The sequence below is a fragment of the Streptomyces sp. NPDC088157 genome (assembly GCF_044741545.1).
Taxonomy (GTDB): domain Bacteria; phylum Actinomycetota; class Actinomycetes; order Streptomycetales; family Streptomycetaceae; genus Streptomyces.
Window position 1 is genome coordinate 230,686 of sequence record NZ_JBIUSU010000006.1, and the last position, 56,272, is coordinate 286,957.

At 71.8% G+C, this 56,272-nt stretch carries 49 protein-coding genes and 1 pseudogene (2 of these 50 running past the window's edge); 23 read left to right on the top strand and 27 right to left on the bottom strand.

The genetic code is table 11. The features are described from left to right. From ACIPFH_RS25010 to ACIPFH_RS25065, 12 genes are all read left to right on the top strand, one after another. A protein-coding gene (locus ACIPFH_RS25010) for a GNAT family N-acetyltransferase (RefSeq protein ID WP_401829567.1) crosses the window boundary here: on the top strand, positions 1-358 show its 3' portion. Its footprint begins 215 nt before the window's first position; only the last 358 of its 573 coding nucleotides appear in the window; the start codon falls outside the window, past its left edge; its stop codon occupies positions 356-358. Positions 359-508: 150 nt separating this feature from the next. Next, complete coding sequence (locus ACIPFH_RS25015) at positions 509-592, top strand: putative leader peptide (RefSeq protein WP_309486338.1); 84 nt, start codon at positions 509-511, stop codon at positions 590-592. Positions 593-769: 177 nt separating this feature from the next. Further along, on the top strand, positions 770-2,467 hold the full coding sequence (locus ACIPFH_RS25020) for a nitrite/sulfite reductase (RefSeq protein WP_356249565.1): 1,698 nt from the start codon (positions 770-772) through the stop codon (positions 2,465-2,467). Next, positions 2,464-2,652, top strand: coding sequence for a hypothetical protein (locus tag ACIPFH_RS25025; protein ID WP_351759114.1), 189 nt, complete (start codon positions 2,464-2,466; stop codon positions 2,650-2,652). Before ACIPFH_RS25020 ends, ACIPFH_RS25025 begins: the two co-directional genes overlap by 4 nt. Then, on the top strand, positions 2,649-3,359 hold the full coding sequence (locus ACIPFH_RS25030; RefSeq protein WP_401829570.1) for a phosphoadenylyl-sulfate reductase: 711 nt from the start codon (positions 2,649-2,651) through the stop codon (positions 3,357-3,359). Before ACIPFH_RS25025 ends, ACIPFH_RS25030 begins: the two co-directional genes overlap by 4 nt. 68 nt (positions 3,360-3,427) lie before the next feature. After that, positions 3,428-3,964 (top strand): adenylyl-sulfate kinase, encoded by a 537-nt coding sequence (gene cysC / locus ACIPFH_RS25035; protein WP_401829573.1) that lies wholly within the window; start codon positions 3,428-3,430, stop codon positions 3,962-3,964. Next, a complete protein-coding gene (cysD, locus tag ACIPFH_RS25040) occupies positions 3,961-4,899 on the top strand; it encodes a sulfate adenylyltransferase subunit CysD (protein WP_401829575.1) in 939 nt (312 codons plus the stop codon). The genes cysC and cysD overlap by 4 nt, the downstream gene beginning before the upstream one ends. A gap of 2 nt (positions 4,900-4,901) precedes the next feature. After that, positions 4,902-6,236 carry a GTP-binding protein gene (locus tag ACIPFH_RS25045; RefSeq protein ID WP_356249556.1) on the top strand — a complete coding sequence of 445 codons (1,335 nt, stop codon included), beginning with the start codon at positions 4,902-4,904 and terminating at the stop codon, positions 6,234-6,236. Between the two features lie 233 nt (positions 6,237-6,469). Further along, positions 6,470-7,582, top strand: coding sequence for an aliphatic sulfonate ABC transporter substrate-binding protein (locus tag ACIPFH_RS25050; protein ID WP_356249554.1), 1,113 nt, complete (start codon positions 6,470-6,472; stop codon positions 7,580-7,582). 10 nt (positions 7,583-7,592) lie between these two features. Next, the gene (locus tag ACIPFH_RS25055) at positions 7,593-8,405 is read left to right on the top strand and encodes an ABC transporter ATP-binding protein (RefSeq protein WP_401829579.1); all 813 of its coding nucleotides are present in this window, start codon (positions 7,593-7,595) and stop codon (positions 8,403-8,405) included. Next, positions 8,392-9,291, top strand: coding sequence for an ABC transporter permease (locus tag ACIPFH_RS25060; protein ID WP_356249550.1), 900 nt, complete (start codon positions 8,392-8,394; stop codon positions 9,289-9,291). Before ACIPFH_RS25055 ends, ACIPFH_RS25060 begins: the two co-directional genes overlap by 14 nt. A gap of 6 nt (positions 9,292-9,297) precedes the next feature. After that, the gene (locus ACIPFH_RS25065; protein WP_401829580.1) at positions 9,298-10,062 is read left to right on the top strand and encodes a sirohydrochlorin chelatase; all 765 of its coding nucleotides are present in this window, start codon (positions 9,298-9,300) and stop codon (positions 10,060-10,062) included. 211 nt (positions 10,063-10,273) lie between these two features. On the opposite strand, the gene ACIPFH_RS25070 is transcribed toward ACIPFH_RS25065, so the two are convergent. From ACIPFH_RS25070 to ACIPFH_RS25080, 3 genes are all read right to left on the bottom strand, one after another. Continuing rightward, positions 10,274-10,873 (bottom strand): TIGR03086 family metal-binding protein, encoded by a 600-nt coding sequence (locus ACIPFH_RS25070; RefSeq protein ID WP_401829583.1) that lies wholly within the window; start codon positions 10,871-10,873, stop codon positions 10,274-10,276. 10 nt (positions 10,874-10,883) lie between these two features. After that, positions 10,884-11,921, bottom strand: coding sequence for a ketopantoate reductase family protein (locus tag ACIPFH_RS25075; RefSeq protein ID WP_401829585.1), 1,038 nt, complete (start codon positions 11,919-11,921; stop codon positions 10,884-10,886). Positions 11,922-11,983: 62 nt separating this feature from the next. Then, the gene (locus ACIPFH_RS25080) at positions 11,984-12,529 is read right to left on the bottom strand and encodes a DUF1697 domain-containing protein (RefSeq protein ID WP_401829586.1); all 546 of its coding nucleotides are present in this window, start codon (positions 12,527-12,529) and stop codon (positions 11,984-11,986) included. 373 nt (positions 12,530-12,902) lie between these two features. Between ACIPFH_RS25080 and ACIPFH_RS25085 the strand changes: the two genes are divergently transcribed. After that, positions 12,903-15,170: an MMPL family transporter gene (locus ACIPFH_RS25085; RefSeq protein ID WP_401829588.1), complete on the top strand. Its 2,268-nt coding sequence runs from the start codon at positions 12,903-12,905 to the stop codon at positions 15,168-15,170. Between the two features lie 85 nt (positions 15,171-15,255). On the opposite strand, the pseudogene mgt reads toward ACIPFH_RS25085, so the two are convergent. The 4 genes and pseudogenes from mgt to ACIPFH_RS25105 all read right to left on the bottom strand — a co-directional run bounded on the left by mgt (position 15,256) and on the right by ACIPFH_RS25105 (position 19,283). Further along, positions 15,256-16,519, bottom strand: a pseudogene (gene mgt, locus ACIPFH_RS25090) (macrolide-inactivating glycosyltransferase). A gap of 6 nt (positions 16,520-16,525) precedes the next feature. Continuing rightward, the gene (locus ACIPFH_RS25095) at positions 16,526-17,101 is read right to left on the bottom strand and encodes a hypothetical protein (protein ID WP_401829589.1); all 576 of its coding nucleotides are present in this window, start codon (positions 17,099-17,101) and stop codon (positions 16,526-16,528) included. Further along, on the bottom strand, positions 17,098-18,543 hold the full coding sequence (locus ACIPFH_RS25100) for a sensor histidine kinase (protein ID WP_401829592.1): 1,446 nt from the start codon (positions 18,541-18,543) through the stop codon (positions 17,098-17,100). Before ACIPFH_RS25100 ends, ACIPFH_RS25095 begins: the two co-directional genes overlap by 4 nt. 47 nt (positions 18,544-18,590) lie before the next feature. Further along, on the bottom strand, positions 18,591-19,283 hold the full coding sequence (locus tag ACIPFH_RS25105; protein ID WP_401829594.1) for a response regulator transcription factor: 693 nt from the start codon (positions 19,281-19,283) through the stop codon (positions 18,591-18,593). Positions 19,284-19,423: 140 nt separating this feature from the next. Here ACIPFH_RS25105 and ACIPFH_RS25110 point away from each other — a divergent pair, with 140 nt between their 5' ends. Further along, entirely contained in the window at positions 19,424-20,344 is a 921-nt protein-coding gene (locus ACIPFH_RS25110; RefSeq protein ID WP_401829596.1) for a DUF3152 domain-containing protein, read from the top strand. Between the two features lie 10 nt (positions 20,345-20,354). Here ACIPFH_RS25110 and ACIPFH_RS25115 read toward each other — a convergent pair whose 3' ends face one another. From ACIPFH_RS25115 to ACIPFH_RS25125, 3 genes are read right to left on the bottom strand one after another with little or no spacing between them, the layout of a single operon-like run. Beyond that, positions 20,355-21,626: an ABC transporter substrate-binding protein gene (locus ACIPFH_RS25115; protein ID WP_401829597.1), complete on the bottom strand. Its 1,272-nt coding sequence runs from the start codon at positions 21,624-21,626 to the stop codon at positions 20,355-20,357. Next, positions 21,626-22,459 carry a carbohydrate ABC transporter permease gene (locus ACIPFH_RS25120; RefSeq protein ID WP_401829599.1) on the bottom strand — a complete coding sequence of 278 codons (834 nt, stop codon included), beginning with the start codon at positions 22,457-22,459 and terminating at the stop codon, positions 21,626-21,628. The genes ACIPFH_RS25115 and ACIPFH_RS25120 overlap by 1 nt, the downstream gene beginning before the upstream one ends. Continuing rightward, entirely contained in the window at positions 22,456-23,391 is a 936-nt protein-coding gene (locus tag ACIPFH_RS25125; RefSeq protein WP_401829601.1) for a carbohydrate ABC transporter permease, read from the bottom strand. Before ACIPFH_RS25125 ends, ACIPFH_RS25120 begins: the two co-directional genes overlap by 4 nt. 176 nt (positions 23,392-23,567) lie before the next feature. Here ACIPFH_RS25125 and ACIPFH_RS25130 point away from each other — a divergent pair, with 176 nt between their 5' ends. Further along, positions 23,568-24,431 carry a phosphotransferase enzyme family protein gene (locus tag ACIPFH_RS25130; protein ID WP_401829603.1) on the top strand — a complete coding sequence of 288 codons (864 nt, stop codon included), beginning with the start codon at positions 23,568-23,570 and terminating at the stop codon, positions 24,429-24,431. Positions 24,432-24,757: 326 nt separating this feature from the next. On the opposite strand, the gene ACIPFH_RS25135 is transcribed toward ACIPFH_RS25130, so the two are convergent. From ACIPFH_RS25135 to ACIPFH_RS25150, 4 genes are all read right to left on the bottom strand, one after another. Then, positions 24,758-25,480, bottom strand: a complete 723-nt coding sequence (locus tag ACIPFH_RS25135; protein ID WP_401829605.1) for a 3'-5' exonuclease — start codon at positions 25,478-25,480, stop codon at positions 24,758-24,760. A gap of 218 nt (positions 25,481-25,698) precedes the next feature. Further along, positions 25,699-26,937, bottom strand: coding sequence for an SAV2148 family HEPN domain-containing protein (locus ACIPFH_RS25140; protein WP_401829607.1), 1,239 nt, complete (start codon positions 26,935-26,937; stop codon positions 25,699-25,701). 102 nt (positions 26,938-27,039) lie between these two features. Further along, complete coding sequence (locus ACIPFH_RS25145; RefSeq protein WP_401829609.1) at positions 27,040-28,386, bottom strand: copper amine oxidase; 1,347 nt, start codon at positions 28,384-28,386, stop codon at positions 27,040-27,042. A gap of 75 nt (positions 28,387-28,461) precedes the next feature. After that, positions 28,462-29,283, bottom strand: a complete 822-nt coding sequence (locus tag ACIPFH_RS25150) for a Tat pathway signal sequence domain protein (RefSeq protein WP_401829611.1) — start codon at positions 29,281-29,283, stop codon at positions 28,462-28,464. A gap of 196 nt (positions 29,284-29,479) precedes the next feature. Between ACIPFH_RS25150 and glgX the strand changes: the two genes are divergently transcribed. The 3 genes from glgX to ACIPFH_RS25165 all read left to right on the top strand — a co-directional run bounded on the left by glgX (position 29,480) and on the right by ACIPFH_RS25165 (position 35,504). Then, complete coding sequence (gene glgX / locus ACIPFH_RS25155; protein ID WP_401829613.1) at positions 29,480-31,588, top strand: glycogen debranching protein GlgX; 2,109 nt, start codon at positions 29,480-29,482, stop codon at positions 31,586-31,588. An 81-nt stretch (positions 31,589-31,669) separates the two neighbouring features. Continuing rightward, positions 31,670-34,021, top strand: coding sequence for a malto-oligosyltrehalose synthase (treY, locus tag ACIPFH_RS25160; protein WP_401829614.1), 2,352 nt, complete (start codon positions 31,670-31,672; stop codon positions 34,019-34,021). A 232-nt stretch (positions 34,022-34,253) separates the two neighbouring features. Next, entirely contained in the window at positions 34,254-35,504 is a 1,251-nt protein-coding gene (locus tag ACIPFH_RS25165) for a M14 family zinc carboxypeptidase (protein WP_401829617.1), read from the top strand. 67 nt (positions 35,505-35,571) lie between these two features. On the opposite strand, the gene ACIPFH_RS25170 is transcribed toward ACIPFH_RS25165, so the two are convergent. From ACIPFH_RS25170 to ACIPFH_RS25180, 3 genes are all read right to left on the bottom strand, one after another. Continuing rightward, positions 35,572-36,027 (bottom strand): SSI family serine proteinase inhibitor, encoded by a 456-nt coding sequence (locus ACIPFH_RS25170; RefSeq protein WP_401829620.1) that lies wholly within the window; start codon positions 36,025-36,027, stop codon positions 35,572-35,574. Continuing rightward, complete coding sequence (locus ACIPFH_RS25175) at positions 36,024-37,352, bottom strand: M14 family zinc carboxypeptidase (protein ID WP_401829623.1); 1,329 nt, start codon at positions 37,350-37,352, stop codon at positions 36,024-36,026. Before ACIPFH_RS25175 ends, ACIPFH_RS25170 begins: the two co-directional genes overlap by 4 nt. A gap of 334 nt (positions 37,353-37,686) precedes the next feature. Next, positions 37,687-38,238, bottom strand: coding sequence for an FHA domain-containing protein (locus tag ACIPFH_RS25180; protein WP_401829625.1), 552 nt, complete (start codon positions 38,236-38,238; stop codon positions 37,687-37,689). Between the two features lie 165 nt (positions 38,239-38,403). Between ACIPFH_RS25180 and treZ the strand changes: the two genes are divergently transcribed. Continuing rightward, complete coding sequence (treZ, locus tag ACIPFH_RS25185; protein ID WP_401829628.1) at positions 38,404-40,149, top strand: malto-oligosyltrehalose trehalohydrolase; 1,746 nt, start codon at positions 38,404-38,406, stop codon at positions 40,147-40,149. Between the two features lie 73 nt (positions 40,150-40,222). On the opposite strand, the gene ACIPFH_RS25190 is transcribed toward treZ, so the two are convergent. The 5 genes from ACIPFH_RS25190 to ACIPFH_RS25210 all read right to left on the bottom strand — a co-directional run bounded on the left by ACIPFH_RS25190 (position 40,223) and on the right by ACIPFH_RS25210 (position 44,875). Continuing rightward, entirely contained in the window at positions 40,223-41,191 is a 969-nt protein-coding gene (locus ACIPFH_RS25190; RefSeq protein WP_401829630.1) for an aminoglycoside phosphotransferase family protein, read from the bottom strand. 49 nt (positions 41,192-41,240) lie between these two features. Continuing rightward, positions 41,241-42,362, bottom strand: coding sequence for an aminopeptidase P family protein (locus ACIPFH_RS25195; protein ID WP_401829633.1), 1,122 nt, complete (start codon positions 42,360-42,362; stop codon positions 41,241-41,243). Positions 42,363-42,541: 179 nt separating this feature from the next. Further along, positions 42,542-43,171 (bottom strand): LysE family translocator, encoded by a 630-nt coding sequence (locus ACIPFH_RS25200; RefSeq protein WP_401829635.1) that lies wholly within the window; start codon positions 43,169-43,171, stop codon positions 42,542-42,544. 109 nt (positions 43,172-43,280) lie between these two features. Further along, a complete protein-coding gene (locus ACIPFH_RS25205) occupies positions 43,281-43,901 on the bottom strand; it encodes a PDZ domain-containing protein (RefSeq protein WP_401829638.1) in 621 nt (206 codons plus the stop codon). 107 nt (positions 43,902-44,008) lie between these two features. Further along, positions 44,009-44,875 (bottom strand): LysR family transcriptional regulator, encoded by an 867-nt coding sequence (locus tag ACIPFH_RS25210; protein ID WP_401829640.1) that lies wholly within the window; start codon positions 44,873-44,875, stop codon positions 44,009-44,011. 94 nt (positions 44,876-44,969) lie between these two features. Between ACIPFH_RS25210 and ACIPFH_RS25215 the strand changes: the two genes are divergently transcribed. After that, positions 44,970-45,701, top strand: coding sequence for a hypothetical protein (locus ACIPFH_RS25215; protein WP_401829642.1), 732 nt, complete (start codon positions 44,970-44,972; stop codon positions 45,699-45,701). On the opposite strand, the gene cyc2 is transcribed toward ACIPFH_RS25215, so the two are convergent. From cyc2 to ACIPFH_RS25235, 4 genes are all read right to left on the bottom strand, one after another. Further along, positions 45,696-47,876 (bottom strand): germacradienol/geosmin synthase Cyc2, encoded by a 2,181-nt coding sequence (gene cyc2, locus ACIPFH_RS25220; protein WP_401829645.1) that lies wholly within the window; start codon positions 47,874-47,876, stop codon positions 45,696-45,698. The genes ACIPFH_RS25215 and cyc2 overlap by 6 nt on opposite strands. A gap of 346 nt (positions 47,877-48,222) precedes the next feature. Beyond that, positions 48,223-49,467 carry a damage-control phosphatase ARMT1 family protein gene (locus tag ACIPFH_RS25225; protein WP_401829647.1) on the bottom strand — a complete coding sequence of 415 codons (1,245 nt, stop codon included), beginning with the start codon at positions 49,465-49,467 and terminating at the stop codon, positions 48,223-48,225. A gap of 75 nt (positions 49,468-49,542) precedes the next feature. Then, positions 49,543-50,193, bottom strand: coding sequence for a ScbR family autoregulator-binding transcription factor (locus ACIPFH_RS25230; protein ID WP_356262029.1), 651 nt, complete (start codon positions 50,191-50,193; stop codon positions 49,543-49,545). A gap of 539 nt (positions 50,194-50,732) precedes the next feature. Further along, on the bottom strand, positions 50,733-52,541 hold the full coding sequence (locus tag ACIPFH_RS25235; protein ID WP_401829650.1) for a S8 family peptidase: 1,809 nt from the start codon (positions 52,539-52,541) through the stop codon (positions 50,733-50,735). 365 nt (positions 52,542-52,906) lie between these two features. On the opposite strand from ACIPFH_RS25235, the gene ACIPFH_RS25240 reads away from it, so the two are divergent. After that, positions 52,907-53,842 carry a lytic polysaccharide monooxygenase gene (locus ACIPFH_RS25240; RefSeq protein ID WP_401829652.1) on the top strand — a complete coding sequence of 312 codons (936 nt, stop codon included), beginning with the start codon at positions 52,907-52,909 and terminating at the stop codon, positions 53,840-53,842. A 76-nt stretch (positions 53,843-53,918) separates the two neighbouring features. On the opposite strand, the gene ACIPFH_RS25245 is transcribed toward ACIPFH_RS25240, so the two are convergent. Then, complete coding sequence (locus ACIPFH_RS25245; RefSeq protein WP_401829653.1) at positions 53,919-54,554, bottom strand: Tat pathway signal sequence domain protein; 636 nt, start codon at positions 54,552-54,554, stop codon at positions 53,919-53,921. Between the two features lie 678 nt (positions 54,555-55,232). On the opposite strand from ACIPFH_RS25245, the gene ACIPFH_RS25250 reads away from it, so the two are divergent. Next, on the top strand, positions 55,233-55,898 hold the full coding sequence (locus ACIPFH_RS25250; RefSeq protein ID WP_401830220.1) for a DUF6230 family protein: 666 nt from the start codon (positions 55,233-55,235) through the stop codon (positions 55,896-55,898). Further along, a protein-coding gene (locus ACIPFH_RS25255; RefSeq protein ID WP_401829655.1) for a DUF6114 domain-containing protein crosses the window boundary here: on the top strand, positions 55,898-56,272 show its 5' portion. It continues 90 nt past the right edge of the window; 375 of the gene's 465 nt are visible here — the first part of the coding sequence; it begins with the start codon at positions 55,898-55,900; its stop codon lies off the right edge, out of view. Before ACIPFH_RS25250 ends, ACIPFH_RS25255 begins: the two co-directional genes overlap by 1 nt.

The window sequence follows — 56,272 nt, forward strand, 5'->3', positions numbered from 1 at the left end:
TCCGGGGGTCGAGACCTGGGTCGCCCACGACCGGGGCACCCCGGCCGGGTACGTGGAGCTGGAGCCGCAGGACGACGGGGTCGTGGAGATCGTCTACTTCGGTCTCGTCCCGGCCTTCCGGGGACGGCGCGTCGGCGGCCACCTGCTGTCGTACGGCGCCGCACGCGCGTGGGACCTCGCGGACCGCTGGCCGGGGCTGCCGCAGACCAAGCGAGTGTGGCTGCACACCTGCAGCCTGGACGGCGAGCACGCCATGGACAACTATCAGCGGCGCGGGTTCAAGCTGTTCGACACCAAGGTGGAGGAGCAGCCCGAGGTGTCCGCGCCGGGCCCCTGGCCGGGCGCCTTCCCGGTCTGACCACACGCCCATACCGGCTGTGACCTGCGTCGACAAGAGTCCTCGCGGCTCATGTGATCGACGCCACCCTCGTCTCACATTTCGGGACCAGGGTGTCCGCATCGCGGACGAAGCTGGACTGTGTCCAGATCGCCGTGACACGCTTTCGTCATGTCCGGAACTGGAATTGCCTTGGTGAGTCGGCGGCACGTCGACCTCGGCCGCATGTCCAGCGCCATCTGTCCGGCGAGCTGACGAGCCGCAGCACCGCCGACGTCTCCGCACAGCCTGCTGCCCGCGCGATGACGCGCATGTACTCCCATGCGCCCGCACGCGCAGGTCAGAGCCTCCCGCCCGTCACCCGACCACCACCCCTCGCGGACGGCGCTACGCGCCGACACCTTCCTCCGCTGTCCGAAGGACTGATCAACCATGGCCGCCACCCCGCAGAACCCTGCCGCCGCGACTCCCCGCCGCAAGGTGAGCCGTCACCGCGGTGAGGGCCAGTGGGCCGCGGGGCACTTCACCCCGCTCAACGGCAACGAGCAGTTCAAGAAGGACGACGACGGTCTCAATGTGCGGACACGCATTGAGACGATCTACTCCAAACGCGGCTTCGACTCGATCGACCCCAACGACCTGCGCGGCCGGATGCGCTGGTGGGGCCTCTACACGCAGCGCAAGCCCGGGATCGACGGCGGCAAGACCGCGATCCTGGAGCCGGAGGAGCTCGACGACAAGTACTTCATGCTGCGCGTCCGCATCGACGGCGGCGCACTCACCACCGAGCAGCTGAGGGTGATCGGCGAGATCTCGCAGGAGTTCGCCCGCGGCACCGCCGACCTCACCGACCGGCAGAACGTCCAGTACCACTGGATCCGCATCGAGGACGTGCCCGAGATCTGGAACCGCCTCGAGGCGGTCGGCCTGTCCACCACCGAGGCCTGCGGCGACACTCCCCGGACCATCCTCGGCTCGCCCGTGGCCGGCATCGCCGAGGACGAGATCGTCGACGGCAGCCCGGCCGTCGAGGAGATCAACCGCCGCTTCATCGGCAACAAGGAATTCTCCAACCTGCCGCGCAAGTTCAAGACGGCGATCTCCGGCTCCCCGCTCCTGGACGTCGCCCACGAGATCAACGACGTCGCGTTCGTCGGTGTCGAGCACCCCGAGCACGGCCCCGGCTTCGACCTGTGGGTCGGCGGCGGGCTCTCCACCAACCCGAAGATCGGCGTCCGGCTCGGCGCCTGGGTCCCGCTGGACGAGGTCCCGGAGGTCTGGGCGGGTGTGATCGGCATCTTCCGCGACTACGGCTACCGGCGCCTGCGCACCAGGGCGCGCCTGAAGTTCCTGGTCGCCGACTGGGGGCCGGAGAAGTTCCGCCAGGTCCTGCAGGACGAGTACCTCGAGCGCACGCTCTCCGACGGCCCGGCGCCCGCCGCCCCCGTCGAGCGCTGGCGCGACCACGTCGGTGTGCACCGCCAGCGGGACGGCCGTTTCTACGTCGGCTTCGCCCCGCGCGTCGGCCGCGTGGACGGCGCCACCCTGACGAAGATCGCGGAGCTCGCCGAGGCGCACGGCTCGGGCCGGGTGCGGACCACCGTCGAGCAGAAGATGATCGTCCTCGACGTCGAGGAAGCACAGGTCGCGTCGCTGGTCGAGGCGCTGGAGGCGCTGGACCTGACCGCCAGGCCCTCCGCGTTCCGGCGCGGCACCATGGCCTGCACCGGCATCGAGTACTGCAAGCTCGCCATCGTCGAGACCAAGCAGCGCGGCTCCGCCCTGATCGACGAACTGGAGCGCCGCCTCCCCGAGTTCGACGAGCCGCTCACCATCAACATCAACGGCTGCCCGAACGCCTGCGCCCGTATCCAGGTCGCGGACATCGGTCTCAAGGGCCAGCTGGTCCTCAACGACCGGGGCGAGCAGGTCGAGGGCTTCCAGGTGCACCTGGGCGGCGCGCTCGGACTGGAGGCCGCCTTCGGCCGCAAGGTCCGTGGCCTGAAGGTCACTTCGGAGGAGCTGCCGGACTACGTCGAGCGCGTCCTGAAGCGGTTCCAGGACGAGCGCGAGGACGGCGAGCGGTTCGCCACCTGGGCCACGCGTGCCAGTGAGGAGGCCCTCTCATGAGCGAGCGGGCCGCCCCCTTCTACTGCCCCTACTGCGGCGACGAGGACCTGCGTCCGAGCGAAGCCGCCGAAGGCGTTCACGGCGCCTGGGAATGCGCGGCGTGCAACCGCGCATTCCAGCTGAAGTTCCTCGGGCTGCTCGCCCGGGGCGTTCAGCGAACCGACCCGGGAGGGGACCGGATATGACGACGATCCAGGAAGGCCGTACGACCGACGAGTTGAAGGCGTTGGCCGAACAGGCCGGCCGCGACCTGGAGGAAGCCTCCGCGCTGGAGATCCTCCAGTGGGCGGTGGACACCTTCGGCGAGCAGTTCTGCGTGACGTCCTCCATGGAGGACGCCGTGGTCGCCCACCTGGCGTCCCGCGTCCTGAAGGGCGTGGACGTGGTGTTCCTCGACACCGGCTACCACTTCCCCGAGACCATCGGCACCCGGGACGCGGTCGAGGCCGTGATGGACGTCAACGTCATCACGCTCACCCCGCGCCAGACGGTCGCCGAGCAGGACGCCGAGTACGGGCCGAAGCTGCACGACCGCGACCCGGACCTGTGCTGCAAGTTGCGCAAGGTGCGGCCGTTGGAAGAGGGGCTCAAGGGCTATCGCGCCTGGGCCACCGGCCTGCGGCGCGACGAGTCCCCGACCCGCGCGAACACACCGGTCGTCGGCTGGGACGAGAAGCGGCAGAAGGTCAAGATCTCGCCCATCGCCCGCTGGACCCAGGACGACGTCGACACGTACGTCACCGAGCACGGCGTCCTGTCCAACCCCCTGCTGATGGACGGTTACGCCTCCGTCGGCTGCGCCCCGTGCACCCGCCGTGTCCTCGAGGGCGAGGACGCACGCGCCGGCCGCTGGGCAGGGCGCGCGAAGACCGAGTGCGGGCTGCACGGCTGACCACGATGACCGCGACCTCGCCCGACACCCCCACGCCCACCCCCACTTCTACGAACCGGGAGAACCACGTGACGACCGGAGCCACCGTCTGGCTCACGGGTCTGCCGAGCGCCGGCAAGACCACCATCGCGTACGAGCTGGCCGGCCGGCTGCGCGAGGAGGGCCACCGCGTCGAGGTGCTCGACGGCGACGAGATCCGTGAGTTCATCTCCGCGGGCCTCGGTTTCGGCCGCGAGGACCGGCACACCAACGTGCAGCGCATCGGTTTCCTGGCCGAGCTGCTCGCCCGCAACGGCGTCAAGGCCCTCGTCCCGGTGATCGCGCCCTACGCCGACAGCCGTGAGGCGGTGCGCAAGCGCCATCAGGAGAGCGGAACCGCTTACCTGGAGGTACACGTGGCCACCCCGGTCGAGGTGTGCTCGGTCCGTGACGTGAAGGGTCTGTACGCCAAGCAGGCGGCGGGCGAGCTGACCGGCCTCACCGGGATCGACGACCCGTACGAGGTCCCCGAGACGCCCGATCTGCGGATCGAGTCCCAGGACCAGACCGTGCAGGAGTCCGCCGCCTCGGTGTACGCCCTGCTCACCGAGAGGGGACTGGCATGACGACGACCGTCGCCAAGGCCGAGGAGGGCACGGCCGGCCCGTACGCCCTCAGCCACCTGGACTCCCTGGAGTCCGAGGCGGTGCACATCTTCCGCGAGGTGGCGGGCGAGTTCGAGAACCCGGTGATCCTGTTCTCCGGCGGCAAGGACTCCATCGTCATGCTGCACCTGGCCCTGAAGGCGTTCGCGCCGGCCCCGGTCCCGTTCTCGCTCCTGCACGTCGACACCGGACACAACTTCCCCGAGGTCCTCGAGTACCGCGACCGGGTCGTCGACGCGCACGGGCTGCGCCTCCACGTGGCCTCCGTCCAGGACTACATCGACCGCGGTGTGCTGCGCGAACGCCCCGACGGGACGCGCAACCCGCTGCAGACGCTTCCGCTGACGGAGAGGATCCAGTCCGGGAAGTTCGACGCCGTCTTCGGCGGCGGACGCCGCGACGAGGAGAAGGCCCGCGCCAAGGAAAGGGTGTTCTCGCTGCGTGACGAGTTCTCCCAGTGGGACCCCCGACGCCAGCGCCCGGAGCTGTGGAACCTCTACAACGGCCGCCACGCCCCCGGTGAGCACGTCCGCGTGTTCCCGCTGTCCAACTGGACCGAACTCGACGTCTGGCAGTACATCGCCCGCGAGGGCATCGAGCTGCCCCAGATCTACTTCGCGCACGACCGGGAGGTCTTCCGGCGCGGTGGGATGTGGCTGACCGCCGGTGAGTGGGGCGGGCCCAAGGACGGCGAGACGGTCGAGAAGCGCCTCGTGCGCTACCGGACCGTCGGTGACATGTCCTGCACGGGCGCCGTCGACTCCGACGCGGTGTCGCTCGACGACGTCATCGCCGAGATCGCCGCCTCCCGGCTCACCGAGCGCGGCGCCACCCGCGCCGACGACCGGATGTCCGAGGCCGCGATGGAAGACCGCAAGCGCGAGGGGTACTTCTAAGCATGAGCACGATCACCTCCGAGGAACTCTCGGCCACGACCCTGCTGCGGTTCGCCACCGCCGGTTCCGTCGACGACGGCAAGTCCACGCTCGTGGGCCGGCTCCTGCACGACTCCAAGTCGATCCTCAGCGATCAGCTGGAGGCCGTCGAGCGTGCCTCGGCCAGCCGCGGCCAGGAAGCCCCCGACCTGGCGCTCCTCACCGACGGCCTGCGCGCCGAGCGCGAGCAGGGCATCACCATCGACGTCGCCTACCGCTACTTCGCCACGCCCCGGCGCCGGTTCATCCTCGCCGACACCCCCGGCCATGTGCAGTACACCCGCAACATGGTGACGGGTGCCTCCACGGCCGAGCTGACGGTGATCCTGGTCGACGCCCGCAACGGAGTCGTGGAACAGACCCGCAGGCACGCGGCGATCGCGGCCCTGCTGCGGGTCCCGCACGTCGTCCTCGCCGTCAACAAGATGGACCTCGTCGAGTACCGGGAATCCGTCTTCGCGGCGATCGCCGAGGAGTTCACGGCGTACGCGAGCGAGCTGGGTGTTCCCGAGGTCACCGCGATCCCGATCTCGGCGCTCGCCGGGGACAACGTGGTGGATCCGTCGGCGAACATGGACTGGTACGGCGGGCCGACCTTCCTGGAGCACCTGGAGACGGTTCCGGTCAGTCACGACCTGGCGCACTGCCACGCGCGGCTGCCCGTGCAGTACGTGATCCGTCCGCAGACCGCCGAGCACCCGGACTACCGGGGATACGCGGGCCAGATCGCGGCCGGCACGTTCCACGTGGGCGAGGCGGTGACGGTCCTGCCCTCCGGCCGCACGTCGACGATCTCCGGCATCGACCTGCTGGGCGCGCCGGTGGACGCGGCGTGGACGACCCAGTCGGTGACCGTGCTGCTCACGGACGACATCGACATCTCGCGCGGCGATCTGATCGTGCCGACCAAGGACGCGCCGGCCACGACGCAGGACGTGGAGGCGACCGTCTGCCACGTGGCCGACCAGCCGCTGACCGTCGGACACCGGGTGCTGATCAAACACGGCACCCGCACGGTCAAGGCGATCGTCAAGGACATCCCGTCCCGTCTCACGCTCGACGACCTGTCCCTGCACCCGCACCCGGGGCAGCTCGTCGCCAACGACATCGGCCGCGTGAAGATCCGCACCGCGCAACCGCTGCCGGTGGATTCCTACGCCGACTCCCGCCGCACCGGCTCGTTCATCCTGATCGACCCGGCCGACGGCACGACGCTCACCGCGGGCATGGTCGGCGAGTCGTTCGCGTCGCCGGAGCCGGTCAAGGACGAGTCCGACGACGACGGTTGGGACTTCTGAACATGACCACCAACGACTTCTACTCGACGTTCGCGAAGGAGGGCGGCCGTGTCGGCAGCGGCGCCCTCGGCAGCGGGCAGGGCGGAGTGGCGCGATGTGCGCTCTGACGTACGCGCACTGCCTGCGCGCCCCGTCCCCCCACCCGACGTCGCGGAAACGACGAAGACCCTTTGCCGATTTCCCGGCCACGACCTGAAACCGTGACCGCCGGGCCAACGAGAGGAACCCCTCCCGTGCCTGCCAGCCGCTCAACCCTCCTTCGCCGCGGCATCGCCGTGGTCGCCGCACTGCCGCTGCTGACGCTCGCCGCCTGCGGTTACGGGTCCGAGTCCAAGGACGACAACGCCAACGAGAAGGTCGCCGCCGGATCGCAGAAGATCGACGGGCTCGACACCGTCAAGATCGGCTACTTCGGCAACCTGACGCACGCGACCGCACTGGTCGGCCGTCAGCAGGGCATCTTCCAGAAGGCGCTGGGCGCCACCAAGGCCTCGTACGCGACCTTCAACGCGGGCCCGTCCGAGATCGAGGCGCTGAACGCCGGTTCCATCGACATCGGCTGGATCGGCCCCTCCCCGGCCATCAACGGCTACACCAAGTCCGACGGCAAGAGCCTGCGCATCATCGGCGGTTCGGCGTCCGGCGGCGTGAAGCTCGTCGTCAACCCGGACAAGGTCAAGTCCGTCAAGGACGTCAAGGGCAAGAAGATCGCGACGCCCCAGCTCGGCAACACGCAGGACGTGGCGTTCCTGAACTGGATCGCCGAGCAGGGCTGGAAGGTCGACGCCCAGAGCGGCAAGGGCGACGTCACCGTTGTCCGCAGCGACAACAAGGTGACCCCGGACGCCTTCAAGGCCGGTTCGATCGACGGCGCCTGGGTGCCGGAGCCGACCGCGTCCAAGCTGGTCGCCGAGGGCGGCAAGGTGCTGCTCGACGAGGCGTCGCTGTGGCCCGACAAGAAGTTCGTGATCACGAACATCATCGTGTCGCAGAAGTTCCTCACGGAGCACCCGAAGGTCGTCGAGGCCGTGCTGAAGGGCTCGGTCGACTCCAACAAGTGGATCAACGCCAACCCGGCGGAGGCGAAGGCCGCGGCGAACAAGCAGCTGGAGGCCGACTCCGGCAAGGCGCTGCCGACGAACGTCCTGGACCCGGCGTGGACGTCGATCCAGTTCATCAACGACCCACTGGCCTCCACCCTCAACGCCGAGGCGGAGCACGCGGTCAAGGCCGGCCTGCTGGAGAAGCCCGACCTCAAGGGCATCTACGACCTGAGCATCCTCAACAAGGTCCTCAAGGCCGAGGGCGAGTCCACGGTCGACGACGCCGGTCTCGGCGCCAGCTGATCGCAGTCCGATGAGTTCCCAGGAGGTGACGACCATGGCCACGACCTTCGCCAAGGCCGCCGAGTCCGCGGAGTCCGTGGAGTACGCGGCCCGGCTTGAGCACGTCTCGAAGTCCTTCGCGGGACCCGGTGGGCAGCAGCTCGTCCTGGACGACATCACTCTCGATGTCGCTCCCGGCGAGTTCGTCACCCTCCTGGGGGCTTCGGGCTGCGGCAAGTCCACTCTGCTCAACCTGGTGGCGGGGCTCGACGAGCCCACCGCCGGCTCCATCACGACGGACGGCCGCCCGGCGCTGATGTTCCAGGAGCACGCCCTCTTCCCGTGGCTGACCGCGGGCAAGAACATCGAACTGGCCCTGAAGCTCCGGGGGGTCCCGAAGCCCGAGCGGCGCGGGAAGGCCGAGGAACTGCTCGAGCTGGTCCGGCTGAAGGGCGCGTACGGGAAGCGGGTCCACGAGCTCTCCGGCGGTATGCGGCAGCGCGTGGCGTTGGCCCGCGCGCTGGCGCAGGAGAGCAACATCCTGCTGATGGACGAGCCGTTCGCGGCGCTGGACGCCATCACGCGGGATGTGCTGCACGACGAGCTGACCCGGATCTGGGCGGAGACGGGACTGTCCGTCCTCTTCGTCACGCACAACGTGCGCGAGGCGGTGCGGCTCGCGCAGCGGGTCGTCCTGCTGTCCTCGCGGCCCGGCCGGGTGGCGCGGGAGTGGACGGTCGACATCCCGCAGCCGCGCCGGATCGAGGACGCCCCGGTGGCGGAACTGTCCATCGAGATCACCGAAGTCCTGCGTGGGGAGATCCGCCGTCATGGCCAGCACTGAGACGAAGACGACGGTGACGAAGCCGGTCACCACCGAGCTCGCCGGTGTGGAGGCGGGTCTCGACGCGCTGGACGTGGTGGCGCCCGCCGTCCGCACGCCCTTTCGGCGGACCTTCGTCGACAAGATCCTGCCGCCGATCCTGGCGACGGTGCTGCTGCTGATCGTCTGGCAGATCACCTTCAAGGTCGTCGACGACCCGACCAAGCTGGTCTCGCCCGTGGACGTCTGGCGGACGCTCCAGGACGCCTGGCTCGAGGGCAAGCTGCTCGGTTACATCTGGACCAGCGTCTCGCGCGGTCTGCTCGGCTTCCTCTTCGCCCTGGCCATCGGCACCCCGCTGGGTCTGCTGGTGGCGCGGGTGAAGTTCGTGCGGGCGGCGATCGGTCCGATCCTGTCAGGTCTGCAGTCGCTGCCGTCGGTGGCGTGGGTGCCGCCGGCCGTGCTGTGGCTGGGCCTGAACAACTCGATGATGTACGCGGTGATCCTGCTCGGCGCGGTGCCGTCCATCGCCAACGGGCTGGTGTCCGGTGTCGACCAGGTGCCGCCGCTGTTCCTGCGGGCGGGTCGCACGATGGGTGCGACGGGTCTGAAGGGAACCGTGTACATCACACTGCCGGCCGCGTTGCCGGGCTATGTGGCGGGGCTGAAGCAGGGCTGGGCGTTCTCGTGGCGTTCGCTGATGGCGGCGGAGATCATCGCGTCCTTCCCGGACCTCGGCGTCGGCCTCGGTCAGTTGCTGGAGAACGGGCGCAACGCCAGTGACATGTCGATGGTGTTCGAGGCGATCCTGCTCATCCTGTTCGTCGGCATCGCCATCGACCTGCTGATCTTCAGTCCGCTGGAGCGGTGGGTGCTGCGCAGCCGCGGCCTGCTGGTGAAGAGCTGAAGTCCCATGCACAGGAAGCCGGTTCAACCACCCGTTCTCGTCGTGGTCGCCCACGGCAGTCGTGACCCGCGGCACGCGGCGACCGTCCACGCCCTGGTGCGGCGGGTGCGGTCGTCGCGGCCGGGGCTGCGGGTGGAGACCGGTTTCCTGGACTTCAACATCCCGTCCGTGCACGGGGTGCTGGAGTCGTTGGCGGCGGAGGGCGTCCGTGACGTCGTGGCGCTGCCGCTGCTGCTGACCCGCGCGTTCCATGCGAAGGCGGACATCCCGGCGGTCCTGCGGGACGCTCCGGCGCGACTGCGGATCAGACAGGCCGAGGTGCTCGGCCCGTCGCCGCTGCTGCTCTCCGTCCTCGAACGGCGGTTGTACGAGGCGGGGTTGACGCCCGCCGACAAGTCCTCGACCGGGGTCGTGCTGGCCTCGGCGGGGTCCACGGACCCGGAGGCGATCGCAGTGATCGCAGAAATCGCGCGGGAGTGGCGGCGCACCGGTTGGTGTGCCGTGCGGCCTGCGTTCGCCTCCGGCAGTTCTCCCTCGGGGTTCCCGCGCACCGGGGACGCGGTCCGTGAGCTGCGGGCGCTGGGGTGCTCCCGGGTGGCCGTGGCACCGTACGTCCTGGCCCCCGGTTTCCTGCCGGACCGCATCGCGCGCGGCGCGGCCGGGGCGGATGTCCTGGCCGATGTGCTGGGTCCTGCCCCGGAGGTGGCCCGGGTGCTGCTGCAACGCTACGACGCGGCACGAACCCCGGCGCTGGCGGCCGTCGGCGCCTGATCCACCCGGACGCCCTCGGTCACCGCGAGGCCGCCCGCAGGCCGGGGCCGATCCCCCGAACACCCCAGACCGTCCCCGACCACGACGCCCGGTCCCCCGACCACGACGGACCGACGGACGCTCCCGGGCCACCGCGGGGCCGCCCGCCGGCCACGGCGTCGGCACGCGAGTGACGGCTGACGGCTGACGGCTGACGGCACGAGGGAGTCGTTCAGTGGTCCGCGCGGGCCGCGCCCTGGCGTGGATCGCGCCCGCTCGCGCCCAGCGCCCGTTCGAACACCGGCGCGTCCTGCGCCACCGGCACCACCGCCGCGAAGCCCTCGTACTGGCGGTAGAGGTCGCCGTGCCGTTCGACGACGTCGAGGACGAACCGGGCGGCGTCGTCCGAGATGCGGAACTCCTGGCCGGTGGCGACCGCGACGTCCCACCCGTGCACCGCCATCTCCTTGACGATCATCGAGGCCAGCTCGGCGGCGGGCATCGCGGCCATGCCCAGGTCGACCTCCCCCTCCCACACGGCCGGCTCCTCCCAGCCCGCGACCGCGCGCTCCAGCTGGTCGGCGTACGCCTTCGCCCACTGCGGGTCGGCGGTGAAGTCGCGGGCGACCAGGTCGTCGGGGAGCTGCTTGCGCAGGGCGCGGTGCTCGAGGCCGTGGGAGGTGTAGAGGACCCAGTGGTGGACCAGGGCGCGGACGTCCCAGCCGGGGCAGTGCGTCGGGTCGCTCAACCGTGCCGCCGGAACAGCGCGGGCGATCCGCGAGGCCTCGGCGGCGCATTCGGACAGGTACCGGTGCGTCTCTTCGTACTTCATGCCTGCCACGCTAGGCAGCGGGGCCTCGGGGCTCTTGAACAAACGCGACAGCTTCGTCGGCCAGGCGGATCAGCTCCGGCAGGGGCAGGGACCCGGGGGCCCTCCGCTCCCGGGCGAACTCGTTGGCGAGCCGTTGCAGCAGCTCGTTCAGCGGGGTCGGCACGCCGTGCAGACGCCCGAGGAGCACGATCTCGCCGTTGAGGTGGTCGGCCTCGATGGTGCCGGCGCCACGGCTGAGGGACTGCCAGGAGGAGCCGCCGCCGCGCGGGACGCCGTCGAGCGGGACCAGGGTGACCTTGTCGCCGCGCAGGGCCCGCTGTTCCTCCTCGCTCACCCAGACGATCCCGGCGGCGTGCAGCACTGCCTCGCCCTCGGCCCGCACTCTCGCGTACAGCGCCTCCGCCCCGGGGTCCCCCACCGGACCGCTCACCGCTTCCAGGGCGTTCCCCAGGTTGGCCAGCAGCTTCGCGTACTGCCAACGGGAGACGTCGGGTACGACCGGTGCCTCGAAGTACGCCTTCTCCAGGTCGGCGGCGACACGGCGGGCCGTGTCGTCGGTGCCGTGCGGGTACCGGCCGAGGTGCAGGATGCCGGTGAGCGGGGTGCCGGCGGCGGAGACGACGCCGGGTTCGACGTGGGTGGCGGGCAGCCAGACGCAGACGCCGTAGACGTGCCGGAAGCGGCGCAGGGCGAGGCGCGGGCTCTCCACGCCGTTCTGCGCACAGACCAGGGGGAGCCTCTCGGCAGCCGTGCCGCCGCCCTCGACCGGGGCCGGGCCCCACGCCCGGAGTGCCGCTTCGGTGTCCTGGGTTTTCACAGCCAGAACGAGGACGTCGTCGGCGCGCAGGGTGCCGAGCCCGTCCGGTCCGTCGACGACGGGCAGTCGGTACGTCGGCTCGCCCTGCGGAACCCTGAGCCGTAGCCCGCCCTCCGCGAGTGCCGCCCGGTGCGCGCCGCGCGCGACGAGCACGACCTCCTGCCCGGCCTCCGCCAGTCGTCCGCCGACCGTGCCGCCGACCGCCCCTGCCCCGATGATGACGTAACGCATGGGACGAGCCTCGCACACTCGTGTGACCCACCGTCAGGGGCCCGGGAAGGGATCCGCTTCTGTCATTCCGTCATCTCCACCAGTTTGACCACGGTGTTCCAGTTCCGGGTGGTGGCGATGAGCCCCTTGGTCAGGCGGGGCCTGGACAGTTGCTCGGCGAGCTTGGACCGGCCGAGGCCCTCGGGGGCGTACAGATAGAGGGTGCGGTCGCCGAGGCGGAACTCCTCGGGGAGGTGGGCGGCCCGGTCGATCCCGGCGTAGCGCTCCTCGTCGACGGAGGTGGAGAAGTACGTGACGTGGAGCTGCTTGGCCTCCAGCTCGGCGGCCGGGAACGGACAGGTGTCGGCGACCGCCTTCAGATAGGCGTGGTCGCGCACGATCACGCCGACGGCGAAGCCGAACTGTTTCTCGATGGCCGCCGTGAGTCCGGCCGCGAGGCTCTCCTCGTCCCCGTGTCCGCAGGAGAAGACGGCCTGGCCGCTCTGGAGGTAGGTGCGGACGTCTCCGAGGCCGAGCCCTTCCAGCAGGGTGCGGAGCTCGGCCATCGGGACCTTCCTGCTACCGCCCACGTTGATGCCGCGCAGCAGTGCCGCGTACGTCGTCGTCATCCGCTCAGCTTAGGGCGGCCGTCGTGCCCCGTGGGGGTGGGCGCGACGGCCGCGGCCGGGGTGGCGGGTCTGGCGAAACTCTGGCCGATCGGCGGGGTGCGGAGCAACAGCTGCCGGACATCTCCACAGGCCCGTGACGTGATCAACAAACTCCCGTAACGACCGGCACCCTGATCGTCGTCCCCGAGATCCCCGGATAGATGTAAGGGGCCTGTGTCCTCCCCAGCGGTGAGAGGGCGCGGTCCGACGGGAGGACTCGAGCGCCCGGCACCTCACCGGACAGCACGAGGAGATGGCTTTATCCGACGCATACCTTCGAATCGGAAGGTGGCGGCAGGGGGCCTCCACCGCAGCAGAAGAGGGCAGGCCCGTCATGGGGAACGGAGATATACGGGTGCGGGGCATCGCCGCGCGGGCCGGCGGCTGGAGCGCCCGGCACCGATGGGCCGCTGTGGGCATCTGGGTGCTGTTCGTCGTCCTGGCCATGGGGATCGGTTCGGCGGCGGGCACGGTCGAGGTCAAGGAGAGCGACCAGCTCGGGGGCGAGACCCATACGGCGGCCAAGATCATCGAGGACGCCGGCATCGACGAGCCGGCCAGTGAGACCGTCCTCGTCCAGTCGAAGGACGGCTCGCTCAAGGCAACGGACGCGCAGTTCAGGGCCGCCGTCACCGCGGTCGTCGCGGCTGTCGACAAGACCGGCAAGGTCACCGACGTGACCTCGCCGTACGACACGGACACCATCTCCGAGGACGGTCGCAGCGCGCTCGTGCAGTTCGACATGCGCGGCGACTCCGACACGGCGGGCGAGCGGGTCGAGCCGGTTCTCGAGGCCGTCGCGGGCGTCCAGAAGGACCACTCCTCGCTGCGGATCGAGGAGATCGGCGGCGCCAGCATGATGAAGACGTTCGACGACGCGTTCGGCGACGACTTCCAGCAGGCGGAGTACTCCGCCGTTCCGGTGGCCCTGGGCATCCTGCTGATCGCCTTCGGGGCGCTGGTGGCGGCGCTGCTGCCGGTGGCCCTCGCGGTCACGGCGATCATGGCGACGATGGGTCTGATGAGCATCGTCAGCCACTTCCAGCCGATGGACGACACCGCGAGCTCCGTGATGCTGCTGGTCGGTCTGGCGGTGGGCGTCGACTACTGCCTGTTCTATCTGCGCCGGGAGCGCGAGGAGCGGGCCGCGGGCCGTGATCCGGAAACCGCTCTGCGGATCGCCGCGGCGACCAGCGGCCGTGCCGTGATCGTGTCCGGTGTCACCGTGTGCGTGGCCATGGGGGGCATGCTGTTCACCGGGCTCGCCACGTTCGAGGCGATGGGTCTGGCCTCCCTGATGGTGGTCGCGGTCGCCATGGTCGGTTCGGTGACCGTGCTGCCCGCGCTGCTGTCGCTGCTCGGCCATCGGGTGGAGAAGGGCCGGATCCCGTTCCTGCACCCCGACAAGCGCCGCGGGAACGGCAACGGCGGCCGCGCCGCCGAGGGCAGCCGGTTCTGGAGCGCCGTGCTGAAGGTCGTCCTCGCCAGGCCCGGCGTCTCCCTGGTCGTGGCGGCCGGCGTGCTGCTCGCGATCGCCGCTCCGGCGGTCGGCATGAAGACGCAGAACCTCACCCTGGACCAGGAGTTCGGCGACTCGCTGCCCATCGTGCAGACCTACAACCGGGTCAACGACGCCTTCCCGGGCGGCTCCGAGCCGGCCGAGGTGATCGTCAAGGCGGCCGACATCAACTCCACCGAGGTGAAGACGGCGCTGGCGGAATTCAAGGAGCGGGCGGTCGCTTCGGGCGCCTCGCGCGGCCCGGTCGAGATCAAGCTGCACGACGCGCAGAACATCGCGTACGTGTACGTACCGCTGGTCGGCGGGTCCGACCTGGACAAGGCGGGCGCGAGCCTGGACAAGCTGCGTGACGAGGTGCGGCCCGCGACGCTCGGCAAGGTCGACGGCGTGCAGGCGCCGATCACCGGACAGGTGGCCGGCTCGAAGGACTTCAACGACCAGCTGGCCGGGGCCGTCGCTCCCGTCTTCGCCTTCGTCGTGGTCTTCGCCTTCCTGCTGATGCTGCTGTCGTTCCGCTCGCTGACGGTCGCGATCACCTCGATCGTGCTCAACCTGCTGTCGGTGGGCGCCGCCTACGGCATCCTGGTCGCCGTCTTCCAGCACGGCTGGGGCGCTTCGCTGGTGGGTGCGGAGGGCGTCGGCGCCATCATCACCTGGCTGCCGCTGTTCCTCTTCGTGATCCTGTTCGGCCTGTCGATGGACTACCACGTGTTCGTCGTCTCGCGGATCCGCGAGGCGCGGTTGCGGGGCCGTACGACGAACGAGGCCATCAAGCACGGTGTGGTCACCACGGCCGGTGTGGTCACCAGCGCCGCCGTCATCATGGTCGCCGTGTTCGCGATCTTCGGAACGCTGTCCATGCAGTCCATGAAGCAGATGGGCGTGGGTCTGGCGGCCGCGGTGCTGATCGACGCGACGATCATCCGGGGCGTGCTGCTCCCGGCCGTGATGGCGCTGCTCGGCGAGCGCAACTGGTACCTGCCGAAGTGGCTGCGCTGGCTGCCCGACCTCACGCACGACGAGTCGCCGGAGGCGGTCTCGCCGGTGACCCGGGACGACGAGGGCGAGCCGCTGAAGGTCTGACGCCGATCGAGGCCCGTTGAAACCAACTGGACCGAGGGCCCGTTGACCTCCCGGGGGAGTCAACGGGCCCTCACCCGTGCCGGGTTCACGCGTGGGATCGGCCCCGGTCGCGCATCAGCCCGGCCTCGACGAGGTCCGCCGCCCGCCCGGTGCCGCCCTCGTCCGCCATCTCCGCCTGGATCCCCTTCAGTCGACGGGCGACCTCCGGGTCGTCGACGAGCGCGAGGGCGGCCTCCCGCAGGGCCTCGGCCGTCGCGTCGGCGGTGGGAACGTGCCGGGCCACCCCGAGTCCCTGGAGCATGTCCGCGTTGCCGAACTGGTCGACGGCCTGCGGTACGGCGATCATCGGCGTGGCCGTGGCCAGCCCCTCCTGGCTGCCGCCCGCGCCGGCGTGCGTGACGAACAGGTCGGCCTGCCTCAGAATCGCCAACTGCGGTACCCAGGAACGGACTTCGACGTTGCCGGGTACGGCGCCCAGCGCGGCGGGGTCGACATGCCTGCCGATCTGGAGCACGAGGTGCCAGCCGGGCAGCTCGCCGAAGGCCCGCACGCACTCCCGGTAGAAGTCCGGCTGGTCGGTGAAGGTCGAGCCGAGCGAGACGAGTACGACCTTCTCCGCGGACGCGGGCCGGATCCACTCGCCGTCGGCGGCACGGTCGCCCTGGCAGGCGCCGACGAACGTGTACACGCGCTCGTCGACCCGGTCCGCGTGGGGCTGCAGCGCCCTGGGGATCAGCACGAGGGAGCGGGCCGGGCGACCGGCGAAGGAATCGGGGTGCTCGGTGATCCCGTTCTCCTCCAGCCAGGCGTGGAAGCGCGCGTAGTAGGCCTTTCCGCGCTCCGTCCGCCTCGGCTCCGCCCACATCGGTTCGGCGACCTCCTCCTCGTAGCCCTCCCAGGCCACGAGGTTGGGCGAGAGGGAGATCGCCGGGACCCCCCAGCGGTGGGCGAGGACGCGGGCCGGGTAGGCGGTGATGTCGTGCAGCACCAGGTCCGGCTCGTCCCCTTCGTAGGCCTCGATCAGCTGGGGCAGCGCCTGGATCGCGTCGGCCAGGAAGGGCTCCACGTTGTCGAGGAGGGTGCTCCCCCAGGCGGAGGGGTCGTCGTCGGGTGAGGGCAGCGTCGAGTTCCACGGCTTGACCTCGGCGCCGGTGGCGGCGACCTTCTCCGCGAAGACGGGCGGAATCGCGTACGTCACCCGGTGCCCGCGCGCCACCAGCTCGCGGATCACCTCGAGGCTCGGGTTCACGTGCCCGTGTGCGGCGATGGAGAACATGGCGATGTGTGCGGGGCGACTGGTCATGACATCGACCGTAGGCGAGACGATACGTCTCGTGCAACCGCAATATCGCGGGTCAGGCGTCGGGACAGCGCTCGTCCGTTCCCTCGACGCTCCGGCCCAGCCCGTCCGTCACCGTCACCGTCACACCCTCGGCTGCGAAGCCGGCGGTGCGCTGCGCCTCGGCTGCCGTACAGATCAGCTGCGCGACCGCCAGGTCGGCCAACTTCACGGTGACGTCCGGCAGTCGGATCGACACCCGGCCGCCTCCGGAGCTCACCGACACGATGGCCGACGCCTGCGCCTCCTCGGCCGTGGGATCGCCGGACGGGCCGGTGGGCGAAAGAACGCTCGGGCCGGTCGTCGGCGACGGTTCCGGCGGGGGCAGCAGCGTGGTCAGCCGCTTCGCCCGTTCCGCCGCCGTCGGCCCCTCGAGGAGCCTCCGCACGGCCGACTCCGCATCGACCGCCGAGGCGGGCCTGCGGGGTACGGCGACCAGGGAGTCCGCTCCGACGAGGTAGACCCGCACGATCGGCACGACCCCGTGCGCGGGACCGCCCGCCTCCACCACGCCGGTCGCCGGAAGGCCGCAGGAGGCCAGCGCGCCCAGCGCCGGGACGCACAGCAGCACGGCTCGCCGTACGCCCCTCACGGTCGTTCCTCCCCCGTCGGCTCGCCCCGCCGCAGCGGGAGTTCCACGGTGAAGACGGCGCCGCCCTCCGGTCGGTTCGCCGCCCGTACGGTGCCGCCGTGCATCCGGACGTTCTCCTCGGTGATCGATAGCCCCAGGCCGCTGCCCTCGGTCCTGGACCGGGCGGCGTCCGACTTGTAGAAGCGTTCGAAGACATGCGGCAGCACGCCCTCGGGGATGCCGGGCCCGCTGTCCAGCACCTCGACGACCGCCCGCCGCCCGGCGCCGGGCCCCTCGTCCTCATGGAGGGACAACCGCACAGGACGGGCGCCGTGCCGCAGGGCGTTGCCGACCAGGTTGGCCACGACGACGTCGAGGCGGCGCGGGTCGACGCGTCCGCGCAGCGCGTCCGGCTCCGGCAGCCGGGCTTCCACCAGGTCGGTCCAGCCGCGGGAGGCCAGGGTGCGCCGCAGGGACTCGGCGAGGTCGATCTCGTCCAGGTGCAGCACCGCCGCGCCCGCGTCGAAGCGGGAGATCTCCATCAGGTCCTCCACGAGCCGGGCCAGCTTCACGGTCTCCTCGCTGATCAGCCGGACCGCGGTGGCGGTGTCGGGGTCGAGCCCGGCCGCGTCCTCGTCGAGGACGTCGGTGACGGCCGACATGGCGGCCAGCGGAGTGCGCAGCTCGTGCGAGACGTCCGCGGCGAACCGCCGGGCCCGGGCCTCCATGCCGCGCAGTTCGGCCACCGACTCCTCCAGTGCGGCGGCCGTCTCGTTGAACGTGTGCGACAGCTCGGCGAGTTCGTCGGAGCCGTCGACCGCGAGGCGGGTGTCCAGTCGGCCCTCGGCGATGCTGCGAGTGGCGTCCCGCAGTGCGCGCACCGGCCGCAGCACTCCGCGGGCGGCGAGCAGCGCGAGCAGTACGGCGAGCGCCAGGGCGGGCACGGCGGCCCGTTCCACGGCGGTCACCAGGGCGTCCACGTAAGCCTGTTCGGTGGTCTGCGGCACCGTCAGGAACACCTGGAGGCCGGAAAGGGGCCAATTGCCCGTGGCTGTGGTGAAGGCGACCGACATACCGACGACGAGTGCGGTGTGGTCGGCGAGGTTCACCCGCTGGAAGACGGTGGCCGAGCGGGAGTTCACCGCCTCGCGCAGGGCGGGCGTCAGTTCCTCGAACGGGTCGTCGGGGACGGACGTGGCCTCCTGCCCGCGATAGGCGACCAGCACTCGCCAGGAGCCCGACGGCTGGGCGCCGGCCACCTCGGCCGCGAACTGCCGCAGTGCGGCCGGGCCGGGCGGCAGGACGAGTTCGGGGGCGAGCCGGGTGACCTGGGTGCGCAGCAGTTCGATCACGGTGTCCTGGCTCTGCTGGAGCACTCCCGTGCGCGCCTCGCGGAAGGTGAGCGCGCCGGTGGTCGTGGCGGCGAGAGCGGCGACCAGCGCGAACGCCACCACCAGGCGCATGCGCAGACCGCGCAGTCGATGCGCCCCGACCCGGGTTCGCAGAGGCCTCACCGGGAGGCGAACCGGTAGCCGAAGCCGCGTACGGTCTGGATGTGGCGCGGCTCCCGCGGGGGTTCGCCCAGCTTGGCGCGCAGCCGTTTGACGCAGGCGTCCACCAGGCGCGCGTCGCCGTGATAGCTGTGCTGCCAGACCGCCTCGAGGAGTTGCTGCCGGCTGAACACCTGGCCGGGCGAGGCGGACAGGGTCAGCAGCAGCCGCAGTTCGGACGGGGCGAGGGCGACCGGTGCCCCCTGCCAGGTCACCGAGAGCCCGGCCCGGTCCACGGCCAGATCGCCGTAGGTGTCGATCTTGGGTATGCCGCCGTCGGCGGGCGTCCCGGCCGCCCGGCGCAGGACGGCGCGGATCCGGGCCTGGAGCACCCGGGCCGGCACGGGCTTGACCACGTAGTCGTCGGCGCCGGCCTCGAGACCGACAACGATGTCCTCGTCGTCACCCCGCGCGGTCGCCATGATGATCGGCAGCGTCTGGTCCAGCTCACGCATCCTGCGGCAGACGTCCAGACCGGGCATGCCGGGGAGCATCAGGTCGAGCACCACGACGTCGGGCCGGAAGAACCGCAGCCGGTTCAGGCCGTCCTCGCCCGTCTCGGCGGCGGCGACCTCATGACCCTGACGGCGCAGCGCCAGGGCGACGCCGTCCCGCACGGCTCGGTCGTCCTCGATCAGCAGAACTCGTGGCATGCGCTCAGTATCCGTACGCCGCCAACGCGTTCGGAGTTCTGTTACCAGATGATCACATGAAACGGAACTGATCGAGTCGTTACCGTTTTGTTATCGCTTGGGCCAGATCCGATCACATGGCGATCACAATCTGAACAACCATGACCGCGCACAAAGCAACTCCCTCCCACAACCGTCGCCGGAGCGGCCCCGCACACTCCTCCGGCCGACGCGCCCGGAAGGGGTCGGTGTGGGGTGGGACGGCCGCGCTGGCCGTTCTGGGAGCCGCCGGTTTCGCGGCCGTGGGGTGGACGTCCGCCGGCTCGGGCGGCACTTCGGCCGAGGCCGGATCCACCGCGTCCGCGGAGCCGAGCGGATCCAAGGAGACCGGCCCCGCTGCCCATACCCCGGTCAGCCCTTCGACCGGCCCGTCCGGCGATCCGTCCGGCAGCCCGTCCGGCAGCCCGTCGACCGGAACGTCCGGCGGTGCACCCGACAGCCCGTCCGAGTCGGACATCCCGGCCTCGGGTCCCGGCACCTTCACCACCGCGTCCGGCTCGAGCGCCAAGGTCGGCAAGGGCACGGCCCTGCGCTACCGGGTCGACGTCGAGGACGGCCTCGACCTGTCCGCCACGGACGTAGCCCGGCAGGTGGAGGGCATCCTGGGCGACCGGCGCGGCTGGACGGCGGACGGCCACTCCGCGTTCCGGCGGGTCTCCGTCGGCACCGTCGACTTCGTCGTACGGGTCGCGACACCCGGCACGGTGGACAAGATCTGCGGGCAGTACGGACTGGAGACCGGTGGCGAGGTCAACTGCAGCGTGGGCGACAACGTCATGGTCAACCTCAAGCGCTGGCTGCTGGCCACCCCTGTCTACGCCAAGGACGTCACCGCCTATCGCGCGCTGATCCTCAATCACGAGGTCGGCCACTTCCTCCGCCACGACCACGTCGGCTGTCCCGGCCCGGGCAAGCCGGCCCCGGCGATGATGCAGCAGATCAAGGGCATGAACGGCTGTGTCCCCAACGTCTGGCCCTACGACGACAAGGGACGGCTCCTCACCGGCCCCGCCGCGCCCTGAACGGGGCCGTTCACCGCTGGTACCGCGCCAGCACCAGGTTGCCGTCCTCCTCGAGCCGCTCACGCAGTTCACCGAGACCGATGGCCCCGCTGTAGTACTCCTGGAACGCGGGGGTGGCGACTTTGTCCTTCCACTCGGCGTAGCCCCGGACGGACTGGGCGGGCGCCGGGCGCAGGTACGCGGCGAGGGCGGTGCCGGTCGCCCAGTCGTCCTTCGTCGTGTGGAGAGCGGTGTCCGCGAGAGCCTGCGTGCCGGTCGGCAGCATCCAGTCGCCCAGCGCGAGGCGCACCATGTTCTTCGGCCGGAGCAGGAAGTCGATGAACGCCGCGGCCTCCTTCCTGTGCCGGCTTTCCTCGGCGACGGACAGGGTCTGCGGGCTGACGCCCTGGGCGAGTCCGTCGGCGCCCGCCGGGGCGGGCAGCACCTGCCAGTCGAACCCCTCGGGTGCCTGCTGCACGATCTGCTGGCGGTAGGAGAACCCGAGCGGGACCATCGCGTATCTGCCGCCGAAGAACCCCGGCAGCGTGTCCGAGCCGCCGCTGCCCAGCGTCGTGGACGAGGCGCTGTGGTCGATGCCCACCTGGTCGTGGATGGTGCGCGGTACGACCTCGTCGCCGGCCTCGAAGCGGACGGTGACCTTTCCGTCCACTCCCCGGTGGAACAGCTGTCCGCCCGCCGACAGGGAGAGGTTGAGGGTGGCGGAGACGGGCTCCTTCAGCGGCCAGGCCACGCCGTACCTGCCGTCACCGCTGAGCTGCTCGGTGATCTTCCGGAACTCCGCCCAGCTCCACGGCTGTTCGGGGGTCGGGATCCGTGCACCGGAGCGCTTCAGCCAGGTCGCGTTCGCGACGAGGACGCGCGGCTCCTGGAGGAACGGCACGCCGTAGACACCGTCGCCGAAGGTCGTCGTCTCCCAACTCCGCTGCGGAATGTCCGACTTGAGGCGAGCGGACAGCAGGTCGGTCAGATCGGCGAGATGGCCGCCGTAGGCGAAGTCGGCGAGGTCGTCCGAGGCGTCATGGATGATGTCGGGGGCCTCGCCGCCCTCGAAGGAGGTGAGGAGCTGGTCATGGACGCTGGACCAACTCCCCTGCACGTACTCGACCTTGACGTCCGGGTGGGTCGCGTTCCACTCCTTCACGAGCTCCTTGTTGGCCCGGACGGACTCCTCCTGCCAGGCCAGGGACTGGAAGCGCAGGGTGACGGGACCGTCGTCGCCTCGGCCGGCGGAGCAGCCCGCGAGGAGCAGCAGCACGACCACGATCAGCGCCCTGGTCCGCATCAGCTCTTCACCGCCCCGGCGAGCATGCCGCCCGTGATCCGTCGCTGGACGATCGCGAAGACGACCAGCGAGGGGAGGGTGGCGAGGGAGGCGGCGGCGGCCAGCGGGCCGAGGTCGGCGACGCCCTCCGTGCCGATGAAGTGGGTCAGGACGACCGGCAGGGTCTGTTTCTCCGGGGTCTTCAGCAGCACCAGCGCGAAGAAGAACTCGTTCCACGCCGTGACGAACGCGAACAGCCCGGTCGCGACGATGCCCGGAGCGAGCAGCGGCGCCGTCACCGAGACCAGCGTCCGCAGCCGCCCGGCGCCGTCGATCGCGGCCGCCTCCTCCAGCTCGACGGGGACGGCCCGGAGGTATCCGACGAGCATCCACAACGCGAAGGGCAGCGCCCACACCACGTACACCATCACCAGCCCCGGCACGGAGTCGATCAGCCGCAGGTTCCTCAGCACGAGGAACAGCGGGATGATCACCAGTACGAACGGGAACGCCTGGCTGACCACCACCCATCCGGACGCGGCCCGCGCGAGCCGGGTGCGCCGGCGGGCCATGACGTACGCCATCGGCGTGGCGAGGACGACGGCGACCACGGCGGCGCTCACCGCGGCCAGCAGGGAGTTGAACGCGGCGTGCGGCAGGGGCTGTTCGTCGAACGCCTGGCGGAAGTTGGCGAGGGTGGGGTGCTTCGGGATCCAGCTGGGGTGCAGGCTGCCCAGTTCGCGGGCGGGTTTGAACGCGACGGAGACGAGCCAGAGGAAGGGGAAGGCGAGGAAGACGAGGTAGGCGAGCAGGGCCGCGTACTGGCCGGCGCGGGCCGCGGGACGGGTCCTCACGCGTCGTCACCTCCCCTGATCCGGCCCACCAGGAACAGGGCCAGGAACACCGAGATCACCGCGACCATCACACAGCCCATCGCCGCCGCGTACCCGAACTGGCCGTAGCGGAAGGCCTCTTCGTAGGCGAACAGCATGGGCAGCCGGGTACGGCCGCCGGGTCCGCCGTTGGTCAGCACATAGACCAGGGCGAAGGAGTTGAAATTCCAGATGAAGTTGAGGGCCGTGATGGCGAGGGCGATGGGCCGCAGGGCCGGCCAGGTGACCGTCCGGAAGCGGCGCCAGGCGCCCGCGCCGTCCACCGCGGCCGCCTCGTGCAGTTCCCGCGGGGTGTTCTGGAGGCCGGCGAGCAGCGCGACCGTCGTCTGCGGCATGCCCGCCCAGACGCCCACGACGATCACCGCGGGCAGGGCGGTCGCCAGCCCGCTCAGCCAGTCCCGCCCGTCGCCCAGACCGAGGTCGCGCAGGCTCTCGTTGAGGATCCCCGCGTCCGGGTTGTAGACGAGCCGCCACATGACGCCGACCACCACCTCGGGCATCGCCCAGGGGATGATCGCGAGGGCGCGGGCCAGCCGGCGCAGCCGCAGGTCCTCGTTCAGGAGCAGGGCGAGGCCGAGGGCGAGCAGGAACTGCGGGACGGTCACCCCGACCGCCCAGACCAGGCCGATCCGGAACGACTCCCAGAACAGGGTGTCGTGCAGCAGGTCGGAGAAGTTGAGGGCGCCGATCCACCGGGTGGGCGCGGTGCGGCCCGACTGGGCGTCCGTGAACGCCAGCAGGATCCCGTACAGCAGCGGGCCGACGCTCAGCACCAGGATGGGGATCAGCGCGGGCAGCACGAGGAACCACGCGCCGTGGCCCGTGGTGCCACGCGACGGGCCGGTGCCGGACGCGCCGCGCACGGTCCGTCTCTTCTCGGTCGCCAACGACACCGGACCGGCCCCCTTCCCGCGGCTCCGACGGGCCCCGCCATGGTCGTGAAGGTGCTGTACCCCGTCAAGACACCATGCGCACGCCCCGATCTGCGCGAATGCGACACTGGCCGTCGGATGGCCGGATCCCTGCGCCGTCCGGCAGGACCGGGCGGCGAACCACACGGAGGCGGACGATGGACGAGGCACGGGCGCGGGACGTACTCGCCGCGGCGGAGGTACTGCCCGGCCCGGCTGCGGACGCACGGCTCCTCGCCCTCGGCGAGAACGCGGTGTTCGCCGCCGGTGCGCTGGTGGTCAAGGTGGGCCGGGACGCCGAACTCCTCGACCGGGCCCGGCGCGAACTGGACGTCGCGGCCTGGCTCGCCGAGGCGCACGTCCCGGCGGTGCGGGCCGCCGAGCCGAAGCCGCTGCTCGTGGAGGGACATCCGGTGACCCTGTGGCACCGTCTGCCCGACCCCGTGCGGCCCGCCGGGCCGGAGGATCTGGCCGAACTCCTGCGCCTCGTGCACGCCCTGCCCACCCCCTCCTTCGGACTGCCCGCGCGCGATCTGCTGTCGGGAGTCGAACGCTGGCTGCGGCTCGCGGGCGACGCCGTCGACCCGGCGGACGCGGCGTATCTGCGCGAGCGCCGCGACGGCTTCGCCACGGCCGCCGCCACGCTCGCCCCACATCTGCCGCCCGGCCCGATCCACGGCGACGCGCTGCCCCGCAATGTGCACATCGGCCCCGACGGCCCGGTCCTGGTCGACCTGGAGACCGTCTCCGCCGATCTGCGCGAGCACGACCTGGTGGTCATGGCGCTCTCCCGCGACCGGTACGGGCTGCCCGCCGACGCGTACGACTCCTTCACCGGGACCTACGGCTGGGACGTCCGGGAGTGGGCGGGCTGCGCGGTCCTGCGGGGCGCCCGCGAGACCGCGAGCTGCGCCTGGGTCGCCCAGCACGCGCCCACCAACCCCAAGGCGCTGGCGGAGTTCCGCCGCCGGGTGGCTTCGCTGCGGGACGGGGACGAGGCGGTGCGGTGGTATCCGTTCTGATCAAGCTGCTGCGGGCGTGGCGGGCCGCCGCCCGGCTCAGCACGGACGCCGACGGGTCCGCCGGCCGGTGCGTACGGTCGGACGACAGGTGAAGGCGGTCGAGGCCGCGGGAGCAGTCGTTGTCGGCCGCCGGTGACGCAGTGGGCCCGGCCCGGCCGCACCTGTGAGCGGGAGGCACCGGGCGCTCGGCTGCCCGGGCGCAGTGCGGCACCGTGGCGACGACGGCCGTCAGCACGGTGACCGCCGTCAGCCACCAGAGCAGCGCCCCGTGGCGGCCGACATCCCGGCCAAGGTCCGCCGACCGCCACCGCGAGCGAGCGAGCGTGTCAGACGGTCTTCTCCGCCGGCTCCCGCACCGGCCAGGCGCCGTCCACCACCGCGTCCGCGTCGCCCTTGCGGCGCAGGAAGCTCTGGAAGTCCGCCGCCCACTCCGCGTACCACTCGATCTGGCGGCGGTGCAGCTCCGCCGGTCCGAGGGCCGCGACCTTGGGGTGGCGGACGGCTATCGCGCAGGCGAGGCGGGCCGCCGCCAGGGCGTCGGCCGAGGCGTCGTGCGCGGAGTCGAGGCGAACGCCGTACTCGCCGCAGACCGCCTCGAGGTTGCGCTTGCCGCGCCGGTAGCGGTCGACCGAGCGGTCGATGGTGTACGGGTCGACGACCGGCGCCGGGTCCACGCCGCCCAGGCGGTCGCTCAGGGACGGCAGGCCGTGGCGTCGCAGCTCGGCGGAGAGGAGTGTCAGGTCGAAGGCCGCGTTGTAGGCGACGACCGGGACGCCGGTACGCCAGTAGCCCACGAGGACCTCGGCGATCGCGTCCGTGACCCGGTCGGCGGGGGCGCCCTCACCGGCGGCCCGCTCGTTGCTGATCCCGTGCACCGCCACCGCGTCCGCCGGGATCTCCACTCCCGGGTCCGCCAGCCACTCGCGGTGTCCCAGGACCTGCCCGTCCCTGACCTCGATCACGGCCCCCGTGACGATGCGCGCCTCGCGCGGATCCGTCCCGGTCGTCTCCAGGTCGAAGCCGACAAGCAGCTCCCGGTACCAGGCCATGGTGGCCCCCCTTCTTGTGGTGCTTTCCCCCAGTGGTCTCCACCCTCGCATGCGCCACTGACATTCAGAGGTTCGCATTCCGCTTGTCCGGCGCGACAGCCGGGACAGGGCGGGAAGTTCACGACACAGCGGGCCGGTTCCCCGTACGGCGGTCGGTTCCGGACACGACGGGTCGGTTCCGGCCGACCGGTACAACCGGGCCATACACCACCGAACGGTCAGGACACCGGCCGCGAGTCCGCCCAGGCCAGCTCGAACTCCTCGCGATACGCCGCGAAAAGTCCCCCTTCGTCCACCTCGCCCGACTTGACCACCCGGTTGCCGTTGCGGAGCACCAGCACCGGCGCCTCCATGCCGCGCATGCGCCGCAGATAGGACTGGATCACCGCGATGCCGTCGGTGCCGTCGCCGTCGACGAGGTAGGCGGTGAAGCGGGGCGTCTCGTCGTACACCTGGATCTGGAAGGCGCCCGGATCGCGCAGCCGGGCCCGGACCCGGCGCATGTGCAGGATGTTCATCTCCACCGCCCGGCTCAACTCGCCGCGCTTCATACCGAGTTCGCGCTCCCGGCGCTTGACCGCGCTGGAGGCCGGATTGAGGAACAGCAGCCGGACACGGGAGCCGGCCTCGGCGAGGCGGACCAGGCGGCGGCCGGAGAAGTTCTGCACGAGCAGGTTGAGGCCGATGCCGATGGCGTCGAGACGGCGGGCGCCGTCGAAGATGTCCTCGGCGGGGAACTGGCGCAACAGCCGCACCCGGTCGGTGTGCACGGCGACCACGTCCACGTACCGGTCGCCGACGAGGTCCTCGACGGCGTCGACGGGCAGCCGGCGCGCCGAGGGCACGTCGCCGCTGGTGCCGAGCATCTCCAGCAGGCGCGACGAGGCCCGTTCGGCCTGGTTCAGGACGGCTTCTGACAGTGCCCGGTTGCGGGAGACGACGTTGCGGGTCACCTCCAGCTCGTCCAGGGCGAGTTCGACGTCCCGGCGGTCGTCGAAGTACGGCTCGAAGCAGGGCCAGTGCTGCACCATGAGCTCGCGCAGCTGCGGCAGTGTGAGGAAGGAGATGACGTTGTCGTCCGCCGGGTCGAGCAAGTAGCCCTTGCGGCGGCTGACTTCGCGTACGGCGACCGCGCGCTGCACCCACTCCTGTCCGGCGGGGCCGGCCGCGGCGACCACCCACTCGTCGCCGTGGACGGGTTCGTAGATGGGCCGCAGCACGGCGGCCACGACGGACCGCAGTCGCTGTTCGACGAGGTTCAGCCAGATGTAGGCCCGGCCGGCCCGCTGGGCGCGGGTGCGTACCTCTCGCCAGGCTTCGGCGTCCCAGTCCAGCTCCGGTCCGATGGCGTTCGTCTCCATCGGCCGGGCCAGGGACACCGTGCCGGGCGGGACGTCTGCGGAGCCTCCCTCGTGACCCTCGTCACCAGGGGGCAGCTCCAGCCCTCCCGAGCCCACCCACGCACCGCCTTCCGCTCCCCCGAGCACTCCCCGTCCCAACGATCAAGGAAGGGTACTCCGGGAGCGGTGGGCGGTGCAGCCGGATGGACAGGTCGTTTCTCAACTCCCGTCGTTCGGCTGTCCGTTCTGTCCCGCGAGCGCGGACGGAGTGAGCGGATTCATAGCGGTGACGTCCCTGGGGACCAGCGAGAAGCCCTGCCAGTGGACCGGCATGGGCTGCTGGTCCTCGTCCCGGGCGACGTGGTGGAAGCCCACGTTCACCCAGGTCACGGGGTGGGTGAGGCTCTGTCCGTTCACCCACTTGTCGACTGAGGTGCCGTGCAGCGGGCTGCCGCAGTCCCGGAGGTTGTTGCTGGCGTACTGCTCGCACTGGTTGTACTGCGTGAAGTAGACGTCGTGCTGGGTGAACCGGCGTCCCGAGTACTTGGTGGTGGCGCCGGGGACGAGCTCGTAGGAGCGCGCGTGACCGTCCTTGTTCTTGCCGGTCGCGCTGACCACGCGCCACCAGCGCATGTTCGCGGCGTCGCCCGCGAGTTCCTTGGTGACGGCCGTGCGGGTGGTCCTGTTGGTGGGGCCCAGCTGTCCGCCCGCGGGCGGGCTGACCACCGAGTCGTACTGCTCCACCTTGGTGTTCGAGGAGCCGTCGAGGCCGAAGTCGAGCCGCCAGAAGACGTTGTGGCTGTGGCTGGTGGCGTAGGACTTGGCGCCCTTGCCTATCGGCCAGCCGCGGCCGTCACCGGCGTCGTAGTCGAAGGGCGAGAGGCTGCCGGTGGCGCCGACGTTCATGTTGACGGCGCCGTCGTCGGAGAAGCGCCACTCGGTGATGTACTCGTACCAGCCGACCTTGTTGACGGTGTAGATCAGCAGGTCCTTGCCCTGGGCCTGGAAGACCTTGTTGCCCGTGTCGGCCTGCATGCGGTAGGCGTGACCACGCGTGCGGGTCGTGGTGCACAGGCCCTTGACGTTCGAGTTGCCCGAGAAGGACTCGGGCACCTTCACCGTCCGTATGGTGCCGCCGGGGCACTCGGCGGGAGCCATGTTGACCAGGCCCGAGCCGAAGTTGTAGTCGGTGATGTCGTTGTACTCGTTCTTGCCGTCGTCGTACGGCACGTGGATCTGAGCGATCTTGGCGCTGTTGAGGACCCTGATCGGCTTGGCCTCGCCGGGCGGCTGGTACGAGACCTTCTCCAGGACCAGGCCGGACTTGGCCTCGAAGCGCCAGCACATGCGCCAGGTCGTGCCGGTGGAGAGCTTCTGTTCGATGCGGTAGGCGGCGCTGCAGTCGGCGGCCGGCGCGGGGGCCGCCTTCGGCTGGGCCGCGGCCGGGCCGGCCCCGGCGGCCGCTCCGGCGGCCAGCGCGGCCACACAGAGGCCGACGGCCGCCCCCCTGCGGGCACGGCCGGTGCCCTGCGGCCGGAGGCCGCCGATCAGATTCGGAACGCGCATGAGGACATGACTCCCTTTGCTGCCCGTCAGGGGAAGCAAGTCGGAAAACGGACGTGGAGGTGGGCCTGCCGCGGATCAGCCGGTGAGCCGGGCGACCTTGCGGGTGCTGAGGTCGATCACCAGGGACCGGGTGTCGATCCATGGCCCGTTCCTGACCTTCGGCAGCAGCCGTACGCAGCGGTGTTCCCCGCACGCGTCGAGGACGGCGGGCTCGGCGCCCGGCACCGCCCGGTAGACCATCGCGGCGAGCTGCAGCTGGTCCGGGGAGGTGAGCTCCTTGCCGGTGGCGTCCTTGAAGTCGGCCTTCAGACCGGCGCCGAGCGGGTCGGCGATCAGCAGGCTCGCGGCCTCGCTCTGCTCGGCGGCGCCGAGCGGCGGCTGGACGCCGTGCTGGGTGCCGGTGCCCTCGACCTTGCCGGTGTCCAGGTTGACGGTCCTGGTGATGAGCGTGTCGTCCTTGTAGTCGTAGAACGACACCACCGCGCGCCGGGGCGCGTCCGGGTCGTCCACCTCGTCGGCCGCGGGGTCGGCGAGGTCGACGCCGAGGCGCTGCGGGCCGCGGTCGCCGTCCACGTCCTCGCTCGCGTTGAACTGCTGCCGGTTGAGCGCGATCTTCTCGACGCGCGCGATCTCGTCGTCGGTCAGCGGGTCGCGGCCCTTGCCCTTGGCGCCCTCGGCGGGCACCTCCTCGACGACACCGGGCTGCACCGCCGCCGCCGTGTCCCCCTGCTGCTGTCCGGCGGCCTGTCCCGTGCTCTGCCCGGCCTTGCCGCCGCCCGTGTCGTCCGCCCCCGCCGTGCCCGGCAGGGTGATCCCGATCATCACGGCCGTCGCGGCCACCGCGATGGCCGTACCCGCCACCACCTTGCCCAGGTGGCGGCGCACTGTCGTGCGCACAAATTCCCCCTACTCCCCCTGTTGCCCGGGAGTACGTGTCTGCCCCACCGGTTCGGCACAGAACTGTGTCGCCTGTCGTCCTGTGCACTGGTCGTTCGGTAAGAGGGGCGTAAGTCACAGGTGGTTCCTTCACTTTCCTGGAGACTCGACGTCAAGGCGCCCCCGCGGGGGCTGGACACCTGAAAGAGTCGAGTCCATGCAGGTCTGGCCTGGAGAGGCGTATCCCCTCGGTGCCACGTACGACGGCGCCGGCACGAACTTCGCGGTCTTCACGGAGGCCGCGGACCGAGTAGAGCTGTGTCTGCTGCACGACGACGGCTCGGAGACGGCGGTGGAACTGCGCGAGAGCGACGCGTTCGTCCGGCACGCGTACCTGCCGGGCGTCATGCCCGGACAACGCTACGGATTCCGGATGCACGGTCCCTACGAACCCGCGCGCGGGCAGCGCTGCAACTCGGCGAAGCTGCTGCTCGACCCGTACGCGAAGGCGATCAGCGGTTCGGTCCGGTGGGGCGAGGAGGTGTACGGCTACCACTTCGACGCCCCCGAGCGGCGCAACGACCTCGATTCGGCGCCCCACACGATGACGTCCGTCGTGGTCAACCCCTACTTCGACTGGGGCGACGACCGCAGGCCGCGCACCGAGTACCACCACACGGTGATCTACGAGGCCCATGTGAAGGGCCTGACGATGCGCCATCCGGGGCTGCCGGAGGAACTGCGCGGCACCTACGCGGCCCTGGCACACCCGGCGATCATCGAACATCTGACCGAGCTCGGGGTGACGGCCCTGGAGCTGATGCCTGTGCACCAGTTCGTCAACGACCACCGGCTGGTCGACATGGGCCTGAACAACTACTGGGGCTACAACACGATCGGCTTCTTCGCCCCGCACAACGCGTACGCCTCCTGGGGCGACCGCGGTCAGCAGGTCCTGGAGTTCAAGTCGGCGGTGCGGGCGCTGCACGAGGCGGGGATCGAGGTCATCCTCGACGTGGTCTACAACCACACCGCCGAGGGCAACCACCTGGGGCCGACGCTGTCCTTCCGGGGCATCGACAACCAGTCGTACTACCGGCTGACGGACGATCCCCGCTACTACATGGACACCACGGGCACCGGCAACTCGCTGCTCATGCGGTCCCCGCACGTCCTACAGATGATCATGGACTCGTTGCGGTACTGGGTGCTGGAGATGCACGTCGACGGGTTCCGGTTCGATCTCGCGGCGACCCTCGCCCGTCAGTTCCACGAGGTGGACCGGCTGTCCTCGTTCTTCGACCTGGTCCAGCAGGACCCGGTGGTGTCCCAGGTGAAGCTGATCGCGGAGCCGTGGGACGTGGGCGAGGGCGGCTACCAGGTGGGGAACTTCCCCCCGCTGTGGACCGAGTGGAACGGCAAGTACCGCGACACCGTGCGGGACGTGTGGCGGGGCGAGGCCCGCGCGGTCGGCGAGTTCGCCTCCCGGCTGACCGGCTCGTCCGACCTCTACCAGGACGACGGCCGGCGCCCGCTGGCCTCCATCAACTTCGTCACCTGTCACGACGGGTTCACCCTGCACGACCTGGTCTCCTACAACGACAAGCACAACGACGCCAACGGGGAGGACAACCGGGACGGCGAGAGCCACAACCGGTCCTGGAACTGCGGCGCGGAGGGCCCGACCGACGATCCCGAGGTGCTGGGGCTGCGGGCCCGGCAGATGCGGAACTTCGTCGCCACGCTGATGCTGTCCCAGGGCGTTCCCATGATCAGCCACGGGGACGAGTTCGGGCGCACCCAGAAGGGCAACAACAACGCCTACTGCCAGGACAGCGATCTGGCCTGGGTCCAGTGGCCCGAGGGCGGCAGCGAGCTGCTGGACTTCACCCGCGCGTTGGTGTGGCTGCGCAAGGAGCATCCCGTCTTCCGGCGGCGCCGCTTCTTCCACGGCCGGCCGGTGGAGGGCACGCACGACGATCTGTCGGACATCGCCTGGTTCACGCCCGAGGGGGCCGAGATGGCACCGCGCGACTGGGACCGGGCGCAGGCGTCCGCGCTGTCGGTGTTCCTCAACGGCAACGCGATCTCCGAGCCGGGCGCACGCGGCGAACGGATCACCGACGACTCCTTCCTGCTGATGTTCAACGCCTCCGCGAAACCCCTGGAGTTCGTGGTGCCGGTCGATCACGGACGGCAGTGGCAGGTGGTCGTGGACACCGCGAACCCGGAGGTGGTCGCGTCGGACGCGGGCCCGAAGGTGCAGGCCGGCGACCGGCTCACGCTGGTGGACCGGAGCATGACGGTGCTGCAGCGGCCGACGTAGCAGGCCTTCGAAGACACCGAAGCGACCCGCTCGGAGGGCGGGTATGACACGAAAGCCGGCGGGACGGGTACGTAGGTTGTCATGAGCCCTGAGCTACGTGACGCCTCCGTTCCCGTGCCGCCGACGGCGACCTACCGGTTGCAGCTCCAGCCCGAGTTCCCGTTCGGTGCCGCGACGGCGGCCGTGCCGTACCTGGCCTCGCTCGGCGTCTCGCATCTGCACCTGTCCCCCGTCCTGGAGTCCGTACCGGGCTCCCCGCACGGCTACGACGTCGTCGACCCCACGCGCGTGCGCGCGGAGCTGGGCGGGGAGGAGGGGCTGCGGGCGCTGGCGCGCACCGCGCGGGAGCACGGGCTCGGGCTGGTCGTGGACATCGTGCCGAACCACATGGCGATGGCCCCGCGTCACAACCGCGCTCTGTGGGAGGTGCTGCGGGAGGGCCCGAGGTCGCCGTACGCGCGCTGGTTCGACATCGACTGGGAGGCGCAGGGCGGGCAGGTGCTGCTCCCGGTGCTCGGCCACCCCGTCGGGACGGAGCTGGAGCACCTCCGGGCGGACGGCGACGTCCTGCGCTACTACGACCACGTTTTCCCCCTGCGCGCGGGCACCGAGAAGCTGCCGCTGCCACGCTTGCTGGACGCCCAGTGGTACCGGCCGGTGTGGTGGCGGCTGGCCCGCACCGAACTGAACTACCGGCGTTTCTTCAGCATCTCCGAGCTCATCGGGGTACGGGTGGAGGACCCGGAGGTGTTCGAGGCCACCCACGGCACGATCCTGCGCCTGCTGCGCGAGGGCGTGGTCGACGGGCTGCGGGTGGACCACCCCGACGGCCTCGCCGACCCCGACGCCTACCTGGAGCGGCTGCACGCGGCGAGCGGCGGCCGCTGGACGGTCGTCGAGAAGATCCTGGCCGACGGGGAGCGGCTGCCGGACTCCTGGCCCGTGGCCGGCACCACCGGCTACGACGCCCTGCGTCACGTCGACGGCCTCTTCACGGACCCCGCGGGCGCCGGGGAGCTGCTGGACCGCTACCGGCGCTTCGCGGCCCCGCAGACGGACCGGGGCGGCGACTGGGCGGCGACGGTGCGGCGGGCGGCGTACGGGGTGCTCAGGCACGAACTGGCGGCCGAGCTGGACCGGCTGACGCGGGTCGCGTCCCGGGTGTGTGCCGCGTCGGACGACCCCGCGCTGCGCGACCGGGCACCCTGGGCCCTGCGGACGGCCCTGGAGGAGCTGCTCGTGCGCCTGGAGGTCTACCGGCCCTACACCTCGGGCGACCCGGCCGACGTCGTCACCGAGGAGGCGGCGGCGCAGGCCCGGGAGGCGTTCGTCGTGCCGGAGGAGGCGGGAGCGGTCGACGTGGTGCGGGGTCTGGTGCTCGGCGGGGAGGGCGCTTCGGGGGCGGAGTTCCGGGCGCGGTTCGCGCAGACGGCGTCCGCGCTGCGCGCCAAGTCGGTCGAGGACACGGCGTTCTACCGGTACACGCCGCTGCTGGCGGCGAACGAGGTGGGCGGTGAACCCGGCGCCCCGGGCGTGTCCCCGGCCGACTTCCACGCCTACTGCGCGCGCGTGCAGCGCGACTGGCCGGCCACCGGAACGGTCGTGTCGACGCACGACACCAAGCGCAGCGCCGACGTGCGCGCCGCGCTCGCCGTGCTCACCGAGTGCCCGCGGCGCTGGGCGGACGTCCTCGAGGAGGCCACGCGCGCGGAGAAGGACGTGCCCGACGGGCAGCTGGCGTGGGCGGCCTGGCAGACGGTCTTCGGGCTCGGTCCGGCGGCCCCGGAGCGCGTCCGGGAGGCGGTGCTCAAGCACGCGCGCGAGGCCGGCCTGTACACGAGCTGGACGGAGCAGGAGCCGCCCTACGAGGAGGCGGTGGCCGCGTTCGTGACGGCGGGGCCGTGCGGGGTGCCGGGCGAGCGGGTGGCCGCGCTGCGCGCCGCGCTGGAGCCGCACGTCCGGGCGAACGTGCTGGGCACGGCGCTGGTGCATTTGACGATGCCGGGGGTGCCGGACCTCTATCAGGGCACGGAGAGCGAGTACCGGGCGCTGGTGGACCCGGACAACCGGCGCCCGGTGCGGTTCCCGCCGGAGGATCCCGGCGTCAAGGACACGCTGACCGGGGCCGCGCTGCGGCTGCGCCGGCGGCGGCCGGAGGTCTTCGGGGACTCTGCGAGGTACGAGCCGCTGTCCGCCGAGGGCGCGGCCGCGGTCCACTGTCTGGCGTTCGCGCGCTCCGGCCGGGTCGTCACGGCGGTGACGCGGCTGTCGCTGCGGCTGGCGGAGGCGGGCGGCTGGCGCGGGACCCGGCTGGCGCTGCCGCCGGGGACATGGGCCGACGTGCTGGCTCCCGAGCGGGAGTTCACGGGGCACGTGCGCGTGGCGGAGCTGTTCGAGCGGCTGCCGGTGGCGCTGCTGGAGCGGGCGGGGTGAGGTCGCGGAGGTGATCTTCGGCGTCACCCGGTGGTCGGACGCATGTACTGACCGGTGACCCTCGCGGGTGATGTCGCCCTCGCCGAGAACGAGGGGTGCGGGGCGGGACGGCCGTACTCTCCGCCGGTGCGCGCTTCCGAGCGCCCCGGGGAGCCTCCCCGCAGGCGTCCTTGACAGTTGCCGGAGACCATGGGGTACTGCGGATGCGAAGGCCGGTCGGACCAATACGGGGGTGAGTCTCCTGCCGGAGCTGCGCTACCCCACTGTGACCGAACTGAATTTTTCTGCCCGGGCGTTGACCGCGCACCATGCCGGTATGTGCGTCCTGCGGCAGGTGGGGGTGTCCCGTGCGGGCCGACCTCTGCTCCTGCTGTCGGTAGGACACGCCAGGCGGGCCGTGCTCGTCGTCGCGGGTGCTCACGCCAACGAACCCACCGGGGGCTCGACACTGCTGGCGCTCGCCGAACGGGTCGTCCAGGAGAGGGAGTTGAGGGACGGAACGTCCTGGCACTTCCTGCTGTGCGCGGACCCCGACGGGGCGAGCCTGCATGTGACCCCGGCGCCGCGCAGCCTGCTGGAGTACCACCTCGGCTTCTTCCGGCCCGCGGGTCCGGAGCAGCCGGAGTGGTCGCCCGCCGTGCTGCCGCCGGACCGGCTGCCGCCCGAGACGCGTGCGCTGACCCGGGTCATCGACGAGCTGCGGCCCTACCTCCAGGTGACCCTGCACGGCACCGATCTGGGCGGCAGCTGGGTGCAGCTGACCAAGGACATCCCGGGTCTCGCCGAGCCGTTCGTCAAGTCCGCCGCCCAGCTGCACATCCCGGTGGAGACGGGCGCCTCCGACGCGGCGGGCTGGCCCGCGTCCGGACCCGGCGTGCACGTGATGCCGGCCGCCGGCACGGGGGCCGCGTACCCGAGCATGCCGGACGACGCACGGCACAGCACCTGGTACCACGCCCATCGCTACGGCGGTCTGACCGCGGTGGTGGAGGTCCCGATGTGGGCGAGCGACATGGTGGACGACCCCGCCCCGCATCCCGCTCCGGCCGCGGCGATACGGAGGCTGGCGCAGCGGCTGCTGCGGGACACGACGGAGGTGGAGCGGGTGCTCGTCGAGGCGCTGCCGCGTCTCGAGGGCTTCGACGGGCCCCTGTTGCGGGCGGCGAAATGGGCGCTGGAGCTGGTGCCGGGGCTGGCCGCGGACTGGACGGACACCCCGCCCGCCGACACGACGATGGCCTACGTCGGCAGCGTGGACGCCTTCGCCCGCCGACTGCCCCTGCGGGCGGCCGCGATGCTGTGGCGGGTCCTCCAGGAGAGCGACGACCACGCGGCCCCGCGTCTGGAACAGCTCGTCGAGACCTGGAGCGACGCCTTCGCCTACCGCTTCCGTGCCCGCTGGGTGCCCTTGGAGCATCAGGTCGAGCACCAGTCCCGCACGGTCGTCGCGGCCGCCCTGCACGCCCGCGAACGGGCGGCATGACGGGCGAAACGACGCACAGGGCGGTGACCGCGGGCACGCGCGCGTGCCCGCGGCCGTCCCGGCCGGATCAGACCTCGGGTACCACCTCGTCGTCCAGGGCGAACACGGCGCCCGTCAGCGCCTCCCGCTCGCAGTCGTTGCCGAAGGTGCGCTGGTAGTCGACCGGCCGCCCGTTCCACCGCCCCTGCGCGCGGACGGTCACCGGTGCGTAGATGAGCGGGCAGATGCGGCTGCCGTCCCCGGCGAGGGCTTCGACGTTCCCGTCGGCGCGCGCCAGGACGTCGCAGGCCTCCGCGGCACGGGAGTGGCCCTGGGGCGGGTCGCACAGCAGCAGGGTGCCCCGGGAGTCGCTGGAGCGGGCGTCGCCGCGGGTGACGGTGAGCTGGAGCCAGTTGCCGGGCAGGCCGTCGTGGGAGACGGCGTGGGCCGGCGCGGCGCCGGCTGCGAGGAGGAGGGCGGCCGCGGCCGGGAGCGCGCGCCGTACGGCCTTGGCCGACCGGAGACAGGTGAGGAAGTACGTCATTCCCGATGCATCGGCACGGCCGGCTGTGTACCCCAGTCCGACTCACCCGAACGGGCACCGGCGGGTTCGGCGGCGCGGCGGCCTGCCAGCTCGAACGCGGCGAACACGACCCGCGTCTGGTACTCCGCCTGGCGTGCGACGGGAATCCAGCGCGCCCCGCACTCCTCCTCGTACACGGCGCACCACGCGTCGATGAGTCCGTCCAGCTCGGGAAGCGCACCCGTGGGGTCGCTTCCGGCGCCGGTGAGGAGCTGGTGCAGCAGGCCCGCCGTCCGGACGGCGATCCGGCGGCCGGCGATGCGCAGGGCGGTCAGATGCGCGGTGCTGAGCGGAGGGAGCGGACGGGCGGGGTCGGCGGTGGCGGGGTCCCAGGCGTCCGCGAGGCCGGGGCAGACCAGTAGGTAGTCGTCGACCGGGGCGAGCAGACGGGCCGCGTCGGGAGCGCCGGCGAGGTGGGGCCGCACGCGCGTGAGGATACGTTCCAGCAACTGTGCGTCATGGCGCAGGGCTGCGCTGACGGCGCGCAGTACCGCGTCCCGGTCGGCGGGCGGGGAGTCGTCCTCCACGGCGGCGACGCCCCACATGGGCGCCTCGACGACCGCGGTGACCGTGCCGTACCGGTGCGGGTGGTACCAGGTGGACTCGACGGCGGCCTCGGTGATGGCCGCGGCCCGGTCACCTGGGTGCGGTGGCGGGATCCGGTAGACGGCGGGTCCCAGGCGGGGCCAGTACAGGGTGTCGTAGGGCCCGAGTTCGCGGGGGATGCCGAGGCGGGCGGCGGCGTGGGCGACGCGCCGGGAGAGTCCGGGCAGGTCGCGGGTGAGTTCCACGAAGGCGCCGCCGACGTCGACGCCGTGCAGCGAGCACTGGAAGAAGGGTTTCAGTTCGTCCTGGAGACGGAGCAGCGCACGCGTCTCCGGCAGCGCGGCGGCGGCCGCGCCGTCGGGCAGCCACTCGGGCTGTTCCAGGAAGCCCGGCCGGAAGAAGTGCCGGAAGTAGCGGTCGAGGCTGTAGGGACCGGTCAGCCAGCGCTCGTTGCGGCGCAGACCGTCGGGGTCGAGGCAGAGCAGCAGGTTCCAGGTGGCGTCGGCGCCGACGGTGAGCCGCGGGTCGGCGAGGACGCGTTCGGCCAGCCGCAGGACGGTGGCGCCGCCGACGGGCTCGTTGGCGTGCGGTCCGGCCACGACGAGGGCCTGGCGGGAGCCCCGGCCGACGGAGAGCAGCCACAGGGGCGAGCCCGCGCGCGAGACCCCGACGCGGCGCAGCCGGACGTCTCCGGAGCCGCGGACGGCGAGCGCGGCCGCGCGGGCCGCGAGTTCGTCCACGGTCGGGTAGCGGAGGAGTGGCGGCAGGGCACACCTCCACAAGGCGACGCCGTCGGTTCACCTGGCGTATCTGGTGTACGCACAGTGAGTCATGGGCCGGGGGTACGTCAACACCGCGACGCGGGTGGGTACTTGGGCGAGCCGGGGCGACCCGGGCGGGCCGACGGGCCGCCCAGGGCCGACGGCGCCACTCGGTCCACGAGGTCGCTGCCGGTCGGGCGGTTCGGGAGCCCGGGCCGGACGAGCGGCCAAGCCGGTCGGACAAAGCCGGTCGGGCCGGCGGTCCGAGCCGGGGCCGGGGCGGCGGCCCGAGCCGGGGCGGCGGTTCGGTGGGTCAGTTCACGGAGAGACGGAAGGCCATTCGGCCGAAGGCGATCTGGTCGCCCTCGCGGACCACGGCGGCGCCGATGACCCGACGACCGTTGACCGTGGTGCCGTTGGTCGAGCCGAGGTCGCGCAGGACCCACGTCCCGCCCTGGCGGCGGAGTTCGGCGTGCACCCTCGAGACGCTCTCGTGGGTCAGCCGGAGGCCGCTCGCGGGGTCGCGGCCGATGCGCAGCGCCTGCTCGGTTCCGGGGTGCGGCAGCAGCAGCTTGGGCAGCCGCTCGGCCTGCCAGGCCCGTCGCACCCGGACGGTGAAACCGGAGACCGCCTCCACGGTACCGAAGACGACGCGCGAGAACCGGCTCTCCTTGGGCAGGTCGGCGGTGAGCACGGCCAGCTCGTCGGAACGGCGGGCGACGAGGGCCAGCTCCATGCGCCGGATGAACGTGTCGTGCGACAGCCGCCCCATGGCGACGCCGTCACGCAGCACCTTCAGCGCCCGGTCGCGCTCCACGTCGGACAGCCGCGCGGGGTACGTGTTGAACTCGAAAGACGACGTCACGATGGTGATTGTCGGTCAGCGGGTCCCGGGTGTCCAGGAGACGCGGAAACGCCCGGCACGCGCGCGTGCCGCCAATGGGAGTGTTCCAAAAGCGGATTGACCTCGCGTGGAGCACGATGGACGCGACGGGCTACATCACGGTGAGCAGACGAAGGGGAACCGTCCGTGCAGTTCGAGGTGTGGGCACCACAGGCCGAACGTGTGACGCTCCAGTGCGACGGCGTCACCCGCGCGTTGGAGCGCGATCCGGAGCGGGCGGGGTGGTGGACCGGTGAGGCGGAGGCCACGGACGGCTCGCGGTACGGGTTCGCGATGGACGACGGACCCGTCCGCCCCGACCCCCGCTCGCGCCGCCAACCGGACGGCCCGGACGGGCTGAGCGCGGTCGTCGACCAGGGCCGCCACGAGTGGCGTACGGAGTGGCCCGGCCGACCGCTGGCGGGCGCGGTCCTGTACGAGCTGCACGTGGGCACGTACACCCCCGAGGGCACGCTGGACGCGGCAGCGGAGCGCCTGGGCCATCTCGTCGAACTCGGCGTGACCCACGTCGAGTTGATGCCGTTGTGCGCGTTTCCGGGCCGACACGGCTGGGGGTACGACGGGGTGGCGCCATGGGCGGTGCACGAGCCGTACGGAGGTCCCGGTGCGCTGAAGCGGTTCGCCGACCGGGCCCACGCGCTCGGTCTGGGCGTCGTCCTGGACGTGGTGCACAACCACCTGGGTCCCTCCGGCAACTACCTGCCCGAGTTCGGCCCGTACTTCACGGAGACGCACCACACGCCGTGGGGCGCCGCCATCAACCTGGACGCGCCCGGCTCGGACGAGGTGCGCGCCTATCTGCTGGGCAGCGCGCTGGCCTGGCTGCGCGACTACCGGCTCGACGGGCTGCGCCTGGACGCGGTGCACGCGCTGGCCGACACGCGCGCGTGCCACTTCCTGGAGGAGCTGTCGTCCGCGGTGGACGCCCTCGCCGCCGAAACGGGTCGGCCGCTGTTCCTGATCGCCGAGTCCGACCTGAACGACCCGCGCATGATCACACCGCGCCGCGCGGGCGGCCTGGGTCTGCACGCGCAGTGGAACGACGACTTCCACCATGCCCTGCACACCGCGCTCACCGGCGAGTCCCAGGGCTACTACGCCGACTTCGGACGCGCCCCGTTCGCCGCGCTCGCCAAGACCCTCACCGGCGGCTTCTTCCACGACGGGACGTACTCCGGTTTCCGGGGCCGGCGCCACGGCCGCCCTCTGGACCGCGCCCGTGTGCCCGCGCACCGGCTCCTCGGGTACGCCCAGACCCACGACCAGATCGGCAACCGCGCCCAGGGCGACCGCCTCTCGGCATCGCTCTCCCCCGGGCTGCTGGCCTGCGCGGCCGCGTTGACGTTGACCGCCCCGTTCACACCGATGCTCTTCATGGGCGAGGAGTGGGCCGCGGGCACGCCCTGGCAGTACTTCACCGACCACACCGACCCCGAGCTCGCCGAGGCGGTACGGCGGGGCAGGCGGCGGGAGTTCGCGGCGCACGGCTGGGCCGAGGAGGACGTGCCCGACCCGCAGGACCCGGCGACGCGCGAGCGCTCGTGCCTGGACTGGTCGGAGCCGGAACGAGAACCTCACGCGCGCGTGCTCGCCTGGTACCGCGAGCTGATCGCGCTGCGGCACGCGACCGCGGACCTCACCGATCCCGACCTGGCCGACATCAAGGTCGCCCATGACGCGGAGGCCCGCTGGCTGGCGTTCCGGCGCGGCGACGTCCGGGTGGCCGTCAACCTCGGCAAGGAGCCGGCCGCGATCCCGCTGGGCCCGCGCCCCGCCCGTGTGCTCGCCACGTGGGATCCGGTGGACGTTCCGGGCCGGGACGGGCTGCTGCGTGTGCCCGGTGAGTCGTGCGTGGTGCTGGAGCAGGAGTGAGGCGGATCCGGGGAAGGGGCAGGGAGCGGCGCACGGCCTCCCGCCCCCGCTCCTGACGCGCCTCCGCCCCGCCTCACCCGTCCTGGTCCGCCCCGTCCTCGCCCTCCTCGCGGAACTCCGTCACGCGCTCCAGCAGGATCGCCTCCCAGGCCCGTGCCAGCTGGGTCCGTGGCAGGGAGAGCGCTTCGGCGTCCCGTGGGCCGGTGGCGCGGCCGTCGAGGCGTTCCGCGAGGCGGACGACGGTGTCGCAGCGGGCCAGCCACAGGCCGCGCAGACAGGGGCGGGCTCCGTAACCGGCGAGGGTGGCGGCGCGGACGGCGGCGCCGGAGCCGACGGCGAGGGCGAGCCCGGCGATGTCCTCGGCGGGGTCCCCGAGGACCGCGCCGGTCCAGTCGAGGACGCCGCGCACCCGGCCGTCGGCGCTCACCACGAGGTGCTCGCCGCGCAGGGCGTGGTGGACGAGGACGGCGGCGGCGGGCTGGGCGGCGAGCTGGGCCGCGCCGGGCGGGGTGAGCTGGTGGAGGCGGGCGGGGTCGAACTCGTCGGCGCGGGCGAGGCGTTCGGCGACGGCCACGGCCATCCGGCGCAGCGCCTCCAGGGAGCGCGGGGCGGCGCGTGGCACGCCGAGCGCCTCGGCCTGCCGGGGCGGCACCTCGCGCAGCCCTCTGAGCAGTCCGGCGAGGTCGGCCTCGCCGACGGCCGACACGTCGTGCTCCTCGGCGGTACCGCCGGGCAGCCTGGTGTCGAGGGTGTACACCAGCCCGGGCGACCACTCGCCGTGCGCGACGCTGGTGGGCACGGCGGCCGGGACGTACGGGCGGACGAGGTCGCGCAGCCGCAGTTCGCGGCGGCGGCGCAGGGTCGTCTCACGGTCGGTGGCGAGGCGCAGCACATGGCGGGTGCCCACCCACCAGGTGGAGGGCGTGCCGCTCTCGACGACGGGCCGTACCTCCGGTCCTGAGCTGCTCGCACCACCCTCCTCGAGGAGCGCGCGGACCAGTCGGCGGACGGTGTCCGCGGTGGGTGTCGGTGCCTGGGTCATGGTCGCGTCGTTGCCGTTCGGATGGATGCCGGGACTCCTGGGGGATGGGTCAGCCCACTATGACCAGCTCGCGGGTGGTGTCGTTGAGACGGCGGCCGCCGTCCTCGGTGACCGTGACGATGTCCTCGATGCGCACGCCGAACCGGCCCGGCAGGTACACGCCGGGCTCCACGGAGAAGCACATGCCGGGCACCAGTCGCCGCTCCTCTCCCTCGATCATGTAAGGCGGCTCGTGGGTGGTGACGCCGATGCCGTGGCCGGTGCGGTGGATGAAGTACTCGCCGTAGCCGGCGTCGGCGATGACCGCGCGGGCGGCGCGGTCGATCTCCTGGCAGGCGACTCCCGGCCGGACCGCCCCGAAGCCCGCCTCCTGGGCCTCGCGCACCAGGTCGTGGACCCGGCGCTCCTCGTCGGTGGGTTCGCCGACGTGCACGGTGCGGGACGTGTCGGAGCCGTAGCCGTCCTTGAGTCCGCCGAAGTCGAGGACGACCATGTCGCCGTCCTGGATGACCCGGTCGCCGACCTCGTGGTGCGGGTTGGCGCCGTTCGGCCCGGAGGCGACGATGGTGAAGTCGACCTGGGAGTGCCCGAACCTGCGCAGCAGGTCGGCGAGGTCGGCGCCGACCTCCGTCTCCCTACGGCCGCCGAAGGGAACCTTCCGGATCTCCTCGAACGTTGCGTCCGCGGCCGCTCCCGCGGCCGCCATCAGCTCCAGCTCCGCCGCGTCCTTGACGGCGCGGAGCATCGGCAGGGCATCCGTGAGGGAGGCGTAGGAGGTGGCGGGCAGTGCCTTCTGGAGGCCCAGCAGGTGCATCGCCCAGGCGTTGTCGCTGATCCCGAACCGGCCGCCCGTGTCCAGGAGGGCGGCGGTGGCGGCGTAGGGGTCCTTGCCGTCGGTCCAGTCCCGCAGGGTGAGCGCCGGGGCGCCGGTCGCCTTCGCGGCGTCGGGGGCCTCCAGCGTCGGCACGACGAGTACGGGGTCCCGGCCCGGAGCGAGGACGAGCAGGGTGAGTCGTTCGGTGGCGGCGGGGGGCGCGTAGCCGGTGAGCCAGACGAGGTCGGGTCCGGGCGCCACGAGGAGTCCCGCGAGTCCGGCGTCGGCGGCCTCGCGCGCGGCCCGCTCCATGCGGGCCCGGTAGTCGTCGGCGGTGAAGGGCGCGGTGCCGGTCATCCGGACCTCCCAGAAAGGACGTGGCGACTGACGTGTGACGGACGTGGTGACGCGGGCGTGATGACCACGGGCAGCATCCTGCCCGTACGGAGGGGGTCGCGCGAGCCGGTTGACGAGGTTTCGGGCGGGCGGCCTGTCCGGGTGCCGATCACGGGCGGCATCCGGCCCGTCCGGACGGGTCAGCCGTCCAGGGCCATGCGCAGGCCGAGGAGCAGCAGGACACCGCCGGAGACCTGCTCGAGGCGGCGGCGCGCCCCGGCCCGGGACAGGAGAGCCTTCATCCGGCCCACGAACCACACGTAGAGGCCGTAGTAGCCGACCTCGTAGACCGCCCAGAGCGCGGCGAGCCCCACCATGGCCGGGAGGTGCGGGGCGCCGTCCGGCACGAACTGGGGCAGGAAGGAGAGGGCGAAGACGGCTGCCTTCGGGTTGGCGAGGTTCAGCAGCAGTCCACCCCGGTAGGAGGCCCAGCCGCTCTGCTCGACGCCCTCCTGGCCGCCGTCGCCCGGCGCGCCGTCCCCCTGGGTCCGGCGGGCCTGCCGCAGGGTCTGGACACCGAACCGGACCAGCACGACGGCGCCGACGACGCGCAGCAGGTCGTAGGCCACCTGGGAGGCCGTCACCAGGGCCGTGAGGCCGAACGCGGCGACGAGGCCCCGGACGAACACGCCGGTCTCGTTGCCGAGCACGGTCAGGAAGCCGGCGCGGCGGCTGCGCAGCGACTGCTTGGCGATGGGCATGGTGCTGGGTCCGGGTGAGGCGGCCACGAGGGTGCAGGCGCCCAGGAACGCCAGGAGGGAGGTCGGCATGGCGCTCATGGTGGCGTGCGGAGGCCCGCGTCGGCCGGTGGTTCGCCCCGCCGTGCCGACGGGTGGGCGTCGGCGGCCCGGTGGCGCGGGTGGCCTCATCGAGGCCCTCTCAGGTGACGACCCCGGGGGTCACCGTCAACCTGCCGTACCCACCGCCTCGGTGACGTACCGTCAGCTTGATCTCCCTACCCGGGTGAGCCTCGTCGACCGCCCGGGCGAGGTCCGTCGCCGAATCGATCCTGGTGCCGCCGAACGTCAGCAGCACGTCGCCGCGGACCAGGCCCGCCGTGAAGCCCGGGCCGGGGATGTGGACGGCGACGATCTCGGCGCCCGTACGCTCCGCGTCCACGGCCTCCAGACCCAGGGTGGCGTCGGGCCGACGGGCTGACACACCGGCCTGCCCCGACGCCCCGGACGGCTGGGACGACCGGGAGGGCGTGGAGGGGTTCGGCCGGCCCGGGACCGCCCCGCCGCCCGGCTCTCCCGGCCCCGCCTGCCGCTGAAGCTCGGCCAGTCTGCTCATGCCGATGACCGACGCCCCCACGGTGCCGAGTCCCACGCCGGACAGGACCAGGACGGTGCCGGCGAACAGGCCGAACAGCAGGGTCGTCAGCCGTCGGCCGCGACGGCGCGCGGCATGCGGGCGCCGGCTCCGGCCACCCGGCCCGGCACCGCCGCCGCCGGGCTCGGAACCGGGCATGGGCTTGGGACGCAACGCTGTCTGTTCCATGGATCGCCTCCGGCTGGTGCTCTACCCGGCGCGCGGGCGCACCACGAGCCACGAACGAGTGAGACTGACTCAGGGTCAGGGGCGGTAAGGCCGGCTCGCGCCGCATGTCAGGGGCGGGTGGACAGCGCCTCCACCAGTGCCCGCGCCGCACCCGAGGGCTCGCCCGCGTGAACCAGCTCGATCCGGTGCACGACCCGGGGCGCGGTGACCGGGACGGCGACCGTCCCCGGGACACCGGCCGCCACGGAACCGGGCAGCAGGGTGAGGCCGTGGCCGGCGGCGACCAGGGCGGTCAGGACGCGGAGGTCGGCACCGTCGTAGCGCAGGGCCGGGCGGAAGCCGTGGCCGCCGTTCGCGGCACGCAGCTGGGGCAGCGGCAGCCCGGCGTCGGGGGCGTCCAGCCAGCGCGCGTCGGCGAGGTCGCCGAGGCTCAGTCCGCCGCGCCGGGCCAGCGGGTGGCCGGCCGGCAGCAGGACGCGGACCGGTTCCTCGCCGACTCCGTACGTGGTCAGCGGCGCCACGTCGGGCAGCCGGAGCGGGTCGCTGGGCGCCGCCAGACCGTCGACGAGGCCCACGTCGGCCGTGCCCTCGGCGACGGCGGCGCAGACGGCGTCGCGGCCCAGCACCCGCAGCGTCACACCGGCGGGCGGGAGCGCGGCGAGTGCGGCGGAGCCGAGGGCGGTCGGCGAGCCGGCCAGGGCGAGCCCGTGCGAGGGCGCCGAGGCGATCCGGACGACGTCCGCGCGGGCCGCGTCGAGACGCAGCAGCAGTGGCCCCGCGTGTTCGAGCAGTCTTTCCCCTGCCGTGGTGGGCAGAACGGGTCGGCGGGTGAGCAGCGGCGCGCCGAGGTCCTGTTCGAGGGCCGCGATGTGCTGGGAGACGGCCGACTGGGTGTAGCCGAGTTCCCGGGCGGCCTCGGAGAAGGAGGCGAGGCGCACGACGGTGACATAGGTGCGCAGGAGGTGCGGGTCCATGCGCCCAGGGTGACAGGCCGCATCAGTTCTGCTTATCGGGGGTGCAGGAATCATCGTTGGACGTGAAGTCCGGGCCGCGCCCAGGATGAGGGACATGACCGATACCGCAGCTCGGATCGCGAGGGTCGCCCTGGTCGGCGACCGCTCCCCGAACGTCGTCTCGCACACCCGGATCCCGCTCCTGCTGGACGCTCTCGCCGCCCGGGACCGGCTGGTCCTGGACGCCTACTGGATCCCCTCCCAGGAGGCGGAGGCCGAGGGCGCGGTGCGTGGGTTCGACGCGGTGTGGGTGGTGCCGGGGAGCCCGTACCGCAGCGAGGCGGGGGTTCTGTCCGCGATCCGTACGGCGCGCGAGGAGGGCATCCCGTTCCTCGGCACCTGCGGCGGCTTCCAGCACGCGCTGCTGGAGTACGCCCGCAACGTCTGTGGACTGTCGCGCGCGGCGCACGCCGAGAACGACCCCGAGGCGGACGACCCGCTCATCGAGCCTCTGGCCTGTTCGCTCGTGGGGCACGAGGGCGTCGTGACGATCGAGGCGGGCTCGCTCGCCCAGTCGGTGATCGGCTCGGAGCGCACGGTCGAACGCTACTTCTGCGCGTACGGCCCCTCGCGCCACGTCGACATCCTGCGCGCCCACGGGCTGCGCTTCTCCGGTCACGACGAGGACGGCCAGGCACGGATCGCCGAGCTGCCGGGTCATCCCTTCTTCCTGGCCTCCCTGTTCCAGCCGGAGCTGTCGGGCGACGGCTCGCGCCCGCACCCGGTCGTCCGGGCACTGGCGCGAGCGGCGGTGGAACACGCCTCCCGGAAGGGACTCCGGCTATGACCGTCCGGAGGTCGAAAGGTGCGGGACCGGTGTCGTCGGTGCGAAGTCCGGCAGGAAGCCGTGGGTGCGGCGGCCCAGGTAGGCCGACTTGTAGCGGTCGACCTCGCGGTGCCAGTTCAGGATGCCGGCCAGCCAGTTCTGGAGATCGGTGACGTAGTGCCCCATGGCCTCGCGCGCCTCGGGCGAGAGGTCGAAGTCGTCGTACAGGACCGGTAGTTCGTGCGAGACGACATGCTCGAACTGCTGCATGCGCTGGGTCATCAGGTCGTGGACGACGCCGAGCGCGGTCGGGTAGTCGCAGCCGAAGAAGTTCTGCACGACGAGGATCGCGTTGTGCATCTCGCCCTCGTACTCGATCTCCTTCTGGTACGAGAAGACGTCGTTGGTGAGGCACGCGTAGTCCACGGCGGCGTTCTCCAGCGAGCGGACCGGGCCGCTGCGGTAGACCTCCGGCGGGACGGCCGGGCCCTGGCCCATCCGGCACAGGCTCAGCGTGAGGTCGGAGCCGAAGGTGGCGCGGCGCATCTCCAGGTAGTCGACCGGGTCGGGGACGCGGTTCTGGAGCTGGTTGGACAGCTCCCAGACCCAGCTCTCGGTCATGACGTCGACCGCCGCGCGCAGCGTGCGCCGCTGGTCGGGGGTCATCTCGACGGTGGTGCGCGCCCACAGGTCGATCAGGCCGCGCTCCATGCCGTTGACGGGGACGACGGGCGCCTCCTCGCCGTCGACGGGCATACAGGCGGACAGCCGGGCCGTGGTCAGGCGGGCGGCGGCCAGGTCCCGACGGTTCCCGAAGACGAGCGGGTAGTAGTCGTCGCCGTAGGTACCCCAGGCGAGCCAGGCGGCGCTGAGGTCGAGCTCTTCCGCGGTGGCGTCCGGGTCGAGGCCGGCCGAGCACAGCGGGAGGTCGTAGGCGGCGAGTTTGTCCTCGTCCCAGACGCCCTCCCCCAGGATGCCCATCCGGTGCGACCAGGCCGTCAGGCGCGGGCGGCACGCCTCCAGGTGCGGGCTCAACTCCACCTGGAAGGGCATGTGGAAGTCGGGCAGCAGCGACGGGCCGACCTTCTGGAACGGCACGTGCGCGTACGCCCGCAGCCGTTCGGCGGCCGCGGAGGCCAGCAGCGCGCCGACGTCGGCGGCGGAGGTGCCCGGGCCGGTCAGCTTCTGCCAGGGCACGTCGGAGGTGGCGCCCTTGTTCATGTAGCGGCTGGAGCGCATGTGCCATTCGTGGCCGCCGGACTGCCAGTCCTGCAGGCCCTTGGTGTACGCCGCGACCGCGAGGACCTCGTCGGGTGTGAGGCCCTTCTCCAGGGCCACCGCGGGCACTTCGGTGAACGCGGTGTGCTCGAACTGGTGGAGGCGCGAGGTGAGGATGTCGTTGACGGTGTCGGCGGCCTCCTGGGTGGTGCAGCCGAAGAAGGTCTCCAGGACGAGCACGCCGTTGCTGTTCTCGCCCTCGTCCTCGACCTCGCGCTGGTAAGAGAACAGGTCGTTGCGCAGGTGCACGGCGTCGGAGAAGGTCTCCATCAGCACCCTGAGCGGCCTCGACCGGGCGACGGCGGCCGGGACCTCGGCCGTCGCGTACTCCACGAGCCCCGCCGACCAGGGCGCTCCGCCCACCTTGCGCCGCATCTCGATGTATTCGACGGGATTGGCGATCCGCCCCTCGTTGATGTTGGACAGCTCCCACATCGACTCGTTGAGCAGGTGTTCCGTCGCCACGGCGAACCGGCGCCGCCAGTCCTGCGACATGTCCGGCACGGTGCGCGCCCACAGGTCGGCGAGGCCCGCCTCGACCGGGTTGCGCGGCTCGGGCACGGGAGTGGACAGGTCCAGTGGCATGAACAGCGGCAGCCGGTCCAGGTGGGCCTTGCCTGCGGCGCGGTCCGGGGTGCGCTTGAACATGTCGAGGAAGTGGTCGTCGAAGAAGAACACCCACACGTACCAGTCGGTGATCAACGACAGTGCGGGACCGTCACAGTCGGGGTGGGTGTAGGCGCACAGCAGGCCGTAGTCGTGCGCTTCCAGGTCGGCCTGCTCCCAGATCCCGGACCCCTCCAGCATGCCCATGTCCCGCGCCCACCGCGTCGAGTGGGCCCGCGCCTCCTCGACGTGCGGGTTCAGGCGCGCGGGGTGCGGCATGTAGAAGTGCGGGAGTTCGAACGGTTGCGTCATGGCCGGGCCCTACCCGGGGGTTCCGACCCCCATCCCCGGGGCGACACATGATCACACCATCGCGTGAACCGGACGGAATGCCGTGCACCGTGGGGAGCTTGGCATACCCGTCCGTGCGTCCCTCGCGCGACCTGCCGGGTCCTCCCGGCGCGGCGCCGTGGACGCGGGCGGGGACCGGGTGGTGATCCGGTCGCGTTCGCCCGGCAGTTCGACCGGCTCGTCGACGCGGAAGGTGGTGCAGTCGAGGCCCACGCACGCGTGGACGCGGCTCGCGTCCCGTCCTGGGCGGCCCCGTCCGGGTTCCGGGGGCACGGCGACGCGGTGGGAGTCGCCGAGCCCGACGGCACTACTCCCGCACCTGGATCAGCGCATGGGTACCTCCGGTGCGCCAGCGCTGCCCCTCGGCGGCGACCAGGGCGGCCTCCGTGTCGGCGTCCAGGCCGGTGATCACGTCCGACTTCAGCGTGCGCAGGGCCGCGACCGGGCCGGGGAAGTACGCGGTGACATCGGCGAAAGGGGTGGTCGGGCGCCATCGGCTGTCGCCCACCAGACGGCGGTAGTTGAGGTCGCCCTTCACGATCGTCAGGGAGGCCGCCGCGAAGTCGGCCCGCAGGTCCTCCGGCATCGCCGCGTAGGGCAGTGGCGCGCAGGAGAAGGGGTGGGCGCGGACCGTGAGGGTGCCGTCGGCCATCGCCGCCCACAACCGCCGGCCGTGGTCGGCGGCCGCTCCCCCCGCACCCGTCAGCTTCCTGAGCGCGTCGACGACGTCGGCCGTCGTGGCGTCGGAGACGTAGTACGGGTACGGCTTCACGTGCAGCACGACGCGGCCGCACCGCCCGTGGTCCAGGAGATGAGCGGCCAGGAGGAGGTCGGGGATCAGCTCGCGGCCCGCGTTGTCGGCGACCAGACACAGTGTCCCGGCGCCGCTCTCCCCACCCCTGCCGAGGCCGGTTTCGGTACCGGTGCCCGAATCCGCTTCCTCAGCCGGATCCGCGGCCGGCAGCAGTGCCCACAGTGTCTCGCTGTCGTCGGCGACCAGCGCCGGTACGGCGGCCCGCTCCCCGGCCTCGGCGTCGGACAGCCGGAAGCCGAGGTCGGCGCGGTTTCCCCAGAGGGAGCCGTGCAGCAGGGCGCGGGCCCGTTCATCGGCCGGGCGGGCTTCGAGGGTGTCGAGCACGCTCAACTCGTCGTCGGTCTCGGGCGCGTCGAGCTCGGCGAGCTTGAAGGGGCGGAACGGGTCGATGCCCTGCCAGGGTCCGGGCCCGAAGTAGCCGACGGCGTCGAGGAGTCGGCGGTAGAAGTAGCTCTCCGACCACAGCCAGGGCACGTCGAACCAGGATCGGCCGACGTACGCGTCGAGACCCCAGCTCCGCCACCGGTCCCGGTCGGGCGCGGCGGCGGGGAGCGGTTCGATCACGCCCTTGGTGCAGTTGTCCAGCAGCGCGTCCAGCCCCCGGTGGACGTCCGGACCGTAGGGGAACGCGTCCCGCACCTGCTGGATGATCGCCGGATGCCGTGCGGCCAGGACGCTGTGGGGGAAGGAGCCGGGCTCATTGCCGAGGATCACGGGCGAGGCGGGGGTGTCGGACATGCGGCTCACCGTATCCCGGGGGCGCGCCAGGAGGGCGGCCGTCACCCGCCCCTCGCGCTCCGGGGGCCCACGCGCTCACACCGCCGCCATGATCTCCCGCTCCAGTCGCGCCGCGAGGCTGAGATAGCGCGGTCGGCGCGGTACCGGTACCAGGCCGCGGATGAGGACGTGCCACATCTCGGCCATCCGGCGGGGCAGCCGGCCGGCGGGTTCGCGGGAGCGGCCGACGACCCGGGTGCCGACGAAGAAGCAGACCAGGGAGTGGGCCACGGCGTCGACGTCGACGTCCGAGTGGAGGTCCGACTCCTTGAGCGCGCCGCCGAGTCGCCGGGAGATCAGGTCCAGCAACTCCACGAAGGGATGCGGCAGGGGCGGCCGGACCCCCACTCCGCCCGTGGCGAGCCGCAGACCGGCCCGGGCGATCGGCCCCTCGACCGACAATCGCGTCAGCGCGAACGTCAGGCGGATCAGGGCTTCCATGGAGGCGTAGCCACGACCGTCGATCTCGCCGGCGATCCGGCGTGAGGCCGAGGACTGCAACTCCATGATGGCGTGGGCCAGGTCCTCCTTCGCCGCGAAGTGGAAGTAGAGGGCGCCCTTGGTGACATGGGCGTGCGCGACGATGTCACTGAGACTTGTCGACTCGTAGCCGTGCCGGTCGAACAGGTCGGCGGCGGCCGTGATGATCGTCGTGCGGGTCTGTTCGGCGCGTAACTGCCTCGCCATCGACTGGTACTCTCCCGGGCCGGTAACGAACGGGGCATGCCGTTTTTTCTCACCCCCCGTACACAATAGCTCACTGTACGGCGGCCACGGCGGCGAGGCCGAAACCGCCGACAGCCCTCACGCCCCCCTGACTCGTGCGCAGTTGCTGGCCGGTCGGCGCAAGCCTCCCACAGAGAACGTACCGGAGGCATAGTCGAAGAAGAAGCAAAAGAGACGGGCTGCGCGGTTTCCGCTTGTGGACCTTGCATGGACGGGGTGTCGGAGCGCGCCCCGGCGACACGTGTCACCACGTACCGAAGTACCCACGGCACCCTACAGACCACACCCGCGGTCGCCGGCCCGGTGCGGGGCGACCGGTTGGCCTTCATCGGAAACGGGCGGCCCCCGCGAGGGCGACTCCGTTCCGCAAACGGAACCCACCGGCCGGGGCCGGGTGCACCCGGGTGCACCGGGAACAGACGTGAGGCGGGCCGGTCGGTGTCCATCCACACCGGCCGGCCCGCCCGTTCGTTCGTCGCACGCGGCGACCACGCCTCCGCTCAGAAGGTCAGCTTCCAGCTGTTGAGCGTGCCGGTGTCCTGCGCCGCCGTGTCCTGGACGCGCAGCTTCCAGGTGCCGTTGGCGGTCTCGCTCGAGGCGTTCACCGAGTAGGTGGTGCTGACGTTGTCGGCGGAGTCCGAGGAACTGGCCGCCTTCAACCGATAGGCGGTGCCGTCGGGCGCCACGAGGTCGATCACCAGGTCGCCGCGGTAGGTGTGGGTGATGTCGACGCCGACCTGAAGGGTGCTCGGGGCGTTGCCCGTGCGGCCGCTGACGGCGATCGAGGACTCGACGGCGGAGCCGTTGTCCGGGATCGGGACCGCGGTCGTGCTGGAGAAGGTGGTGCCCCCCGTGGAGCCGCCGGAGCCGCTCACCGCCTGCACCGTCCTGGCCGCGTCCGCCAGGCCCGCGCCGCAGCCACCGGAGCAGGCGCCGGGCAGGGCACGGGCGTTGTTCTTGATGGCCGTCTCTATCTGCGCGGGCGTCAGCGCGGAGTTCGCCGACTTGACCAGCGCGACCAGGCCCGCGATGTGCGGGGTGGCCATGCTGGTGCCCTGGTAGTAGGCGTACGACTCGCTCGACGGCGTCTTCGTCCCGGAGTTCAGGGTGGACAGGATGCCGTTCGCGGTGCCGGTGCTGGTCTGGCCGCCGGGCGCCGATATGTCCACGAGGGAGCCGTAGTTGGAGTAGGAAGCCTTGGCGCCGGTGCGGTTGGTCGCGGCGACCGAGATGACGTTGTTGCAGTTGCCCGGCGAGTGGTTCGCGACGTTGTCGCTCTCGTTGCCGGCGGCGACCACGACGGTCGTGCCCCGGTTCACGGCGGCGGTGATCGCACTCTGGGTCGCCGAGGTGCAGGCCCCGTCGCCGCCCAGGCTCATGTTGATGACCTTGGCGACGTTGGAGTTGGCCGGCACACCGGAAACGGTGCCGCCGGACGCCCAGGTGATCGCGTCGATGATGTCGGAGTCGTAACCGCCGCACTTGCCGAGCACCCGGACCGGGGAGATCTTCGCGCCGTACGCGATGCCCGCGACGCCCTTGCCGTTGTTCGTCACGGCGGCGATGGTGCCGGCCACGTGGGTGCCGTGCCAGGAGGAGCTACTGGCCGGGATGCCGGAGCCGCAGTCGTTGGCCGCGTAGTAGTCGCCCGGGTCGGCCGGGTTGCTGTCGCGGCCGTCGCCGTCGACGGAGACCGCGGTGTCGGCGATGAAGTCGTAGCCGCCGACGATGTTCGCGGCGAGGTCGGTGTGCGCGACGTAACCGGTGTCGATGACGGCGACGGTGACGCCGGTGCCCGTCGAAGTGGTCCAGGCGCCCGGCACGTTCATGCCCGCGGTGGTCTCGAAGAGGTCCCACTGCTTGGTGTACTCGGTGTCGTTCGGGTCGGCCTTCGGCTTGTTCAGCCGGTCCGGGACGACATAGGCGACCTCCGGGTCGGCCCGGTACTGGGCGACGACGTCGGCGACGTCCGCCTTCGTGAGGTCGTCGCCCAGGTCCACGAGGGCGGCGCCGGTGCCGAGACGGCGCTGGAAGTCGACGTCCTCACCGCTCTTCTCGCCCTTGGCGGCGGCGTCCGCCTCGGCGGCCGGGTTCGACTTCGCCTCGGCGGCACCGGACTTGTAGCCGACGATGAGGCGCTCGGCCGGGGTGCCGGGCGCGGCCTCGGTCTGGGCGGCGGGGAGCGCGGAACCCTGGGAAACGGGTTCCTGGGCGGCGACGGCCGAAGCGGTCGACGCGGCGGCGAGCAGGGCCGCGGAGGCCGCGGCGACGGATATCAGCTTCCGTCTCAGGGCGGGTGAGGTGCGCAAGGGCGTGCCTTTCGTAACCGACTCCGGACAGGGCGGAGCGGCGGTCGATTCGCTTCGGCGGGGAAGCGGCGGGGGGTGCCACGAAGAGTGGTGAAAGGGCCGGCCAGGCGCGGGAACCGACCACGTCGGGGTTACCTGTGGGTCGGCTGTGCTGGAACGATAGGCAAAGAATCAGTCATCCGGATACAGGGGAAACCCTCGATCCGGCCGGAATCCCACCCTTGACGAACACGATCGGTCGGCGAGTGCCCGGATTGATCCCGCGTGCAGGCGCGTCAGCCCGCGGGACGGTGCACTGAACGCGCCGGGCCGGATTCCCGTACTGACGGCAGACCGTTCCCGCGCCGGCCGAGGAGACGTCCCCGATGCCCCGCACGACCGCACAACGCACCGCAGCTCTGGCGGCCGCCGCCGTGAGCCCGCTCCTGCTGGGCCTGTGGGCCGCCGGACCGGCCCAGGCGCACGGCGCCCCCACGAACCCGGTCAGCAGGGTGTTCGCCTGTTCCCCCGAGGGCGGAGCCGACGCGAGGACCGCGGCCTGCCGGGCGGCCGTCGACGCGAACGGCACGTCCTTCGCCGCGTGGGACAACCTGCGGGTGGCGAACGTGAACGGCCGCGACCGGCAGACCATTCCCGACGGGCAGCTGTGCAGCGGGGGTCTGTCCGCGTACAAGGGGCTCGACCTCGCCCGCGCCGACTGGCCGTCGACCCGGCTCACCCCGGGCGGGACGCTGCGCATGACGTACGCCTCGACGATCGCGCACACCGGCACGTTCAAGCTGTATCTGACGAAGCCGGGGTACGACCCGTCGAAGCCGCTCACCTGGTCCGATCTGCCGGCGAGTCCGTTCGCCGAGGTCAAGGACCCAGCACTGACGAACGGCGCCTACCACCTGACGGCGAAGCTGCCCGCCGACCGGACAGGACGTCAGATGCTCTACACGATCTGGCAGAACAGCAGCACGCCCGACACCTACTACTCGTGCTCGGACGTGATGTTCCCCCAGGCGGCTGCGCAGAGCGCGCCGGAGAAGGCGCCGCCGACGAAGGCGCCCGCTTCGGCGACGCCCAGGACCTCCGCGAGCGCGACACCCAGCCCCTCGTCCGCCGGACCGTCGGCGTCGACGGCGTCCGGCGCCCTGCCCGCGCAGGCCGGCGCGTCCGGTCCCGAGAGCACCCCGGTGGCGTCCACCACCGCCGCCGGCTCCGGGCCGTCCGCGCCGATGCTGGCGGGCGGCGCCGCGGCGGTGTTGGTGCTCACCGGCGGCGCCGCCCTTGTCGCGCGCCTGCGTCGGCGCTGAACTCCCCTTGCGGGAAGCTCAGCCGGAAGGACGCCGATCAGTCGCGCCGACTGTTCTCAGTTGACGGTGCAGGTGTTCAGTTGACGGTGACGGCCGCGCCCGCGTCGGTCACCGGGGAGTACTTGGCGGTGAAGTAGCCGCTGGCGAAGCAGAGCGACGAGCCGGACGTCTTGGTGAACTGCTGGCCGACGAAGTTGATGCTGTTGTCGGCGTTGTTCGCCGTGCCGGTCAGGCTGGGCGCCTGGTAGACGCAGTTGATGCTGCCCAGCAGGGTGCGCAGCACGACCGTGGTCTGGATGGTGGAGCCGCTCGCCGGGGTCACGGTGACGGTGCCGTCCGAGGCCACGTCCGTGGTGTAGGCCAGGTTGTTGACCGTGACGCCGGTGACGCCGAGCACGCCGATGACGTTCGCGGTGCAGCTGCCGAAGGTGTGCCCGGTGAGCGACTCGGTGGCGGTGCCGGGGGCGGTGGGGTTGTCGGTGACCGTGGCGCTGAACGCGGACGCGGCACAGGAGACGCCGCTGGTCCCGGTCGCGCTGGAGTACAGCGTGGCGGCCGTGCCGGTGGCGAGGGAGGCGTTGAGGACGTCACCGACGGCGACGTCTCCGTTGGCGGTCGTCAGCACCGCGCCGGCCGCGGAGGCCGGGGTGACGGCCGTGAGCGAGAGCGCCGCGACAGTACCGGCGAGGGCGAGGAGGGAGCGAGTGCGCATGCGGGTGCCTCTTTCTCAAGTGGGGCTTTTGTCGGGGGGTTGGTCGTGGGGGGTGAACCGGCGCGTTGCTGGTCGCAACAGGAGGGGACGCGGGTCGGCGTCCGCCGTTGCCGGTCCGTGACGCCTTCTCCGTACGTGACGGACCGGCAACCGCGGCCGGCCGGTGACCGCCCGGAGGCACTGGTGAGTGACTCCGGCCGGGCCGGGCGGGGAGAGGCGACCGGTCGCGCCGCTGGGGGAAGCGGTTGCACCGGTGCCGTGAAGGGATCGAGCTCGGGACCGAGTGGCCCGTACTGGCTGAAAAGCGTCCGGGAGCGCGGCGAGGTCGCCGCGCTGCGGATCCGGCGCCACGGATCCCGGCTGAGCCAGGGAGAGTTGTAGACCTGATGGACAGTCAACGTCAAGGCATTGAGAGTAAGTTGATGTACCGGCAGACATGTGCGAGGGCCCTGCGGAACACGCGGTCGACAGGTGGCACAAAATGAACACTCTTTTTCCACATCTCCCTTGACCGCCTGGTGTAACCATCGGTAACTTCCTCGATGGCTACTGCTGCGTAACCAGAAAGCCCTTGCGGTTTCCGGGAGTCGCGAGGAGGCGTGCGCTGCAGCCGCTGTCCGCGCCAGGACAACGTGCCACTGAAGCCCAACCCGCATCATCAAGCGCATGGGAGCAGACATGGCCTCGTCCCCGGACGTCACTTCGTCCGCCGACCACACCCCCGAGAACCCCGAAAGCGGTTCCGCAGAGAGACGCGGCCGGGTCCGGCTGCGCCGGGCCGCCGTCATGGCGGTGCCCGCCACCTTCATCGCCGCGGGACTCGCGGTCCTCACCGCCCAGGGCGCCCTGGGCGTTCAGTTCGCGATCTCCGGGATGCCCTTCGTCGTCACCGCCGACCGGCTCGACGGTGAGGGCTTCGCCCAGTTCGGCGGCCTGGACAACATGATCGAGAACAGCCCCAACCAGGGCGACACCGGCGGCCAGGTCCTGGTCGTCACCTCGGTCGTGAAGAACGGCAAGATCACCAACATGTGCCAGAGCGTCGACCTCGGCGGCATCCAGCTCATCCTCAAGGCCGGCGGCGGGTCCACCCCGGTGAGCGTGAAGAACCTGGCCATCGACTCCGACGAGATCACGGGCGACGCCGAGTTCAACAACATCGAGATCGGCCGCGACTCCAGCACCTTCGACAAGGTCCCGATCCAGGGCCCCCCGGGCGTCTACGGCCAGCAGGCCGACACGGTCGTCATCAAGAACCTGTACCAGCACAACTACGCGGCCACCGCGGCCGTCTTCAAGCTTCCCGGCCTGAAGATGTTCTTCTCGAGCGAGGGCTGCAAGTAATGACCTCCACCCAGTGGCGGGCCCGCTTCCGGGAGTGGAGAGGCCACCGGCCTTTCGCGGGCGGCGTGCTGCTCGTCCTGGGCGGCGCGGAGATCCTCGTGACCATGAAGGCACCGCTCCCGGTGATCCTTCACGTGGGTATGCAGGGCCTGGCGGGTTACCTCCTGCCCACCCTGATGGTGGTCTGCGGTCTGCTCATCATCTTCAACCCCAGCCAGCGGCTGTTCTACTCGATCATCGCCATCCTGCTCTCCCTGGGCACCTGGCTCACGTCGAACATCGGCGGTTTCGTCGTCGGCCTCCTGCTGGGAGCCGTGGGCAGCAGCATCTCCTTCGGCTGGCTGCCCGACCAGGAGCCGCGCAAGAGCCGCCGA

What these genes read in the sequence shown, in the direction of transcription:
- ACIPFH_RS25015 (WP_309486338.1), top strand. Translation starts at nt 509, where the DNA reads ATGTCCGGAACTGGAATTGCCTTGGTGAGTCGGCGGCACGTCGACCTC.
- ACIPFH_RS25020 (WP_356249565.1), top strand. Translation starts at nt 770, where the DNA reads ATGGCCGCCACCCCGCAGAACCCTGCCGCCGCGACTCCCCGCCGCAAG.
- ACIPFH_RS25025 (WP_351759114.1), top strand. Translation starts at nt 2,464, where the DNA reads ATGAGCGAGCGGGCCGCCCCCTTCTACTGCCCCTACTGCGGCGACGAG.
- ACIPFH_RS25030 (WP_401829570.1), top strand. Translation starts at nt 2,649, where the DNA reads ATGACGACGATCCAGGAAGGCCGTACGACCGACGAGTTGAAGGCGTTG.
- cysD (WP_401829575.1), top strand. Translation starts at nt 3,961, where the DNA reads ATGACGACGACCGTCGCCAAGGCCGAGGAGGGCACGGCCGGCCCGTAC.
- ACIPFH_RS25045 (WP_356249556.1), top strand. Translation starts at nt 4,902, where the DNA reads ATGAGCACGATCACCTCCGAGGAACTCTCGGCCACGACCCTGCTGCGG.
- ACIPFH_RS25055 (WP_401829579.1), top strand. Translation starts at nt 7,593, where the DNA reads ATGAGTTCCCAGGAGGTGACGACCATGGCCACGACCTTCGCCAAGGCC.
- ACIPFH_RS25060 (WP_356249550.1), top strand. Translation starts at nt 8,392, where the DNA reads ATGGCCAGCACTGAGACGAAGACGACGGTGACGAAGCCGGTCACCACC.
- ACIPFH_RS25065 (WP_401829580.1), top strand. Translation starts at nt 9,298, where the DNA reads ATGCACAGGAAGCCGGTTCAACCACCCGTTCTCGTCGTGGTCGCCCAC.
- ACIPFH_RS25070 (WP_401829583.1), bottom strand. Translation starts at nt 10,873, where the DNA reads ATGAAGTACGAAGAGACGCACCGGTACCTGTCCGAATGCGCCGCCGAG.
- ACIPFH_RS25075 (WP_401829585.1), bottom strand. Translation starts at nt 11,921, where the DNA reads ATGCGTTACGTCATCATCGGGGCAGGGGCGGTCGGCGGCACGGTCGGC.
- ACIPFH_RS25080 (WP_401829586.1), bottom strand. Translation starts at nt 12,529, where the DNA reads ATGACGACGACGTACGCGGCACTGCTGCGCGGCATCAACGTGGGCGGT.
- ACIPFH_RS25085 (WP_401829588.1), top strand. Translation starts at nt 12,903, where the DNA reads ATGGGGAACGGAGATATACGGGTGCGGGGCATCGCCGCGCGGGCCGGC.
- ACIPFH_RS25100 (WP_401829592.1), bottom strand. Translation starts at nt 18,543, where the DNA reads ATGCGCCTGGTGGTGGCGTTCGCGCTGGTCGCCGCTCTCGCCGCCACG.
- ACIPFH_RS25105 (WP_401829594.1), bottom strand. Translation starts at nt 19,283, where the DNA reads ATGCCACGAGTTCTGCTGATCGAGGACGACCGAGCCGTGCGGGACGGC.
- ACIPFH_RS25110 (WP_401829596.1), top strand. Translation starts at nt 19,424, where the DNA reads ATGACCGCGCACAAAGCAACTCCCTCCCACAACCGTCGCCGGAGCGGC.
- ACIPFH_RS25115 (WP_401829597.1), bottom strand. Translation starts at nt 21,626, where the DNA reads ATGCGGACCAGGGCGCTGATCGTGGTCGTGCTGCTGCTCCTCGCGGGC.
- ACIPFH_RS25130 (WP_401829603.1), top strand. Translation starts at nt 23,568, where the DNA reads ATGGACGAGGCACGGGCGCGGGACGTACTCGCCGCGGCGGAGGTACTG.
- ACIPFH_RS25135 (WP_401829605.1), bottom strand. Translation starts at nt 25,480, where the DNA reads ATGGCCTGGTACCGGGAGCTGCTTGTCGGCTTCGACCTGGAGACGACC.
- ACIPFH_RS25145 (WP_401829609.1), bottom strand. Translation starts at nt 28,386, where the DNA reads ATGCGCGTTCCGAATCTGATCGGCGGCCTCCGGCCGCAGGGCACCGGC.
- glgX (WP_401829613.1), top strand. Translation starts at nt 29,480, where the DNA reads ATGCAGGTCTGGCCTGGAGAGGCGTATCCCCTCGGTGCCACGTACGAC.
- treY (WP_401829614.1), top strand. Translation starts at nt 31,670, where the DNA reads ATGAGCCCTGAGCTACGTGACGCCTCCGTTCCCGTGCCGCCGACGGCG.
- ACIPFH_RS25170 (WP_401829620.1), bottom strand. Translation starts at nt 36,027, where the DNA reads ATGACGTACTTCCTCACCTGTCTCCGGTCGGCCAAGGCCGTACGGCGC.
- ACIPFH_RS25190 (WP_401829630.1), bottom strand. Translation starts at nt 41,191, where the DNA reads ATGACCCAGGCACCGACACCCACCGCGGACACCGTCCGCCGACTGGTC.
- ACIPFH_RS25195 (WP_401829633.1), bottom strand. Translation starts at nt 42,362, where the DNA reads ATGACCGGCACCGCGCCCTTCACCGCCGACGACTACCGGGCCCGCATG.
- ACIPFH_RS25200 (WP_401829635.1), bottom strand. Translation starts at nt 43,171, where the DNA reads ATGCCGACCTCCCTCCTGGCGTTCCTGGGCGCCTGCACCCTCGTGGCC.
- ACIPFH_RS25205 (WP_401829638.1), bottom strand. Translation starts at nt 43,901, where the DNA reads ATGGAACAGACAGCGTTGCGTCCCAAGCCCATGCCCGGTTCCGAGCCC.
- ACIPFH_RS25210 (WP_401829640.1), bottom strand. Translation starts at nt 44,875, where the DNA reads ATGGACCCGCACCTCCTGCGCACCTATGTCACCGTCGTGCGCCTCGCC.
- ACIPFH_RS25215 (WP_401829642.1), top strand. Translation starts at nt 44,970, where the DNA reads ATGACCGATACCGCAGCTCGGATCGCGAGGGTCGCCCTGGTCGGCGAC.
- cyc2 (WP_401829645.1), bottom strand. Translation starts at nt 47,876, where the DNA reads ATGACGCAACCGTTCGAACTCCCGCACTTCTACATGCCGCACCCCGCG.
- ACIPFH_RS25225 (WP_401829647.1), bottom strand. Translation starts at nt 49,467, where the DNA reads ATGTCCGACACCCCCGCCTCGCCCGTGATCCTCGGCAATGAGCCCGGC.
- ACIPFH_RS25230 (WP_356262029.1), bottom strand. Translation starts at nt 50,193, where the DNA reads ATGGCGAGGCAGTTACGCGCCGAACAGACCCGCACGACGATCATCACG.
- ACIPFH_RS25240 (WP_401829652.1), top strand. Translation starts at nt 52,907, where the DNA reads ATGCCCCGCACGACCGCACAACGCACCGCAGCTCTGGCGGCCGCCGCC.
- ACIPFH_RS25245 (WP_401829653.1), bottom strand. Translation starts at nt 54,554, where the DNA reads ATGCGCACTCGCTCCCTCCTCGCCCTCGCCGGTACTGTCGCGGCGCTC.
- ACIPFH_RS25250 (WP_401830220.1), top strand. Translation starts at nt 55,233, where the DNA reads ATGGCCTCGTCCCCGGACGTCACTTCGTCCGCCGACCACACCCCCGAG.